This is a genomic window from Microbulbifer variabilis (assembly GCF_020524905.1).
Lineage (GTDB): Bacteria > Pseudomonadota > Gammaproteobacteria > Pseudomonadales > Cellvibrionaceae > Microbulbifer > Microbulbifer variabilis_A.
In genome coordinates this window covers 230,686-288,356 of the sequence record NZ_JAIVKI010000001.1, presented here as the reverse complement: position 1 = coordinate 288,356, position 57,671 = coordinate 230,686, and the positions used below count along the sequence as shown (strand labels likewise).

The 57,671-nt window shown below is 50.0% G+C and carries 48 protein-coding genes and 1 riboswitch; of the genes, 30 read left to right on the top strand and 18 right to left on the bottom strand.

Annotated elements, in window-relative coordinates; translation table 11 throughout:
- Nucleotides 1-189 precede the first annotated feature (189 nt).
- Together LC073_RS01195 and LC073_RS01190 are read left to right on the top strand one after the other, a co-directional pair.
- Nucleotides 190-1,791, top strand: a complete 1,602-nt coding sequence (locus LC073_RS01195) for an AbgT family transporter (RefSeq protein ID WP_226642495.1) — start codon at nt 190-192, stop codon at nt 1,789-1,791.
- A gap of 737 nt (nt 1,792-2,528) precedes the next feature.
- A complete protein-coding gene (locus LC073_RS01190) occupies nt 2,529-3,596 on the top strand; it encodes an AraC family transcriptional regulator (RefSeq protein ID WP_226642493.1) in 1,068 nt (355 codons plus the stop codon).
- Nucleotides 3,597-3,744: 148 nt separating this feature from the next.
- Here LC073_RS01190 and cobO read toward each other — a convergent pair whose 3' ends face one another.
- From cobO to LC073_RS01175, 3 genes are all read right to left on the bottom strand, one after another.
- Nucleotides 3,745-4,359, bottom strand: a complete 615-nt coding sequence (gene cobO, locus LC073_RS01185; RefSeq protein ID WP_226642491.1) for a cob(I)yrinic acid a,c-diamide adenosyltransferase — start codon at nt 4,357-4,359, stop codon at nt 3,745-3,747.
- A 78-nt stretch (nt 4,360-4,437) separates the two neighbouring features.
- The gene (locus LC073_RS01180; RefSeq protein WP_226642489.1) at nt 4,438-5,256 is read right to left on the bottom strand and encodes an alpha/beta fold hydrolase; all 819 of its coding nucleotides are present in this window, start codon (nt 5,254-5,256) and stop codon (nt 4,438-4,440) included.
- A gap of 133 nt (nt 5,257-5,389) precedes the next feature.
- Nucleotides 5,390-7,225 (bottom strand): TonB-dependent receptor plug domain-containing protein, encoded by a 1,836-nt coding sequence (locus LC073_RS01175; protein WP_226642487.1) that lies wholly within the window; start codon nt 7,223-7,225, stop codon nt 5,390-5,392.
- Between the two features lie 125 nt (nt 7,226-7,350).
- Nucleotides 7,351-7,516: riboswitch (cobalamin riboswitch) on the bottom strand.
- Nucleotides 7,517-7,792: 276 nt separating this feature from the next.
- Here LC073_RS01175 and LC073_RS01170 point away from each other — a divergent pair.
- Nucleotides 7,793-8,050, top strand: coding sequence for a hypothetical protein (locus LC073_RS01170; protein ID WP_226642485.1), 258 nt, complete (start codon nt 7,793-7,795; stop codon nt 8,048-8,050).
- 41 nt (nt 8,051-8,091) lie between these two features.
- Entirely contained in the window at nt 8,092-9,189 is a 1,098-nt protein-coding gene (locus LC073_RS01165; protein ID WP_226642482.1) for a YHYH protein, read from the top strand.
- Between the two features lie 9 nt (nt 9,190-9,198).
- On the opposite strand, the gene LC073_RS01160 is transcribed toward LC073_RS01165, so the two are convergent.
- The 4 genes from LC073_RS01160 to radA are packed head-to-tail and all read right to left on the bottom strand — an operon-like array spanning nt 9,199 to nt 13,202.
- The gene (locus tag LC073_RS01160; protein WP_226642480.1) at nt 9,199-9,993 is read right to left on the bottom strand and encodes an ABC transporter ATP-binding protein; all 795 of its coding nucleotides are present in this window, start codon (nt 9,991-9,993) and stop codon (nt 9,199-9,201) included.
- Nucleotides 9,990-10,985: a FecCD family ABC transporter permease gene (locus LC073_RS01155; protein WP_152454942.1), complete on the bottom strand. Its 996-nt coding sequence runs from the start codon at nt 10,983-10,985 to the stop codon at nt 9,990-9,992. The genes LC073_RS01160 and LC073_RS01155 overlap by 4 nt, the downstream gene beginning before the upstream one ends.
- Nucleotides 10,969-11,802 (bottom strand): ABC transporter substrate-binding protein, encoded by an 834-nt coding sequence (locus LC073_RS01150; RefSeq protein WP_226642477.1) that lies wholly within the window; start codon nt 11,800-11,802, stop codon nt 10,969-10,971. Before LC073_RS01150 ends, LC073_RS01155 begins: the two co-directional genes overlap by 17 nt.
- Nucleotides 11,803-11,807: 5 nt before the next feature.
- Nucleotides 11,808-13,202, bottom strand: coding sequence for a DNA repair protein RadA (gene radA, locus LC073_RS01145; RefSeq protein WP_226642475.1), 1,395 nt, complete (start codon nt 13,200-13,202; stop codon nt 11,808-11,810).
- A gap of 265 nt (nt 13,203-13,467) precedes the next feature.
- Here radA and LC073_RS01140 point away from each other — a divergent pair, with 265 nt between their 5' ends.
- The 7 genes from LC073_RS01140 (at nt 13,468) to LC073_RS01110 (ending at nt 19,826) form a co-directional block, all read left to right on the top strand.
- Entirely contained in the window at nt 13,468-13,911 is a 444-nt protein-coding gene (locus tag LC073_RS01140) for a pseudoazurin (protein ID WP_226642473.1), read from the top strand.
- A 15-nt stretch (nt 13,912-13,926) separates the two neighbouring features.
- The gene (locus tag LC073_RS01135) at nt 13,927-14,724 is read left to right on the top strand and encodes an MBL fold metallo-hydrolase (protein ID WP_226642471.1); all 798 of its coding nucleotides are present in this window, start codon (nt 13,927-13,929) and stop codon (nt 14,722-14,724) included.
- Nucleotides 14,725-14,901: 177 nt separating this feature from the next.
- On the top strand, nt 14,902-15,246 hold the full coding sequence (locus LC073_RS01130) for a hypothetical protein (protein WP_226642469.1): 345 nt from the start codon (nt 14,902-14,904) through the stop codon (nt 15,244-15,246).
- A 115-nt stretch (nt 15,247-15,361) separates the two neighbouring features.
- Nucleotides 15,362-15,844 (top strand): DUF411 domain-containing protein, encoded by a 483-nt coding sequence (locus LC073_RS01125; RefSeq protein ID WP_226642467.1) that lies wholly within the window; start codon nt 15,362-15,364, stop codon nt 15,842-15,844.
- 9 nt (nt 15,845-15,853) lie between these two features.
- Nucleotides 15,854-17,581, top strand: a complete 1,728-nt coding sequence (locus tag LC073_RS01120) for a copper resistance system multicopper oxidase (RefSeq protein WP_226642464.1) — start codon at nt 15,854-15,856, stop codon at nt 17,579-17,581.
- On the top strand, nt 17,574-18,311 hold the full coding sequence (locus LC073_RS01115; RefSeq protein WP_226642462.1) for a copper resistance protein B: 738 nt from the start codon (nt 17,574-17,576) through the stop codon (nt 18,309-18,311). Before LC073_RS01120 ends, LC073_RS01115 begins: the two co-directional genes overlap by 8 nt.
- Before the next feature lie 249 nt (nt 18,312-18,560).
- Nucleotides 18,561-19,826 carry an alpha/beta hydrolase gene (locus tag LC073_RS01110; protein WP_226642460.1) on the top strand — a complete coding sequence of 422 codons (1,266 nt, stop codon included), beginning with the start codon at nt 18,561-18,563 and terminating at the stop codon, nt 19,824-19,826.
- Between the two features lie 110 nt (nt 19,827-19,936).
- Here the strand turns inward: LC073_RS01110 and LC073_RS01105 are convergent, their stop codons facing one another.
- On the bottom strand, nt 19,937-21,013 hold the full coding sequence (locus tag LC073_RS01105; protein ID WP_226642459.1) for an MBL fold metallo-hydrolase: 1,077 nt from the start codon (nt 21,011-21,013) through the stop codon (nt 19,937-19,939).
- Nucleotides 21,014-21,151: 138 nt separating this feature from the next.
- Here LC073_RS01105 and LC073_RS01100 point away from each other — a divergent pair, with 138 nt between their 5' ends.
- Nucleotides 21,152-21,763, top strand: a complete 612-nt coding sequence (locus tag LC073_RS01100) for a TetR/AcrR family transcriptional regulator (RefSeq protein ID WP_226642457.1) — start codon at nt 21,152-21,154, stop codon at nt 21,761-21,763.
- Between the two features lie 96 nt (nt 21,764-21,859).
- Here the strand turns inward: LC073_RS01100 and LC073_RS01095 are convergent, their stop codons facing one another.
- Nucleotides 21,860-22,120, bottom strand: a complete 261-nt coding sequence (locus LC073_RS01095; RefSeq protein ID WP_226642455.1) for a hypothetical protein — start codon at nt 22,118-22,120, stop codon at nt 21,860-21,862.
- A gap of 323 nt (nt 22,121-22,443) precedes the next feature.
- Here LC073_RS01095 and LC073_RS01090 point away from each other — a divergent pair, with 323 nt between their 5' ends.
- Nucleotides 22,444-23,226 carry an SDR family NAD(P)-dependent oxidoreductase gene (locus LC073_RS01090; protein WP_226642453.1) on the top strand — a complete coding sequence of 261 codons (783 nt, stop codon included), beginning with the start codon at nt 22,444-22,446 and terminating at the stop codon, nt 23,224-23,226.
- 110 nt (nt 23,227-23,336) lie between these two features.
- Here the strand turns inward: LC073_RS01090 and gbpA are convergent, their stop codons facing one another.
- The 4 genes from gbpA to LC073_RS01070 all read right to left on the bottom strand — a co-directional run bounded on the left by gbpA (nt 23,337) and on the right by LC073_RS01070 (nt 28,942).
- Nucleotides 23,337-24,848: an N-acetylglucosamine-binding protein GbpA gene (gene gbpA, locus LC073_RS01085; protein ID WP_319004696.1), complete on the bottom strand. Its 1,512-nt coding sequence runs from the start codon at nt 24,846-24,848 to the stop codon at nt 23,337-23,339.
- Between the two features lie 398 nt (nt 24,849-25,246).
- Entirely contained in the window at nt 25,247-25,981 is a 735-nt protein-coding gene (locus LC073_RS01080; protein WP_226642451.1) for a DUF417 family protein, read from the bottom strand.
- 349 nt (nt 25,982-26,330) lie between these two features.
- The gene (locus LC073_RS01075) at nt 26,331-26,699 is read right to left on the bottom strand and encodes a cupredoxin domain-containing protein (RefSeq protein WP_226642449.1); all 369 of its coding nucleotides are present in this window, start codon (nt 26,697-26,699) and stop codon (nt 26,331-26,333) included.
- Entirely contained in the window at nt 26,699-28,942 is a 2,244-nt protein-coding gene (locus tag LC073_RS01070) for a heavy metal translocating P-type ATPase (RefSeq protein WP_226642447.1), read from the bottom strand. Before LC073_RS01070 ends, LC073_RS01075 begins: the two co-directional genes overlap by 1 nt.
- Nucleotides 28,943-29,158: 216 nt before the next feature.
- Between LC073_RS01070 and LC073_RS01065 the strand changes: the two genes are divergently transcribed.
- From LC073_RS01065 to LC073_RS01010, 12 genes are all read left to right on the top strand, one after another.
- Nucleotides 29,159-30,490 (top strand): DnaT-like ssDNA-binding domain-containing protein, encoded by a 1,332-nt coding sequence (locus tag LC073_RS01065; protein WP_226642445.1) that lies wholly within the window; start codon nt 29,159-29,161, stop codon nt 30,488-30,490.
- Nucleotides 30,402-31,067 carry a replication protein P gene (locus LC073_RS01060; protein WP_226642443.1) on the top strand — a complete coding sequence of 222 codons (666 nt, stop codon included), beginning with the start codon at nt 30,402-30,404 and terminating at the stop codon, nt 31,065-31,067. Before LC073_RS01065 ends, LC073_RS01060 begins: the two co-directional genes overlap by 89 nt.
- Before the next feature lie 537 nt (nt 31,068-31,604).
- Nucleotides 31,605-32,102, top strand: coding sequence for a DinB family protein (locus LC073_RS01055; RefSeq protein WP_226642441.1), 498 nt, complete (start codon nt 31,605-31,607; stop codon nt 32,100-32,102).
- 177 nt (nt 32,103-32,279) lie between these two features.
- Complete coding sequence (locus LC073_RS01050) at nt 32,280-33,056, top strand: hypothetical protein (RefSeq protein WP_226642439.1); 777 nt, start codon at nt 32,280-32,282, stop codon at nt 33,054-33,056.
- Nucleotides 33,057-33,169: 113 nt separating this feature from the next.
- Entirely contained in the window at nt 33,170-33,574 is a 405-nt protein-coding gene (locus LC073_RS01045; protein ID WP_226642438.1) for a GFA family protein, read from the top strand.
- Between the two features lie 108 nt (nt 33,575-33,682).
- Entirely contained in the window at nt 33,683-34,516 is an 834-nt protein-coding gene (gene lepB, locus LC073_RS01040) for a signal peptidase I (RefSeq protein ID WP_226642436.1), read from the top strand.
- A gap of 790 nt (nt 34,517-35,306) precedes the next feature.
- The gene (locus LC073_RS01035) at nt 35,307-35,510 is read left to right on the top strand and encodes a hypothetical protein (protein ID WP_226642434.1); all 204 of its coding nucleotides are present in this window, start codon (nt 35,307-35,309) and stop codon (nt 35,508-35,510) included.
- A 149-nt stretch (nt 35,511-35,659) separates the two neighbouring features.
- On the top strand, nt 35,660-36,679 hold the full coding sequence (locus LC073_RS01030) for an agmatine/peptidylarginine deiminase (RefSeq protein ID WP_226642432.1): 1,020 nt from the start codon (nt 35,660-35,662) through the stop codon (nt 36,677-36,679).
- Between the two features lie 222 nt (nt 36,680-36,901).
- A complete protein-coding gene (locus tag LC073_RS01025; protein WP_226642430.1) occupies nt 36,902-38,005 on the top strand; it encodes a serine hydrolase domain-containing protein in 1,104 nt (367 codons plus the stop codon).
- Between the two features lie 91 nt (nt 38,006-38,096).
- The gene (locus tag LC073_RS01020; RefSeq protein ID WP_226642428.1) at nt 38,097-38,429 is read left to right on the top strand and encodes a hypothetical protein; all 333 of its coding nucleotides are present in this window, start codon (nt 38,097-38,099) and stop codon (nt 38,427-38,429) included.
- A gap of 230 nt (nt 38,430-38,659) precedes the next feature.
- Nucleotides 38,660-39,133, top strand: coding sequence for a hypothetical protein (locus LC073_RS01015; RefSeq protein ID WP_226642425.1), 474 nt, complete (start codon nt 38,660-38,662; stop codon nt 39,131-39,133).
- A 152-nt stretch (nt 39,134-39,285) separates the two neighbouring features.
- Nucleotides 39,286-39,678, top strand: a complete 393-nt coding sequence (locus LC073_RS01010) for a VanZ family protein (protein WP_226642423.1) — start codon at nt 39,286-39,288, stop codon at nt 39,676-39,678.
- Nucleotides 39,679-39,871: 193 nt separating this feature from the next.
- Here LC073_RS01010 and LC073_RS01005 read toward each other — a convergent pair whose 3' ends face one another.
- Nucleotides 39,872-41,824 carry a phytase gene (locus LC073_RS01005; RefSeq protein WP_226642421.1) on the bottom strand — a complete coding sequence of 651 codons (1,953 nt, stop codon included), beginning with the start codon at nt 41,822-41,824 and terminating at the stop codon, nt 39,872-39,874.
- A gap of 105 nt (nt 41,825-41,929) precedes the next feature.
- Nucleotides 41,930-44,560 (bottom strand): TonB-dependent receptor, encoded by a 2,631-nt coding sequence (locus LC073_RS01000; RefSeq protein WP_226642420.1) that lies wholly within the window; start codon nt 44,558-44,560, stop codon nt 41,930-41,932.
- Between the two features lie 352 nt (nt 44,561-44,912).
- Here LC073_RS01000 and LC073_RS00995 point away from each other — a divergent pair, with 352 nt between their 5' ends.
- Both LC073_RS00995 and pstS read left to right on the top strand, forming a co-directional pair.
- Nucleotides 44,913-46,835, top strand: coding sequence for a PhoX family protein (locus LC073_RS00995; protein WP_226642417.1), 1,923 nt, complete (start codon nt 44,913-44,915; stop codon nt 46,833-46,835).
- 130 nt (nt 46,836-46,965) lie between these two features.
- Nucleotides 46,966-48,051, top strand: coding sequence for a phosphate ABC transporter substrate-binding protein PstS (pstS, locus tag LC073_RS00990; protein WP_226642415.1), 1,086 nt, complete (start codon nt 46,966-46,968; stop codon nt 48,049-48,051).
- Between the two features lies 1 nt (nt 48,052).
- On the opposite strand, the gene LC073_RS00985 is transcribed toward pstS, so the two are convergent.
- Nucleotides 48,053-49,819 carry a diguanylate cyclase gene (locus LC073_RS00985; protein WP_226642413.1) on the bottom strand — a complete coding sequence of 589 codons (1,767 nt, stop codon included), beginning with the start codon at nt 49,817-49,819 and terminating at the stop codon, nt 48,053-48,055.
- 893 nt (nt 49,820-50,712) lie between these two features.
- Nucleotides 50,713-51,321 carry a MarC family protein gene (locus LC073_RS00980; RefSeq protein WP_226642411.1) on the bottom strand — a complete coding sequence of 203 codons (609 nt, stop codon included), beginning with the start codon at nt 51,319-51,321 and terminating at the stop codon, nt 50,713-50,715.
- A 168-nt stretch (nt 51,322-51,489) separates the two neighbouring features.
- Here LC073_RS00980 and aceK point away from each other — a divergent pair, with 168 nt between their 5' ends.
- Both aceK and LC073_RS00970 read left to right on the top strand, forming a co-directional pair.
- A complete protein-coding gene (gene aceK / locus LC073_RS00975) occupies nt 51,490-53,244 on the top strand; it encodes a bifunctional isocitrate dehydrogenase kinase/phosphatase (RefSeq protein WP_226642409.1) in 1,755 nt (584 codons plus the stop codon).
- 56 nt (nt 53,245-53,300) lie between these two features.
- Complete coding sequence (locus LC073_RS00970; RefSeq protein ID WP_226642407.1) at nt 53,301-53,804, top strand: hypothetical protein; 504 nt, start codon at nt 53,301-53,303, stop codon at nt 53,802-53,804.
- A gap of 87 nt (nt 53,805-53,891) precedes the next feature.
- Here LC073_RS00970 and ppk1 read toward each other — a convergent pair whose 3' ends face one another.
- A complete protein-coding gene (gene ppk1 / locus LC073_RS00965; protein ID WP_226642405.1) occupies nt 53,892-55,943 on the bottom strand; it encodes a polyphosphate kinase 1 in 2,052 nt (683 codons plus the stop codon).
- A 236-nt stretch (nt 55,944-56,179) separates the two neighbouring features.
- Between ppk1 and LC073_RS00960 the strand changes: the two genes are divergently transcribed.
- Nucleotides 56,180-57,658, top strand: a complete 1,479-nt coding sequence (locus LC073_RS00960; RefSeq protein WP_226642403.1) for a Ppx/GppA phosphatase family protein — start codon at nt 56,180-56,182, stop codon at nt 57,656-57,658.
- Nucleotides 57,659-57,671 lie beyond the last annotated feature (13 nt).

Sequence of the window (57,671 nt, the reverse complement as noted above, 5' to 3'; positions counted from 1 at the left end):
TCATCTAAGAGGGGCATTCTCCCCCAGCTGTTACCGACCCACTAACCAATATCATTCCGGCGCTGGCATTCTTACCTAAAGGACTTTTGTGTATCATCGCGCCCTTAGCACATTTTTCAGCCAATTATTGGGCTAACGGGTACTCCAGAGGCAATTAGGACTACCCGCCAACGAAATTGAGGACACACAATGACCACAACGACCTCCCCCAGCGACCGGCAGGATAGCCCGCCGGGACGCAAAACGGCCTTTACCCGCTTCCTGGATGTGGTGGAGTGGCTAGGCAACCTGCTCCCCCACCCCATTACACTCTTTGCCCTCTTCGCTGTAGGCGTGGTGGTTCTGAGCGGTGTGGCCTCCTACTTTGGCTTGTCAGTAGCCGATCCACGCCCAGTAGGTGCTGCAGGGCGCGATCCCGATGGGGTAATTGAGGTCTTTAACCTAATGAGTGGCGATGGCCTCAGGATGATCGTTACCAGTCTGGTGAAAAACTTCACTGGATTCGCGCCGCTGGGCACTGTTCTCGTAGCCCTGCTTGGGGTGGGAATTGCCGAGCATTCCGGCCTGCTGAGTGCCGCCGTCCGCGGCCTGGTGCTGCAAGCCTCCAAGCGCACGGTCACCGTAATCGTCGTATTTGCTGGCATTATTTCCAACACCGCCTCTGAACTCGGCTATGTGGTACTTATCCCTCTCGCCGCTATGATCTTCCACTCCTTGGGACGCCACCCTCTCGCCGGTTTGGCAGCGGCCTTTGCCGGTGTCTCCGGTGGCTACAGTGCTAACCTGCTGCTGGGTACGGTGGACCCTCTTCTCTCGGGGATCACTGAATCCGCCGCCCATATGATCGACCCGACTTATAGCGTGGGGCCGGAAGTGAACTGGTACTTTATGTTCACCAGCACCTTCCTGATTACTATCATTGGCAGCTGGGTCACTATGGCCATTGTGGAACCAAAACTGGGCAAGTACGACCGCAACGAGGCCTCAGTCGACCTGAGCCAGGATAAACTCGGTACCCTCAGTGAAGATGAAAAACGTGGACTCAAGTACGCAGGCCTGGCGGTGCTGATAGTTTCCTCAATATTTGCCCTCTCTGTCATTCCCGAGTGGGGCGTGCTGCGCAACCCCGAAACCGGTCTTGTCGCGGGCTCGCCCTTCCTGAAAGGTATTGTGTCCCTCATCCTGGTGTTCTTCGCGATCCCCGGCTTTGTCTACGGCAAAGTAGTGGGCACCATGAAAAATGACCGCGATGTCATTGATGCCATGGCTAAAAGTATGAACAGCATGGGCATGTACATCGTGCTGGTGTTTTTCGCCGCGCAGTTTGTTGCCTTTTTTAAAATCACCAACCTGGGAACTATTTTCGCCGTACTCGGTGCCGACGCCTTGCAGAGCATTGGCCTGACAGGCCCGCTGCTATTCCTGTTCTTTATCATGATGTGCGGATTTGTGAACCTGATGTTGGGCAGTGCCTCGGCACAGTGGGCAGTTACCGCCCCAATCTTTGTGCCCATGCTGATGCTACTGGGTTATGCACCGGAGGTGATCCAGGCCGCTTATCGTATTGGCGACTCAGTGACTAATGTCATTACGCCGATGATGAGCTACTTCGGTCTTATCATTACCTTTGCCGCTCGTTACAAGAAAGACCTGGGTATGGGAACCCTGATCGCCACGATGATCCCCTACTCCATCTTCTTTTTTATTGGCTGGACCGCGCTGTTCTATATTTGGGTATTTGCCCTGGGCCTCCCGGTTGGACCTGGTGCAGCTACCTATTACGGTGGCTAAAACCCTACTTATTAAAAAGGCCCGCTTCTTAGCGGGCCTTTTTAATTGTGAAAGAAATGTGCAAATTAAAGCTCCCTGCTGGGACCGATAGCCCAGTATCCCCCAACAAAATCACTATATCCTTACTCTGATTTGGTACCATTGAGCCAATACTGTATTTTTTTGTCAGTCCTGACTAAAAAACTAATATTCCCAGTGACGCAGTCGTCATAAAACAAAAAGAGCTTAAAAAAGAAATTTAGGGATAAATTACCCCAAAATAACCAATAAAAAGATTTATTTTCCAGTGGACCGCAATCGAGAAGTACTCTGAAGTTATCATTGGCCTTTAAAACATCTAAATAAAACGAGTAACATTACACCGTAATAACATTTTGCGGAGATCGATACGCGGATTATCGCCAGCATTGACCTGCCCTGATCTAACTATCATTAATTTTTCCGCTCAGGACGAGCACCGTGGTTGTGCCCTACCTTACCTTCCTTGTGAGGGTAAAGATCGCTATTGCCCTCCATTACAGACATTACAGGACGTCGACTCAGAGCAGGCCCTGGCCGAAGACTGTCCTCTAATTCAGTCGCTATAAAACCCCACTCGATAAATAGCATGAGCCGTAAGGCGCATTTTTATCTTCGGGTTCCGCCCAGATTCGATCTATTCCGACGGATTAACCCCTTCCCCCTGGGAAATGTATAACAGCAATTTTTTCCCAGGGCATTCACAGGATTTATAAAAATTGACTCAACAAATAAGAACGACCCTGTTAACAGGCTTTTATGAGTTGGTGAGCCAATTAAAAGCTAGCCCTGAAGCCCTGCTAATCAGCTCTCGTATTAACCCCCACCAGGTGGAAAGTTTGGATGGATATCTGGCGCTTGATCAGGTCGCCGAACTGGTGAACAAGGCCGCTAGCCAATTGAATTGTGCAGACTTTGGGTTGCGCCTCGCTCATAGCCAAGGTGCCGCCGCACTGGGTTCCCTTGGGGCCGCAGTACTGCAGTCCCTTACGCTCGGAGAGTTCCTGAACGCAGCGATAAAACAGCTGGGTAACGCACCCTACAATCTTCGGGTTGAACTCACCAAAAAGGGCAAACACACACACCTGGACTTTCTTTGTATCGATGATCTCGAAACCCAGCTCGATAAGGACTCCCTACTCGCCCAGCAACAGTGCCGGGAGTTTCTACTCGGCGTTTCACTCGTGGCCCTCCAGCACCTATGCGGCAGTAACTTTCAACTGGAAAGTGTTCATTTAAAAGCCGATCGACCGATACATAGTCAGTACGAAAACTTCTTTGGGGTTCCCGTACGCTTTGGCAAAGAAACAGATGCATTTATCCTAAATAGCAATTCCCTGCTGCAGCCCACGGAGAAATGCAATCCAAGCCTGCGCCCGCTGCTGAAAACCTATATCGAAGAGCTTCTGCAGCAAGGGGAATCCAGTTTAATAGAGCAGGTGCAGCAGTTAATCTACTGCCTTATGCCTTTGAAACGCTGCAGCCTGCAAGAAGTGGCCAATCAACTGGGTATGCACAAGCGCACTTTACAACGCCGGCTGCGGGACCGTGATCTGGTATTTGAGGATCTGTTGGACCGCATCCGCCGAGAGCGCGCCGAATATTATTTAAGCGGTAAACAACCCCCTATGTCCCAGATTTCCGATATGCTGGGCTATCGTGAACAAAGCTCTTTCAATCGCGCCTGTTATCGCTGGTTTGGCACCACTCCGATGCGTGTCAGGCGCCAGTTAATGGCACAGTTGGCAGCCCGCGAAGCGGCACAAGAGTTGGCGGAAGTGGAATAGTTAAAGAGTAAGGGGCTTTGGCTGTGTAAACTCTGATACAGCCAAAGCCTTTTTCCACCATCTCTACTCACCATCTTCTGTCCACCCCCTCCATCCTACACATCTCTTCATAGTCAATACTTTGATTATGGCGATTGCGAAGACAAGTTCACCATTCTATGCCCCTGCGGGCGGCAACCCCGCTATTAAACGCGTGTTTTTCCGTACACATTTCACTTACGGTATCGGCAATATCTTTAAGGTACTGTTTGGCCCCTCGCCCGGTAATAATCACCGTTTGCCCCCTGGGGCGCTGTTGTATCGCCTGTAACACTGCTTCTTTGTCCAACCAACGGTAATTCAGGGCATAGGTAAGTTCATCCAAAACCACTAGATAAACCTCTGTATCCCGCAACGCCTCCCGCGCCTTTTCCCAAAGTGCCATCGCCGCGGCTTTATCAGCCTCAAAGTCCTGAGTTTCCCAGGTAAAGTCCGTACCCATTTGGTGCCATTGCAACGGGTGGGCAGCCCCCATTAACAGGTTCTTTTCTCCACATTCCCAGGTTCCCTTAATAAACTGAGTCACCACTGTGGAATAGCCAAAGCCCAGGGCTCGAGTGACGGTACCTATAGCCGCAGTAGTTTTGCCCTTGCCATCTCCGGTATAGAGGATCACGATACCGCGTTCATCCAGGGCTTTAGAAACCGCCTCATCCACAATTTTCTTACGATTCTGCATTCTCGCCTTATGGCGAATTTTTTTATCTTGTGATTCAGAACTCATAAAAACCAACAAATATTCAAACTAAAGGAAGCATGCAAATTGCATACTAGTGGAGCGAAATAAGGCTATCTTTTCATTTCAATCAGCCATGGCCAAAAACGCCGAAATAAAATCCCAAATCAAATCATCCTGCCAGAGGACGTGATGACCACCAGAAAAAATTCCCAGGCGCGCATTGGGTATCTGCTGGAATAGTGCCTGCTGATTTTCAAAAGGGGCAACATTATCATAGCGGCCCGCACAGATCAGTGTTTCCACATTCAACGCTGTTAAACGTGCAAATGTATCATGGCCCTTTCGAGCCTGGAGCTGCCGCGAGCGACACATAGCGCCCTCGGGTTTCTTCGCGGCCAGCTCGCAAACTTGGTGATAATAATTACGTAAAGGGGTATAGAGTTCAGAATCGGTAAGTTTACAGTTAGCATTCTGCAGGCGGCTGTCGCTTGCGGTTGCCCATAAAGTCACTTTTTCATCAAAGCTCATTGCCTCAACATCGTATTTATGGAATGGAAATGAGGCCCCGCCGCGCCCTCCAGAACTGGTGACCAATAAAATAAGTTTTTGCACCAACTGTGGATACTGTAAGGCAAACTCTTGGGCAACCATACCGCCAAATGACTCTCCCAATAAAAAAGCCTCTCGCCAGCCGAGATGATCCATCAGGCGTTTAAGGTCCAGGGCATAATCGGCCATATTGGGGGAGTCGAGCGGCGAATTAGACTGGCCGATGCCACGGGGGTCGAAGGTCAGAATCTCAAAATGGTTTACTAACGGGGAATCAAAAATCGTCGGGGCTACTCTGAGGTCACTGAGGGTGCCGGGATGAAATACCAGACGGGGACCATTTCCGCGAATTTCAAAATGTAATTCCACGCCTTTATCGCTAAATACCGCCACAAAATGCCTCCCGAAAAAAACTAGACGCTGCAATAGTAGACGCCGGGGAGAAAGACACTTAATTTAATTCGTTGAAACGTTAAAGGAGAGTGAACAGAGAGATAGCCCCAACAGGCTATCTCTCGAAAGATTTTTACAGGCTAAATTCTACCCCCGCATAAACTGCCGTGCCTGTAGTGTAATAACCCACAACTTCACGATAATTCCGGTCTAACACATTTTCACCGCGTAGATTAACCCGCATATTCGGTGTGAAGCGGTATACCGCATTCAAATCTACTTTGGAGTAATTTTCCAGGGCCACACCGGAGACATCGATGCGATCTTCCACCCGCTGCCAATTACCACTCAGGGTTAACTTATCTCCCAGCCAATGCTGGCTGAGACCGAAATTAAATACCCTCTGTGGAATTCCTACCCTTTCGGTGCCACTGCTATCTTCAGTGTCTAACCAGGTGCCGGTTACATACCAATCAAGGCTGTTTTTGAAACTCCCTCCCAGAGAGAGTTCAACGCCTTCCGATTCGCTCTGGCCGTTATCCTGTACATAAGCACCCATAAAGCCTAAAGAATAATCGTAAAAAATCGCATCAGTAATTTCTTGATCGAAGTACGTCAGCTCCGTCTTTAACCGTTGCGCCCACTGATATTCCACTCCCAGCTCATAGCCACGACTGGTCTCCGGGCCCACCAGTGGCACACCGCTGGAGTTATTTAAACTGATCTCATTGGGACTGGGTGCACGGTAGCCAGTCCCAATACTTGCACGATATTTCAGTGATTGCTCTTCGCCAAGGATAACAGGGATAGCCGCAGATACACGCCAACTGTTGTGATTTTCAGTTTCCAAGCTGTCGCGACGATATCCCAATGTGTAGAAAACTGTTTCAGCAAAGTCGCTGTGCCACTCGGCAAAAACCCCGGTACTTTCTAGTACTTCTTTCGACGGTGTAAAACGGTCAAACTGGGTGAAGAAATCTGTTTGCTCATACTCCCCACCCCAGAGCCACTTGCCAGAAGCTATTGTTTTGCTACCGATATAATTTGCCTCGCGAATCTCACCATGGGTAACAAATAGCATCGCGCCTGGACTGATCCCATCTATCCGATCAATCTCTTGCTGAGATAGGCTCAACTGGTGATTCCAGGAGTCTTGTTGATAATTGCCACTGAGTCTGAATAGTTCCTGATCATAACGGCTTAGGCAGTCATTGGGCATCTCTGAATAGCAGCCATCGAATTCTGTTTCCGCATCGGTTTTGCGGTAATGCCCCTCCAGTGAGAGATTTTCACTGACCCGATAGCCAAGGCGTGCACTCGCAATTAGATTATCGTACCCATCTTCTTCCCCAGTGGTATCCATCTCTCGTGCATTAAACCCGTCGGTGGAAAAGTCGGAGACATTCAGGTTGTAATACCAGGAACCAGAACTACCACCTAAACTGGCACTTGCGGTCTGTGTACCGTAACGCCCCGCTTCCAGGGCTGCCGTAGCATGAAACGCTTCAGTGGATTTTTTAGTGATAATATTAATCACACCGCCGGCGCCCGCACCATAGAGCATCCCCTGGGGGCCGCGCAGTACTTCAATACGCTCAATATCTGCAGCCTGTAGGTATTGCAACTGAGCGCCCACCTGCGGTGTAGTGGGGTCGGCGATATTCACCCCATCCAATAACACCAGGGTGCGGAAATTACTTTCACCGCGGATAAATAAGGAACTGACCTTGCCCGGTCCGCCGCTATTGCTGACAGCCACACCCGGCAATGTGCGCATCACATCCAGCAGGCTGGTGTAACCCAGGCGTTCGATATCGGCAGCATTAAGAATTGAAACAGAGACACCCAGCTGGCTCTTGGGCAGATCCAGACGGCTGGCGGTCACCGTGATTTCTTCAAGGTCCGCAGCCAAAGACAACAGCGGTTGCGCCGCAGTAAAAACGGCGACGGCTAATAAAGTTTTTTTCATTGTGGTTCCCCAATCTCGAACAGAAAAGCGGATTGAGGGAGGGTGAGTACAATCGGTGCATAACCCAAGCGGGCACACTGACCAGACAAAGCCCTCCGCTTTATCCTCGAGGCCGGATTAAAAAATTCCGGCTTAGCGCCGAGGGCCGGTATCGGGCTTGTCATTTTTCAACGAAAAAATGATTTACCGTTGCGGGGGCAGCGCCGGACTCTGTACACACATCACCGGACTTCCCGTTTACCCCAGCCAAGTGATATTGCACTGCTGGGCACCCAAAGCGGCGGCAAGTATAGCAGCGTGGATGGAAGTTCCCCAATGTAATGCGCCGTTAAATTACTTGGGCCATCTTCGATTAAATCTGTTCATCAAATCTGTTCCATAAACCCTACCCATGCCCACACTTCTTTACGGAAAATCCACATTCTTTGCGCATTCCTGAACTATGTTGGCTATCAACGGCTGGTTAAAAAACACTCCTCAGGATGGGGAAAAAACTGGCCGCCGGTTTTTATTCACGCCTGTTTCCCCAGTGCAGGCACAGCCCAGTCACATCCTATGGAGATCACCATGTACAAAGTACTTATTCCCATCGTTTTACTGGCCATGATTTCAACCGCAACGGCACAACCGCGAAAACCACCTCAGGAAGCCTATGATGCTTGCAACGGCATGGCGGAAAACGACGATTGCACGGTGGAAACTAAACAACAAGAAACTCTGGAAGGCACTTGCCTCATGCCACCGAAGGAAGAGCGACTGGTATGTGTTCCAGAAAAAATGAAAGGCCGCGGACCAGGCAGAGATAAGAAAGAAGATACCGAGTAGATAATTCGGCCCAGGTGGGCCACGCAGTTTGAGATTGTAGTATGAAGAAGTGGTTATTACTGAGCCTCACCTGTGTCGCCCCAGCGGCCCTGGGCCATCTACCTGAATCGGCTGTTGAAGCCTGCCAAGGCTTGATTTCCGGCGCCAGCTGCTCCATCGACCATAGCAGTGGCCAGTGCTTTAATTTATCCGAATCCCAGTCTCTGGTTTGTGTGCCAGACAAATTAGATATTGCCAGGGCCCCTATTCAGGAACGTGCTAACGGCCGGCCACCAGCGCGCAAGCACCGGGTGGTACAGTCAGAGGGGCTGCAATATAAAGTTCCCGCTGACCGCGACCCGATCACCTCAAGTCAAATCAAAGTCACTATTGAGGGACCCTGGCGGGTGATTGAGGCCAACGGTATTTCCTTACACAAAACCGGTGCCTTCCCCAACTCTGGTAATCCCAACGAAATCGAGACCCAGCTTTACAAATACCGAGTGCCCGCAGCCCCCAAAGTGGCAAAAAAATCCACACCGGTGACCCTGCAAAATTTTGGCATTGGCATTAACGGCGTACCTTTTGATCCCAGTGCGGCGGAATGGTATCTGGGCAACCGCGGCCTCTGGCGCTACGAAGCGCTCTCCGGTGCCGTGCCTCTAGGTGTGGACGACAATTATGCCCATGTCCAACCAAATGGGGCCTACCATTACCACGGTCTGCCCACCGGACTACTGACAAGACTACATGTAACGCCGCAGCAGCATTCACCACTGATTGGTTGGGCCGCAGATGGTTTTCCCATTTACGCACTGTATGGTTATGGAGATGGCATGAGTGGGGAATCTGGTATCGTAAAAATGCATTCCAGCTATCGGGTAAAATCTGGACCTCGGCCAAAAGGCAGCAAACAACCTGGCGGCTATTACGACGGTACCTTTGTGGCGGACTACGAATATGTTGAAGGGGCGGGCTCCCTCGATGAATGCAACGGTCGCTTTGTGCGCACTCCGGATTTCCCCCAGGGCACTTACGCCTATTTCCTCACGGAAGAGTGGCCGATAATTCCGCGCTGCTACAAAGGAACTCCATCCAAGGATTTCCGCCGTGGACCCGCTATGGGACGATCTCAGCCCCCACGCCGGCGATTTGGTTGAAAAAAAACTCTAGCCGCTGGATTTCCGCAACAAGTCCAGCGGCACAAAGTCGGCGACACCATCGCGCCAACGGAATTCGCAACTCACTCCGTAGGCTTCACCAATCAGCGCCGGGGTCAGCACCTCCTGGGGCGTTCCTTGTGCCAGCATTTCACCATCCAGTATCAATAGAATCCGATCACAGAATCGTGCCGCCAGGCTGAGATCGTGCAGTGCCAACACCACAGTTTTTCCGCTATCCGCCAGGCTGCGGAAATTTTGCATCAGCTGTAGCTGATGGCGGATATCCAACGCCGCAGTGGGCTCATCTGCGATCAACAGTGGCGCCCGCCCCACTAACAGGCGGGCCAATTGCACGCGACGCAGCTCGCCACCGGATAATTGAGTGACCGGGCGCTCGGCAAATTCCTGCGCATCAACCAATAACAACGCCTGTTGAATTCTCTGCTCGCGATCCGGCAGTCGCCCCCAGGGTAGTAATCCCAACGCCACCATATCCGCCGCACTGAGAGACCATGCCGGAGTCTCCGACTGCGGCAGGAAAGCCCCCAGCCGCGCACGCTGGGCAGCCGTCATCTGTCCGGAGGCCACACCATTCAGCTCTACTCGCCCGCTACTGGGGTTTTGAACTCCGGACAGACACTGCAACAGACTGCTCTTACCGGCTCCATTTGGCCCCACCACAGCAGTCAGCTCAAAGGGCTTAAATGCACAATGGATTCCCCGCAGGACGCTCTTGCGCCCACGCTCTAGCCCCAACTCAATGCAGGCGGCCTCGATCGTTTGCTCAGCCGCAATACTCACAACCACTGCCCCCTACGCGCCGTCAAAATTAGCCAGAAGAAAAAAGGCGCACCGATAAAAGCGGTGACCGCGCCGATACGTAGCTCCTGAGCGCCGACAAAATTAATCACCAGGATATCTGCCAGCAGCAACAGCAGCGCACCGGCAAGAGCGCTGATCCACAGTAGCCTGGCAGGGTCCTGGCGCACCAGTGGGCGTACCAGATGCGGTACCACTAGCCCGACAAAACCGATAGTGCCCGCCACTGCTACAGCGCCGCCGACAGCACTGGCGATACCCAGCAGAATAAGAAAGGGATAGGCACGACTCTGGAAACCTAGGGAAGCCGCGCTGTCTTCCCCCAAAGCCAGCGCGCGCAAATAATTGCGCGTGAAAAACAGGCACAACACCCCCACCGCCAAAAAGGGCAAAGCCAAAAACAGCTGGTCCCAACCGCGATTGGCCAGCGAGCCCATCAGCCAGAACACCACCTCCTGCATAGCGAACATACTCGGCGCATAGTTAAGCGCCAGTGCAATCAGTGCCGACAGAAAAGCGTTAATGGCCACCCCCGCCAACACCAGGCGCCCGGCACTGGCACCGCGCCCCGCCAACAGCCACACCGCCGCCGCGGCACTAAAGGCGCCGCCGATAGCCAGAGCCTGCAACAGCCAACCGGATTTCCAGGCGGCGCCATAATAGAGAAACAATACTGCCGCCAAGGCCGCGCCACTGGAGACACCGAGCAGCGCCGGCTCTGCCAGGGGATTGCGCAACATTCCCTGCATGGCCGCGCCACCCATTCCCAGTGCAGCGCCCACCAATATCGCCAACAAGGCGCGGGGCAGGCGCAACTGCCACAGGATCACCGCATCGCTGCTCTGGCCGCTCCAGCCCTCAGCCAGGGCGCTGGAAAGGTCCACCGAAACCGGACCGCTGCCCAGAGCTCCTAGCAGGGCCAATGGCAAGGCTGCCAGCAATAGAAAAACCGCGTTTTTATTGTGCTTTAACAAGAGCTTCCCTCTTATCCATCAACTGTTGCAGCGTATCCACCACCGCCAGTGCCGGACACAGGCTCAGTTGTTTAGGCAATGTGTAGGTGCGACCGCTATCGATATAGCGCTGTAACACCGGGTGGCGAGCGGCCAGGTAAGCCAAGGCAAAATGCTGTTCGCTGCCATAGAACACCAGCAAATCCGGTTGCAGGGCGATAACTTCTTCGAGACTGATACGAGCTAGGCCCTGAGAACTGGCGAGATTGTCAAAACCGGCTCGCTGCAGCAACTGATGCTCCAACATACCGCTGCCATAGGTAATGTTATTGGCAGAGAGAATCACCGCGCTGGCGCGCTGTTTGGCAGTGGGCTGATCGAGCAGCTGAGTCAGCGCACGCTTCTGTTTTTGCAGCGGGGGTAGTGGACCCAGTACGGCTTCAAAAGCATCGAGTTGTTGTTGCAACTGCTCCAGGCTGTAGGCATCGGGAATGGTTACCACATTCACACCCAGTGCCTGCAGCCGCTCGGCTGCACGCTGGGCACCATATTGCCCGGCGAGCACCAAGTCCGGCTTTAATGGCAGCAGCTCCTCGGCGCGGGCGCGGTTGAGTTGTACGTGTTCGGGTATCGGCAGTGAGCGATACTGCTCGGCAGCGGAGAGCCAAGTCAGGGAGGCGATATCCGCAGGTTCCGCCCAGTTCAGCAACACCTGATCCAGGCACAGATTTAGCGAAGCGATGCGCTCATAAGCCTGGGCTTTGGCGGTAAGTATTAACACCGCGCCGAGTAATAGTTGCCGCCAGAAAAAATTGCGCCTGGGCGCATGCGCACTCATCCGACTCAACTCATCTCGATCACGGAGAGAGCCTCCGCCAGAGTTTTCACTGAGTGCATTTCCATACCCTCGATATCATTTTTCAAGCGGTTGGCAGCCGGCACAATCGCCTTGCGAAAACCGTGCTTGGCCGCCTCGCGCAGGCGCTCCTGACCCGAGGGCACCGGGCGGATCTCACCGGACAGCCCCACTTCACCGAACACCACCAGGTCCCGCGGCAACACCCGGTTGCGGTAGCTTGAAACAACCGCCAGTAAAAGGGTCAGGTCAGCACTGGTTTCCATTACCTTGACGCCGCCCACCACATTGATAAACACATCCTGGTCGCCCACCAAGACCCCACCATGACGATGCAACACAGCCAGCAGCATATTCAAGCGGTTGTGATCGAGGCCCACTGCCACACGGCGTGGATTCCCTAGGCTGCTGTCATCTACCAGCGCCTGCAGCTCCACCAGCAGTGGTCGGGTGCCCTCCCACACGGAAGTCACCACCGAACCCGCGGCGATTTCCTCCGCACGCTGCAGGAAAATCGCGGAGGGATTGGAAACCTCTTTAAGGCCCTGCTCGGTCATGGCAAACACCCCCAGTTCATTCACCGCACCAAAGCGGTTTTTATGCGCACGCAGGGTACGGAAACGGGAATCGTGAGTGCCTTCGAGAAGGATGGAACAATCGATAATATGCTCCAACACCTTGGGGCCGGCCAAGCTGCCGTCTTTGGTGACATGGCCAACTAGTATCAGCGCGGTACCGGTCTGCTTGGCGAAGCGGGTCAGGTAGGCGGCACTCTCGCGCACCTGGGCCACGGAACCCGGGGCAGACTGCACATCGCTCATATGCATTACCTGAATGGAGTCCACCACCATTACGCGCGGATTGACTTCTTTTGCCGCCAGGCAGATGCGCTCCACGTCGGTTTCACTGAGTAGCTGCAGGGAATCGGCGGGCAAGCCCAAGCGCTTGGCACGCATGGCCACCTGCTGCAGGGATTCCTCCCCGGTGACATAAAGAGCTGGCATAGAGGTGGCCAGGTGGCACAAGGTCTGCAGCAATACTGTCGATTTACCAGCCCCAGGGTGACCGCCAATCAGCACCACCGAGCCCGGCACCAGGCCGCCCCCCAGCACCCGATCGAGTTCCGAGGCGGAAGTGGGAATACGCGGCAGCTCGCTCAGGTCGATTTCCGAGAGTTTCTGCACCTTACCAGCGCCGGCGGCACCGGCATAGCCGCTCTGGGCATCGGTGAAATTAGCCGCGCGGCTGTCTTTGTGTTCCGGCCCCAGGCGCACTTCAGAGAGACTGTTCCAGGCACCGCAGGCACCACACTGCCCCGCCCACTTCGTATAGTCGGCACCACATTCATTGCACACGTAGGCAGTTTTGCGTTTTGTAGCCAAGGCTATTCCCCCAAAGCATCACCTGGTCAAATTGGCGCACAGTTTACCCCTTATCCTACTTCAACGGGCAGCGCTAAACGGTCAGGTATGACTCTTCTTTATCTGAGGGAAGAGTTGGCATTTTCTTCCACTTTCTCAGGGATCTGCGCGATTGATCTAGATCAATTCGCTGTATTTTCACCGGGCTAATATCCGGCGCGACTCGTCTCTTTCACAGGCGGAGTTACAGCAACAACACCGACTAATCATTAAACAGGAAGTAATTATGTCGTCTATTTCTCTTCGCAGTGCGATTCTCGCACTCGCCATGGCCTCGACCTCCGCCCTGGCTGCAGATCACGAAGTTAAGATGCTGAACCAGGGCACGAATGGCATGATGACTTTCGAACCCGCCTTCCTGACCGTTGCAGCGGGCGATACCGTCACCTTCCTGCCTACCGATATGGCCCACAACAGCCATTCCGTTTTCTCTCCTGACGAAGGTACCAGCTGGAATGGCAGCATGGGCGAAAAAGTAACTGTGACACTGAATAAGGAAGGGGTTTACCTGTACCAGTGCGATCCGCACCTGCCCCTGGGCATGGTGGGTGTGATCCAGGTGGGTCAGGCCGGTAACCTGGAAGATGCCAAGAAACACGCTCAAGGAATGAGTGAACGTATTGCCGTTAACAAGGAGCGTCTTACCCAGTACCTAGACCTAGTTAAATAAGGGGGAAGCCGCGGCGTGGATATCCTATTTGAACAAGGCCCCCACCTGGTTGCGCGATTCTGCGATCTGGTTAAAGAACAGAATGACAGCGATGGCGTGCAAGCCAACCAGTTTGTGATTCGCCGCGGCACCAAAGGTGCGCTGATCGATCCCGGCGGCGATCTCACCTACACGCACCTGACCATCGAACTCAGCCGCCACCTGAACTTGAGCGATCTGGAATATATCCTGGCCTCGCACCAGGACCCGGACATTATCGCCTCACTGCCGCGCTGGATGTTGCACTCCCGCTGCAAGGTGGCGGTATCCAAATTGTGGTCACGCTTTTTGCCGCACCTGGTCTCCGGCTTTGTCGCCTCGCGCGCCGGCAGCGAACGCTGGCAGGATCGTATTATTCCCCTCAGTGACAAGGGTGCAGTACTACCCTTTGCCGGCAGTGAAATCTGGGCTCTGCCCGCGCACTTTATGCACTCCTGCGGTAACTTCAGTTTCTTCGACCCGGTCAGCCGCATCCTGTTTTCCGGTGATGTGGGCGCTTCTCTTGGCGGAGAAGAGGGTGAAGTCAACGACTTCGATACGCACATTCAATCCATGGAAGGTTTTCACCAACGCTATATGGGAGGCAACTGGGCCTGCCGCCTGTGGGTGAAAATGGTACGGGAACTGAATCCAGCCATGATTGTGCCCCAACACGGCGGTTACTTTGCCTCAGACGAAATAAAGGAGCGCTTCCTGAGCTGGCTGGAGCGCTTGGAGTGTGGACCCGATCTGCTGCGACATCAGGACTATCGCTTACCTCTGAGGAAACCCTGAGGCCTGTCTAGAGGACAGTTTTTAGAAGCGATAACCCTGTAGGCTGTAAAACCAACGGAGAGCGGGATGCTCTCCGCCTACTTCCCTCCACACATTTCTCAGTGCTACACACCCCCTTGCTTGCACCCCCTGCTGGCCACACATACACTGACCAGCACACAGCTCCAGGCCTATCTTATGCACAACGGACCCCTTCGCACCTTGCTGCTGATACTGCTGCTGGCCTTTGCCGGCTTCGCATCAGCCGTGCCCTGTGCGGAGCCAGCAGATATGCTGCGCCAAGGCATGGAGAGCACCGAACAAGGCCACTGCGAAGCGGATAAGGCCGACGATTGCCACGGCGAGCACCGCGGCGACTGTGGCATCGAATGCGGTTGCTGCCCTGGATTGAGCAACAGCCTCGCCGCGGTCTCCGACCCTATTCCGAATTTTTCCCGACCAATTTCCCTGGCAACTACCAACTCGGTATTTAAACCCTCCCCCGACCCGGAAAGCGCCCTGCGACCTCCTATCGCCCATTGAGCCTCGGCGCCAACCGAAAATTTCACCCTAAATATTTTTTTATCCGTCACTAAGTGCACCGATACTGCGCTGACGATGTGGTGGACCCGTTGATATGAATGACCGGAGTAATTTCATGTACCGATTTTTTCTAACCGCAGTGGCCGCGCTTATTACCACACTGGCCCTCAGTGCTTGCGCCGAACCTACCGAGCCCCAGGCACAGAACCTAACTACCTATAAATCCGCAACTTGTGGTTGCTGCAAAGTCTGGGTGGACCACGCCCGCAACAGCGGCTTCGAAGTAGTGACAAAGGATGTCGATGACCTCAACGGCGTCAAAAAGCAGCACGGAATCGAACCTCGCTACCAGTCTTGCCACACCAGTGTGTCCAAGGAAGGCTATGTTTTCGAAGGGCATGTACCAGCCAAACTGATTCAGCAATTTTTGCAGAGTCCACCTAAAGGGGCTTTGGGGTTGGCCGTACCCGGTATGCCTCTAGGCAGCCCTGGTATGGAAATGGGCGATCGCTTTACCCCCTACCAGGTGATGCAACTAAACAAGGACGGCAGCAGCGTGGTGTATGCAGAGATCAACGCAGCTGGAGAACAGTTCTGAGGACTGTCGATGACAAAACCTCCCCGGTATGGCGCGATATCGCGCCGTACCTTTGTAACTGGAATCAGCGCCGGAATGGCCCTGCTGGGTTTGCCCGGTTTCCCCCTTCCCGCCAGGGCAAGGGTGCCCCCACCAGCCGTTCTCAGTGGCAACCGCTTCGACCTGACGCTGGGCAATCAGCCGGTTAACTTCACCGGCCAAGCTAACACTGCCCTTTCCATCAATGGCGCCACACCCGGCCCGATTCTGCGCTGGAAAGAGGGCCAAACGGTTACTCTGGATATCCACAATTCGCTGACTACCGGCAGTGCCATCCACTGGCACGGCATCAGACTGCCAAGCACCATGAACGGCTTTCCCGGCATCAATTTCGCCGGCATTCAACCCGGTCAGCACTTTCGCTACCGCTTTAAAGTGCAGCAAAGCGGAACTTACTGGTATCAGGGGACTTGGGGATTTCAACGACAGAAAGGACTCTACGGTGCCATAGTGATCGACCCAGAACAGACAGATCCCATCACGAGCGACCGGGATTACGTGGTGCTGCTGTCCGACTGGAGCGATGAAAACAGCGCGTCTATTTATGCCAACCTGAAAAAAGACGGCCGCTACTACAACCGCCGCCGCCAACGCACCGCCACCGATCTCTGGCGCGAGGTGCGGAACAAAGGTGTCGAGCAGACACTGCGCGAGCGACACCGCTGGAACCTGCTGGGCAAATCGGACCGGGATGTCTCCGATGTCGGCGGCTACACCTTCCTGATTAATGGACAAACCCCCGAGGATAATTGGACTGCCCTCTTCAAACCGGGTGAAACCGTGCGGCTGCGTTTTATTAACGCCTCCGCGATGACCCTTTTCGACCTGCGTATCCCCGACCTGGAAATGACGCTGGTGGCGGCAGACGGCCAGAATATCCAACCGCTGCGTGTGGATGAATTTCGCCTGGGTACCGGCGAGACGTACGATGTGCTGGTACGGCCCAATAGCGACAGGGCCTACAGCTTGTTTGCACAAGCCATCGACCGCAGTGGTTACGCCTGCGGCACCCTAACCCCGCAACTGGGGCTCGCCGCCGAAGTGCCCTCCCTGGACCCAATCCCAATACTGGGCAAACGCGACCTGGGCCTGGGCAGTATCAGCTCCACGCCAGCTTCCGAAGAAAAAACTGCATCGAGGCTCGCTCCCGCTGGCCTGGGCAGTGACAGCCCCATCTCACATCCATCCAGTGAAAAGGGTTTTGCTGTTGCCACACGTACACAAATGCCCGTAAATGGCTTGGGCGACCCCGGCGTGGGCCTGCGAGATCATCAACAGCATTACAGCCGCCGCGTGCTCAGTTACGCCGACCTGCGCAGCCTCATGCCCACCTCAGATCCACGCGACCCCCAGCGGGAATTACAACTTCACCTGACCGGCAACCAGGACCGCTATATGTGGTCCATCGACGGGATTAAATTCAAAGACGCCTACCCTTTGGTTTTTAATCACGGCGAACGCCTGCGAATTACCCTGGTGAACGACACCCTGATGACCCAACCCATGCATTTGCATGGCTTCTGGAGTGAACTCGAGACCGGTGACGGTGAATATATGCCGCGCAAGCACACCCTTATGGTGCAGCCTAGCGCCAAAATCAGTTATTTGATTAACGCCGATACTTACGGACGCTGGGTTCTCCAGTGCCAAATGCTATATCGCGCAGGTGGTATGTGTCGCGAGGTACGCATTGTTTAAATCTCTTTGCCTAATTTTAATCATCACACTCAGTATCCTGGCTGGGAGCGGTTATGCCCAGGAAGAGGGACATCTGCATCACAGTATTCAGTCCCGCACTGGCGGAGAAGAATCGGTAGCCAAACTCAGCCTGGATTACTTTGAGCTGCGTGGAGATCACGGTGCAGCAATCGAGGGGGACTTAAGCTACGGAGGCGATATCAATAAAGTGGCTGTCGAAGTCGTCTTTGAACGCACTGCTGGACAAATTGAAAAGAATGAACTTTGGGGAGTTTTAAGCCGCGCCATCTCGGCAAAGTGGAACTTTATCGCCGGTATACGTCACGATTTCCAGCTGGAGAGTACCAGCCGCAACTGGGCTGCAATTGGTATCGTGGGAGAAACGCCTTACTCACTGGAAATGGATGCCGTATTTTTTATCGGAAAAAGTGGCAGTACCGCTCTTAGAGTCGAGGGCGAATACGATTTAAAAGTCACCAAGAAATTGAGCCTGGCTCCTAGGTTTGAACTGAATTTTTTTGGCCAAAATGACGAAGCTCGGGGCAGTGGTTCAGGATTATCAGAATTAGAGTTAGGTGTACGCCTTATTTATGAAGTCACCCAAAAATTCTCGCCTTACGCTGGCGTACACTACTCGAGGGAAATAGGAAATGCCGCCGACTTTGCCAGGGAAGAAGGTGAAAATGTTGGCCTGACAGTTTGGGTATTAGGGGCTCGCCTCTGGTTTTAACATAAAAGAATGGTGCTAATTTTACCTTGCCATAAAATATTTCAAATTCGGTATAAACCCGAACCCTAATCACTCTCTTTGTATTAAAGAATAAAAAAACGCCATACCAAGCCCACCTATCCGAACGAACTCCCAAGCCTTTACCAACCGCTAAGATTGCAATAGCATTCCAGCAACTCCCTGAAATTATCAAGGATACAAACCCCAATAGGGTTAGAGGTACCATTAATCCATAGATGAGTTAGAAAAATGCCCCTTAGAAAAATAATACTGGCCTGTTTTTTCTGCACCAGCGCTATAGCCGAGCCTCAAAAACCTCAGGAGGTGGATCATATTGTTACCAGTGAACCACTTAATTATGCTGAAAAAATCCACTTCCAATCCAAACTACTGAACCGCTCAGTTGCTATAAATATTTATTTACCGCAAACATTCCACCAAGCATCAGATCAGCAAAGATATCCTCTTATAGTTATTAACGGCATCCATGGTGCTGAATTCTTCCATACACTCACCGGTGTCGTGAAACATCTAAGTAGTGTTGAGCGAATGCCAGAAACCATTGTCATCAGCCTGAATGAGGGAGGCGATGAACCGGAAACCTACTTAAAGGGCATGTGGACACATACTCAAACTGAGAAATTCAACGCCCATGGCAGGCCCGGCACTTATATTAAATTTCTGGAGGAGGAGCTTTTCCCATATCTTAAGAACAACTACCGTGCTCTGGATCACCGCATGATGATTGGTGTCTCTACAAGCAGCATTTTCCCACTGTATACATTGTCAAATGCACCGGATCTGTTTCAATCCTATCTATTTTTATCGGCTGCAGACATATTGGGAATGGGGCCAAGTTCAGAGGCAACTTTCATCGATGAAATAGTTGAAACACTGCAAGCTTCACCAAAACAAAAAATGACTCTTTATTTCGCCATGGCTGATAGTGATATGCTCAAAGACAAGCGCTATCCTATTCTGCTGAAAACCCTAAGTAAGCGGCTCAGTCCGTATGCATCAGAGAACCTAAAACTTAAAATAGAGGTGATTAATTATGAAAATCACTACGGAGCCTTCATTAAGGCCCTGCTCTCAGCTATAGAACTTAACTACCCACAAGCGAGATGGTCTGCCGATTATAAATCGCTAGTTTCCCAACCTGGTGACGCGATGGGAAATATTGACAGCTTCTACCAATCACTCTCAAAAGAGTATGAATTTCCTATATTGCCAAGAGCCACTCGCTGGAGGAATGTAAATAAACTGAGCTACTTGACAAGCTACCTTCGAAAAGAGGGGCGCATTCAAGAAGCGACCACTGTGGCGAAACGATGGATCGAATATCGTCCAAATTCTATTGATGCCTACCAGCAACTGTCTGATCTACTGAAAGATCAAGGTGATATTGCAGGGGCAACTTCCGCCCTGAAAAAAGCAATAGAGATTGCTAGCTCTCAAAACAAGGGTAGAGCTGAAGACTTAAGGAGCCGGCTGGCTTCCCTGAGTACACATTAGTCCTGCCAAGAAAAATAAGCTGTCATTTCCCGGGATTACTGCTAACACTAATTCCACTATATTCTGGCGACTTAAAGAAACACACCAATAAAACATTATTGAAATGGAAGCTATAGCTCGGCCGCCAGCTCACCAGATTTATCCATAAGCATTTCCCGCCACCAAGTTTGGGTTATCTGAGGAGCTAGTACATTTACCGGAGCTCCGATAATGGGAGTCAAAACGGTTGATCCATGGACTTCTGCAGCTGCAAGCGCTCGCTCCAGAGGTTCAAACCAGTCGTGCAGGGCCAGGTCAAAGGTACTGTTATGAATGGGAACCATGACACGGCCACGCAGATCCAAATGAGCCTGCACACTCTCTTCCGGCTTCATGTGGATTTCACTCCACAGATCGTTGTAAGCACCCGTTTCTATCAGGGTCAAGTCAAAGGGGCCTAAGCGCTCACCGATTTCCTGAAAGCCTCCAAAGTAACCACTATCACCGCTAAAGAAAATTCGAGCTTCACGCCCCGCTATCACCCAGCTGGCCCACAAAGTTGTATCCCTATCCGTAAGGCCACGCCCGGAAAAATGTTGGGCCGGAGTGGCCGTAAATTGCAGACTGCCTAATGAAAGAGACTGCCACCAGGCCAACTCGGTAATCTTGTTTGAAGCAACCCCCCACTCCCTTAAGTAAGCACCGACCCCCGTGGGGACAATAAAGCGCTCCACTTTCTTATCCAGGATACGCACGCTGGTTTTATCCAGGTGATCGTAGTGATCATGACTGATTAATACGGCTTTTAATGCCGGCAGGTCTTGCAGGGACAAAGGTAGCGGGTGGAAGCGTTTAGGTCCCATCCACTGTACTGGTGAAGCCCGTTCGCTGAACACTGGGTCAGTAAGCACATACTCCCCGTCAAGGCGAATCAATACTGATGAGTGCCCCAGACGATAGATCGTGGGCTGATTCTCATTTTTTGTGAGCACTTCCTTTGTGATCGATTGTAGTGGGATAGGCGCTTTCGGCACCGGTGCCACCCTCTCAGTGCGGACATAGGCACCGATGATCTCCGCCATCTTACCCAGCCCTGCCTTGTAGTCGATCTCCGTATTTTGAAACTTTTTCGGCTGTGTAGCACAGCTAGTAAACAGACCAACGGACATAGCGATCACTCCTACTAATAACCACCAGCGCTTCTTCATCGACAACACCAAGTAAACTATGCAGTGCAGTTTATTGATGAAAGAGACAAAAGTAAACCAACTAGTGTAAAATTAATCGTGAAGTGTAATTCCCCGCCGGGCAGATCTCCTGGTGTAAACAGAGATATTGAGAGTCACATGAGTGAAAAAAAGCCGACCAGAAGTGAGCTAAAGCGCCAGGCCATTATTGATGCTGCTAAACAGGCTTTTCAGGAACTCGGCGTTCAGGGGACCAGCATGGATGAACTGGCAGCCCGCGCCCAGGTGTCCAAGCGCACGGTATATAACCACTTTGCCAGTAAAGAAGCGCTGGTGATGTTTTTAATTGGCGAGCTCTGGCAGCAGGCAACCCAGTCCTCCGGCTGCGACTACCACCCGGGTAGCGACCTTCATGCGCAGCTTTGCGCGCTACTGGAGCTGGAAATTAAAACCATCTGTAACCCCCAGTATATTGAACTGAACCGTATGGCCTTCGACTACTTCTTCCATCAGCCGGAAGCCCTGCGCCAGGAAATGGAAAAATACAAAGCCCATGAAACTGGCGTACAACGCTGGATAAAAGCCGCCGTAGCCGATGGCCGACTGAAGCCACTAGACCCAGAAATCGCCAGCGGGCAGATACACAATTTAATCAAGGGAAGCTGCTTTTGGCCACAGATGTTACAACTCTCCGGCCCGCCTAGCCCAACCGAACAAGTGGCACTGGCAGAGCGTACTGCTGGGATATTTTTGAGTCATTATCAAGCTTGACCGCTCTAAAATGATGCTTGCGCAGGGCCTGTTTGAATGTCGCCTTTGGGCATTTATAGTTTTTATAATTCAAACAACTAGCCAAGAGAAATTTGATTAATCCCATTCGATTTCATTGTAGCTTTCTTTATCTTCAACAAAATTCATGGATTCTGAGGAAATAAACAAAGCAAATTTTGGCTTTCCCAAATTTTTGGCTGCTTCAGCCGCCTTTTCGATCTGACTAAACTGTATAGTATGTTCCCATAATTTCGGATCATAAATTTCGCACTTTAGTAGCTCACACATTTCCAGCTGCTTATCCCTAAGAAAATGTTCAACCGTATTACTGGCTTCATTAGGCCCCTTTGATGGCAACAAGTATTCCACAAAGAAAACGCAGAGCCATCATCGTCTAACAAACATCCTTCCATACGGCGTGACCTTGCTGAAACGATCCAAATATCTTTTTTATCCACATTTATTCCTTATGGAGAACATGACAACCAAACGAAATTTGCGAAAACCATTGATATTACTTTTGGGCAAATAAATCTAAATAAATTGTCTTATTTACTCTCCAGTCTTAACAGTCAACCCTCGCTACAATATTAAAAACTAACTCCATAAGGTGTCCACGAGAGTGCTAGTAAAGAATCTCCTCCTATCAGGCATTACCATCACAACAATCCGAGGCCAAAATGCCCAACACCTCATCCCCCTTTGATCTCAGTGGACATGTAGCCATCATTACTGGTGGAAATCGTGGAATTGGGCGCTCCATTGCGCTGGGTATGGCTCGTGCCGGCGCGGCGATAGCCGTGCTTGCTCGAAATAAGGAAAAAAACAAGCAGGTTCTCGCTGAGCTGAAGGAAATCGGGGTTCCCTCTATGGCATTACACCTTGATGTAACGGCGCGTGAAACATTGTCCGAGGCCATAGATGCAGTTAAAGCTGACTTGGGCAGGATAGATATCCTTGTTAACAACGCAGGGAGTGTCTCTGTGACCGGCGGTATTCTCAACGAATCGCCCGAGGTCTGGGATATCACAATGGCCACACATCTTGACGCGACATTCCTCCTTTCAAAATATGCTGCGGCCTCCATGGTTAAGCAAAATAGTGGAAAAATTATCAATCTTGCCAGTATGTATTCCTATTTTGGTGCGAAATTAGTTCCCTCTTATGGTGCGGCGAAGGGTGGTATTGTACAACTGACCAAAGCAATGGCCGTTGAACTCGCAACACATAATATTCAAGTCAACGCAATCGCCCCAGGGTGGATTGTTACGGAATTGACTGAGCTAGTACGCGAAAGCCCAGATTATATTGAGTTCAATAAAATGATCCTTGCACGTACACCTGCGGCTCGTTGGGGTGAGGCTGACGACATAGCTGGAGCAGCTGTTTTTCTTGCATCGTCTGCTTCGGATTTTATAACAGGCATCACCCTGCCGGTTGATGGCGGATACTCCGTTTGTTAACCCTGCTTATTTAAACCAACTGAACGATTAAGCCAGTAAAAATTTGACACGACCAGCTGGAAGAAAAATAAAAAAGGCCCCATAGAGGGGCCTTAAATTGCCTAGCCTATTTACAGTTTATCCCAAGCCATATCCCAGTTTCGACCTCTACCCGGCTCATACTGGTTTGCACTTCTGCTCCACTGGACACAGTAGCCAGAGTTAGGGAAGGGCTTACACTGATAAATATTTCCATCACTACCCTTTACTTTAGTCCCTGCGGTATAGGATTTTAGGCCTTCGGGGAAAACAAAGTCGTAGTCACCTGCTGGCGGTGGAGATGTTTCGTCTTCCATCAAATGGAAATCTTGTGTAGTTTGATCAATCAGATTGCCATCAATATCTTTTGTCACGATCACGAGCATATGATGGCCTGGTTCAGACTTTGAAAGTGTCAAAGTCCTATCTAATCTCTGACCATCTCTCATATTGACTTCATAATTAGCCAGTGTTTCACGAGCATGGTTCAAGATTTTCAGCTCAGCCCTGATATTTCCTTTTGCGGTAAGAGCAAGCTGTAGTGAGAGTGGATCGTCAGATATTGTGTACATATCTTCAAGTCCTGACACATTTAAATCATAATCTGGGGTAGGACTATTGATCTCATAATTAATTTCAACACGCTCTAAACCACTTCCATCCTGTAAATAGATTGGGTTTGAACCGAAGACAGGGCTAAATTGGTCTTCGCCATTTAACTGGCCTGCACGAATACTGGTCTGTTCTTGGTTGATTTTGGTTGCAAGATCATAGGCCCAATTATTAGCCATACCCTGCTCATCAGTAGCAATTTCCAGCACGGTTGCATAAGCTGGCTCTTCATTGCTGCTACTGTAAACACGTGTGGAAACTTTATCACCAACTTTTAGGTTTTGTGTGGGATTGATAGTTCCACCTTGACTCCATCCTGTTTCAGGTATGCCATCGCCACCAAATTCCACATCGATAACATTGTAAAAGGCAGCGGCTGTATCAGCGACATCCCACACAGCAAGAATAACTTGATACCCATCTCGCTGAGGCACCACACATTCATGATGCATATCAATGGGTGGCTTCTGATTATTTCCATCAATAGTACAAAATGGATTTAGATCAAATGAAGCGCGGGATAATGGTAGATTGGGATTCCAATCCGGCTTGGTAATATAATATTTCCAGTCACGGGCTACGTGATTTGCAGTAAAGTGCCACTTAAAAGTTTGCTTACCTGCAGTTATAGGATTTTTAAGCCAACGGTCAGCAGTTTGCTCATTTAATGGTGACCACACATTGCTACCGGCACTCGCAATCAGGCCATCAGCCGGACCGCTCTCCGGAAATCCTTCCGGTCCTTCAACACTTTGCGGCTCCCATTGAACGGCTCCACAATTCATATTTTTTTGGCCTGTTGTGGATAGTGGGTATTTACATAAAGTACCTCGTGCAGATGCCACACCTCCACCATATTCTTCTACATAGCCATGACTCATTGTATTAGAGCTGGCACCTACCAAAATCATCGCCAATAGAGTTTTATTTAATGTAGGTTTCTTCAAGGATGAAGCCGTTTTTTTCACTCGTAAAATCATATCTACAACCATTACTTATGCATGTGCGATTTCCTTCCTGGGTTTACTTAATTCCCTATTAAATCTGATAAAGTAAGTATTACTATTTTTAAAAAATTACTCACAAGGCGTTATTGTCAGATTAATGGACTTTGACCTTTAGATACGGTTCCGAATAATTTCGCAATTATGCAAACATAGTGCAAAATTGTCACCAAAGGCCATATCACTCTTTTGAGGAAGAAATAATTTATTAATTTAAGGGAATTTCTTTTTAGGCTTATTGTCTTTTCCAAAGAAAAAAATCCGCACATAAATATTCAAATGGACCTAGAAAAATAGGAAACGGGAAGTAGCCACCTAGGAAGCCAGAATAATTATTCTAAATATATGACTAAAAATTAGAATTTGTCCCTAATACTTAATTAAGGCTAGAAGGCCGATAAACACCTCATCTCCACTGGGCAGTTTTGGCGCTTACGGATATCGATCATTATTAGCAGGTTGGCGATAAACCATAGGTCTTTAATGATAAAAATGCCACTTGAGGCCAAAACTCCCGGGCTCTGCCAACTTCCGGGATAGCTGAATAGAAAGGTCTGAGTTGCCACAAACACTGCGGCACAGAGCAGTACCCCCGGCCAAAACAGAGGCCGCATGACTATGCCCAAAGCCAGAATGATCAAAGCGATTAAGTCATAGATGCCAATCAGATTGGAGGCCTGCTGGATATTGAAAATGCTATAGAGCCATGCCATCAAGGGAGAGCTACTCACCAGACCCTCAATGCCCTGGGCTTCTATTGCGGTGAATTTCATCCCGCCAATCCACAGCAGGACCAACCCCACCGGTAAATAGTTCAGCCAGATATAGCGCTGTGACTGAGAGGCACTGCGGCTCAACAGTGTCAGGCCAATCGCAGTGAGGGCAAAATACTTGATCACGCCTTGCCCGGAGCCAATGGCGGGAAACCCACCGAGGCTATCGATCCAATGTGCACTTCCGAGGAGAGTCAGCAATGGGACCAAGGATATAAATAAAATTAGTAGTGCCAGAGGGCGAATATATTGTAGTTTAAACAGCGATAACAGGGCCAGCACGGCAGCTGCCGCAAAGACTAGTGCTACAACAATTCTTACGGTGTTCAAGCCTGCCTCACTATTCACACCATAAAATCCGAAAATGGAGGCCAAACCCCCACTCTGGCCAAGAAACAAAGCGGCAGCAATCAATGCAAATGAAAGGCCCAGTAGGGCCCTAGAAGTTTTTTGTAAAAAGGTATTCATCATTCAGGGATCAAATCGTAAATAGTACTTGCGGAAAACCTAGTGGCTTCCCCTCTCACTCTTCTTACAGCACTTCCCTATGCCCAAATGACCCATCAAGTATTCTAGGTCGGGTTAGCTGTGAAAGTGCCTGAAGGCCTATTAACGTTGTCGGTCCTGGCTGTGAAAAATTACACCTTAATTGACGTCTTAACTAAAAATAGACTGGCCTCTGCTGGTCGTGTTCACTTTATTCCAGAATAAGCGTCCCTCGATACATTTGCATCTGGCAGCTAAAAGGGTATTTCCCTGGTTTGGCCGCAGGGATTTCTACCGTGGTTTCTTTATTGAGCGCTAGCTCAGCACTGATCTCGAGATCCGGGAAGATCACCCATTCCGAGCAGGGATTGGGATCTTCCCTTAAAAAATGCAGGGTGGCGGTATGACCTGCAGGCAGGCGTATATGATCCGGTTCATAGACACCATTTTTGACCAAAATTTGCAGTTGTTCACTAACCGCTACTGTCTTTGCCACACCGCGCCTTGGGCCCAGCCAGAACCACCAGATGATGGCAATAATCAGCAGCACTCCGATGGTATTTACCAGGATCGCATTCATTAGTGCACCTCCGAAGGCTTAAAAAAGCGCAGGCGGTTGGCATTACTCACCACGGTCAGTGAGGAAAGTGCCATAGCGGCGCCGGCAACAATCGGACTCAGCAACATGCCGGTGAGCGGATATAGCACCCCTGCGGCGATGGGTATACCTAAAGTGTTGTAAATAAAGGCTCCAAAAAGGTTCTGTTTAATATTGCCGAGAGTGGCCCTCGATAATTCCACCGCATTGGCTACCCCATGTAGGGAGGAACGCATCAAGGTGACATCGGCACTTTCGATGGCGACATCGGTACCGGCGCCGATGGCAAAGCCCACATCGGCGCGAGCCAGTGCTGGAGCATCGTTAATACCATCCCCCACCATACCCACGCGCGCACCACCTTTTTGCAACTCCGCCACTATGCGCTCTTTATCCTCTGGCAATAGCTCCGCATGCACTTTATCGATTTTCAGATGGCGGGCAACGGCCTCGGCGCTGGCTTGGTTATCACCAGTCAGCATCTCCAAACGCAGGCCCAATTTACGTAAACGAGCGATGGCCGCTGCGGCATCGTCACGAATGGGATCGGCCACGGCGATAATTCCCTGCAGCACGCCATCCACCGCGCCGTACATCACTGTACGGCCCTGTTCTGCCAGATTGTTGGCGCGGGCCTGCCAGTCACCCAGGGCAATATTTTCCCGCTGCATTAACTTACTGTTGCCCAGCAGTACCTTTTTACCGGAAATAACTCCCATCACCCCATGTGCGGTAATGGCTTCAAAATCACTGGGCTTTTGTAGATCGAGCTTCTTCTCATGGGCTGCAGTCACAACCGCTTCAGCCAACGGATGCTCCGAGCCCTGCTCCAGGCTCGCCAATAAACGCAGTAATTCATCGCTATCGCCTTCGCTTTCGATATCGGTGAGACGCGGTGAGCCCTCGGTGAGCGTGCCGGTCTTATCCACAACCAGCACATCCAGATTGCAGGACTGCTGCAACGCCTTGCCGTTGCGCACCAGTACACCGTATTCCGCACCCTTGCCCACGCCCACCATCACCGACATAGGCGTGGCCAGCCCCAGGGCGCAGGGACAGGCGATAATCAGCACCGAGGTGAGCACCACCAGCATATGGGCGGCGCGAGGGTCCGGGCCCAGGTTGAACCAGACCAGTGCCGCCACCACAGCGATGATCATTACCACTGGCACAAAAATGGCCGAGATTTTGTCCGCCAAGCGTGCAATGGGCACACGCGAGCCCTGGGCGTTTTTGACCATCTCGATAATTTGAGCCAGGCGGGTATCCGCCCCCACTTTTTCCGCACGGAATAACAGGCTGCCGTTCTTATTCAGGGTGCCGGCAGCCAGATTATCTCCCTCGCCCTTCTTCACCGGCACCGGTTCGCCGGTGAGCATGGATTCATCCACCAGGCTGCCGCCCTCCAGCACTACCCCATCCACCGGGATCTTTTCACCGGGGCGCACGCGCAACTGGTCGCCGGCCTGAACCTGCTCGATCGGTAGGTCCACTTCTTTGCCATCGCGCAAAACCCGCGCCGAGGTATCCTGCAGCTCCAGCAGTTTCTCTACCGCCGCACTGGTGCGCCCGCGGGCACGCACTTCCAGCGCCTGACCTAGGCTGATCAGGCCGATAATCATGGCGCTGGCCTCGAAGTACACATGGCGCGCGGATTCCGGCAGCAAATGGGGCACCAGCACTACCAACATGGAGAAAAGCCAAGCCGTGCCGGTACCCAGGGCCACCAGCGTATCCATAGTGGCGCTGTGATGGCGCAGCGCCTTCCAGGCCCCGCTGAAAAATTGGCCACCACAGAACACCAGAATCGCCAGGGTAATAAGCCCCATGGCGCCCCATGCCAGCTGGTCTGCAAAGCTGTTGACGGACATCTTGTCAGTGATCAGGCCCCAGGCCATCAGCGGCAGGCCCACACCCAGGGCAATAGCCGAGCGCAGCAGCAGCTGGTGATAATGGCGCTCTTCCTGGGCGCGCTGCTCTTCACGCCGCTGGCGCTCGCTACTCTTGGCCACCTCGGCATCATAACCTGCCTGACGCACCGCCTCGATACAGGCCTGCGGCGCCGCCGCGCCCTGTACCTTAAGGGTTTTATCGGCCAGGTTTACGCGGGCATCTTCCACCCCCGCAACCCCCTGCACGGCGCTCTCAATCTTATTCACACAGCCGGCACAGCTCACGCCACTGAGGCGGAATAGTGTCTGCGCTGATTGCTGCTCTTTCGCCATAATGCTCTCCCGCAATACCGTTTCTGGCGACAAAGTTACAACCTTACCCCTGGGGTAAGGCAACGGATTACAGCCACAATTTTCCCTGCCTTATTTCCGGGCCGCCAATATTCAGCTTAGCGGCTGGACTGGCGCGCCCTACTCTGGCAAAAGCACGTAACAAAGAGCCACAGTAAAGGCCGCGCAAGCCCCACGCCGGAATGTTATTATCGCGCCATGAAACACCCCCTGCTCCCCGAAAGACCCCTGAGTATCTCCCCGACTCTGGCCGCGACTGTTGGCCTGGAGGAAGCGGTATTGCTCACCGCCCTGGGCGACCTGACACCTTTCCTACCCGCAGAACCCTACGCCGGGCGGGACTGGTTTACCGCCACCGGCGAGCAGCTCTATCTACTGCTGCCCTTCTGGCAGGCGGCAGATATCCAGCGGGTGGCCACCAGCCTGCGCAATCAGGGTGCCCTGATGCTCGGCGCAGCTCCTTTCGGTAGCAGTGAGGTCCTCAAGTTCACCCTGCCCAGTGAACATCGCCGCCCAACGGCCCAGGCTCACCCCCCGGAATCGAGCCGCTCTCCGGCGCCAGCCAGCCGCAGCGCTAACACCATTGCCCCCAGCTGGCAGCCGGATGCCGAAACCATGGCGCGCATCAGCCAGCTGGGTATCCCGGAACACTTTGTGCGGGAGCAGCTACCGGAGTTTGTCACCTACTGGCGCGAACGGGCCGAGCCACGTCACTCCTTCGGCTCCCTGCTCCTGCGCCAGGTAAAGAGTAAGTGGGAGGCCTATCGCGCTACCGCCCAGCGCAAGCAGGCCCTGCCGGATAACTGGCAGCCGAACAATGACACTCTGCGCAAACTGGCCGACGAGGGGGTACCCAGTACCTTTGTCAGCCGCGGCCTGCAGCGTTTCCTCGACTACCACCGCTCCAGCGGCAAGCAATCCATTTCCTGGGACCTGGAATTCAATGACTGGATCTTGGAAGACTGGGAGAAGCAAGAAACCCCATTTATTGAAAAACGCAAACCCACTGCCATGACCCGTGACTGGCAACCCAGCGAACACACCTGGGAGCAGCTGCAGCGCCTGGCGATCAACCCGCGCTTTGCCGCTGAATTACTGCCGGAATTTATTTACAAATGGACAGAGCGCGGTGGCCACAGCGCGCGTTGGGGCGAGCTGTTTATTGAATACGCCCGCGAGGAATGGGCCTACTACTGCCAGGGTATTGAGAAAAACCCGGTAGCCAAACCCATAGCCCGCAACTGGCAGCCCGGCGGCGACTGCCTGAGCCACCTGGTGAACCAGTGCGAGATAGACCGCGACTTCGCCCTGTCACTGGTACCGGAATTTATTATTTACTGGCGCGGCCAAAACGCCGCGCGCAAAAGCTGGGACGCCGTATTTGTGCGTCACGCTCGCCACCAATGGGCAGAGCGCAACAAGTTGGCAATAGGAAACTCTTATGGCAATCCACAAGACGCCCACAACAACGCAAACCAACGCACCCGCGACCGCTCAATCGGCGACATACTCACAGACACAAACTGGTAATGCGCAAAATCAGGAGCTGCTGAACGAAAAAAAACGCGCGATTAACGAAGTATTCGCGTTGTTTAAACTGAACTATCACAACCAGTTCAGTGCCGCATTTCCGGATACCGAAACCCTACACCACGCAAAACGCCTGTGGCTCGAAGCGATGGGCGCTTTTGAAGCCCAGGATATTATGCAGGGCGCAAAGCGCGCGATACTGCAGAGCGAATACCTGCCCACAGTGCACAAAATGTTGCAGCTCTGCGCCGCCGGCGAAAACGGCCTACCAGAGGCACGCGCCGCCTACCGCGAAGCCTGCAATGCCCCCAGTCCCAAAACCAACCACAAATGGAGCCACCCAGCGGTTTACCACGCCGGGCGCGAATCCAACTGGTATTTTCTCGCCAACAACCCAGAATCCATCGCCTACCCGGTATTTGTAGAGCACTACCGCAAACTTTGTGCGCGCGTACTGGAAGGAGAAAAACTCAGTGCCCCGGAACAATTAAAGCTGGAAGAAAACCCCGGCACCCCGCTTTCCAAAGAAGAGAATGCGCAAAAAATGGCAGCCCTGAGGGCTGAGTTAGGTATTTAAATCTTCTTCGTCCGGCGCTAAGGAATACCCTTAGCGTCCTCCCCCCCCAATACTCATATTTCCCCACATACTCCCAAAAAATATGACCGGATCTACTGAAAGATTTAGGTCACCTTCATCAATTTTTTTATCGAGCCATCGCAAAAAGATAGAACGCCTCTTAAACTCAAAGAATTGTAGATTTATTGCTCTATCAGGTAGTAGTCGCAATTCTGACATCCTCAGATGTGCACTATCGAACCACTTAGATGTAAAGATTGATTTAATGTTTTTTTAGAGGAATTAGTGCAAAATTCTTCCCGCAATGAGGATCGGAAGGCTATCAGCCTGGTTGATCACTGTAAAAAGATAATCTGAATGGATGCCCTATAATCTGCCCGGATTGTATAAAATAGTTAGTTACATCGTACAAGCTATTTTAAGAATCCGATTAGTAGATTCAATCGCGAAAGAAGTCTTCACTAGATGTATATTTTCTGAGCGATATTAGTCCATTCATTTTTAGCTCCAAAACAAATACTAATAAAGAGGGGAAAAATGCAGTATTTCAATGCATTTCAATATAAAAAATGGGCAAACGAAGAATTACTTCAATTTGGAGAGCAGCAGCTTTCAAAGCTTCCCGAAAGTGATGCCATATTTTTTGTCAGGATTTTAAACCATACAACAGTCGTTGACAGTCTCTTTATCAGTCGAATCTTGGGAGAACCAGAAAAGTATAGTGCAGATAACACCCTAGAAACGCCAACCATATCAGAATTGCGCGATACAATGAGCAAAAATGACTCTTGGTTAGTTCATTATGCAGAATCAACATCAAAGAAAGAACTAAAAAGGATTATTTCATTTAGATTTGTTGATGGCAATACAGGGCAGCTTTCCGTAGAAGAGACTCTGATCCATTTATTAACTCATGGTAGCAATCACAGAGGCATGGCATCTAGAGTGCTGGCAGAAAACAAACTTGAGCGCCCAAGAGATACTTTTACTCGATATCTACATCAAATTGAGCCTTCGAGAAGAGTTTTTGACTAGCACTTAACAAACTATTTAAGAGCGATTCGAAAACTATAGAATTTTTCATATACGCTTTACTTCGTATTTAATATTAGATACAGAGGACTAGGTATTGAACCGTTCGCAATAACCAGAAATATTTTACCCTAAAGGATTTAGATGAGATTAACTCTAGCTGTTATTTGGATTTTTATTATGTCGTACCCGTTAGACGTTAAAGCTAACACCTGGGGGCGTGATTATTACACCAAACCCTTTCAACCTGCGTTCATATTTATTGCCATCTTTGGTGCCGAGAACTCAGAATTAAAACTGTCGGAAGTTGATCATAATATCGACCAAATACCAGAAGGGGTCGATATCGTATTCTACAACAAGTCTACCCCAAAACAAAAAGAATATATCGAAGGCTTTCTGACAGGAACAATGGGGCAATTACTAAAAACGCAATCACCGGAGTTATATCGAAAAACAACACAAACTAACAGCATGGCCATAGTGTCAGGTGAATTTAAGGACGTACAATCACTTAAGTACCTAAAAAATACCATTGGTATTATTAAAGCCATTACAGAAAAGGGGGTTGTTTCTGTAATAGACTTTCAAACCACTAGGCTCTACACACCTGATCAGTGGTCAGATACTTTTTTTGAACCACGGAGACCTTCTCCACAAAAACATGTTTTTCTAATGTACTCTCCAGAGAAAGATGGAATTTGGTTACATTCAAGGGGAATGCGAACATTTGGAATGCCCGACATTAGCCTAGTGGGTTGGCCGGAAAAGCATCTCCATGATGGGCATAAGCTGGCAAGAAGATTTATAGAAATCTATGCAAAGGGTAAATTCCCGGAGTCTGGTATTGAGATCAAGGTTGAGGGATTGCCAAGAGGTATGTATACACAGCTCAAAGGTGGGTACAACAATCTTGACTTTAATAACTATTACATTGAAATCCAATGGCCTAAATAATTCAGAGAAAAAAGTAATCTAGTTTGTTCCACCCTAGCGGAGCTGATCTAGATTTGCGGAGCCTAGAACTTTAGCCGAAAAGCTCAGGATTATATGATCTAAGGAAAGAAATAATGAATGTGAATCGAAAGGAAATTGATGGGGTAAGAATCCAGGCTAAACATAGGGCTTCATGCCACTGTGGCTCCGTAGAAATAGAGCTGCATTTACCAGAAGGGCTTGTCGATCTTCGGCGCTGTGATTGCTCCATGTGCCGCAGGAGGGGAGCAATCGTCGCGTCAGTACCCCTAGAGAATATTAATATCCTAAAAGGGAAAGAGTATTTAAAACTCTATCAGTTTAACACCAAAACGGCGAAACACTATTTTTGTGGAATCTGCGGTATTTATACGCATCACCAAAGGCGATCTAATCCCAGTCAATTTGGTTTCAATGTGGCATTCTTGGAAGGTATAAATCCTCTAAAATTAGAGAATATACCAACCTATGATGGCGTAAATCATCCGGCTGACCTGTAGCAATTCCTATAACAGAACCATACATCATGTGATAAAAACCCACCGACTGGTTTGCTTCCAGGGTGCACTTAGCCTTATATAAAATGACTATTAAATGGAGAGATAAAATTGAACATCAATTGGAAGCCGAAGGCATGGATAGCAATACTCTTAGGAGTATTTCTACAAGCATTCACATTTCTCTACTTAAATAGACCAAAATTATTTTGGCTCTACTTCCTACTTTCAGTCACTGCTTCAATAGTTGACTGGAAGTATCAAACTCTATTCTCAACCACCTTTTCAATAGTATGTCCTGTTCATGCGATTTTTATAGTAAAGAATTATGAGCATTCTATTGAACGGGCTTGGTACTCCAAGTGGTGGGGTATTCCAGCTATTGGTATCTCTTTTTTTACAACGGTATTTCTGATTCGATCTTTTTTATACGAACCATTCTTATTTCCTTCAGTATCAATGCAACCAACAATAAACCCAGGAAATCATATCATTATTCAGAAACTTGGTTACGGAACCTATGGAACACTCGGATACCCTTTAGACAGCAAGGAGATTACCTCGCCTGAACTCATGCAGAGAGGGAAATTGTATGCATTTTACCCGCCCCATAAGGATATTACTTTTGTTAAGAGATTAATTGCGCTCCCAGGAGATACTATAGCTATTAGAGGCAACAACATCACCATTAATGGTTCTCTGCTTACTACTGATAAGTTGTATGAAACAGATCAACTAACAGTCTACGAGCAGCAGCTAAGCGGCATTACTTATCGAATTCAACGAATGAACCTTCTACCGTCTAAGGATATGAACGAGATAGTTGTACCTGAAAAAAGCTATTTCTTTATGGGTGACAATAGAGATAATTCATTAGATAGTAGATATTGGGGCTATGTTTCCAGTGATCGTATTATTGGTGAGGTCATCTATGTCTTCGAATAAAGGTCTAGTAAAACACTCCAGTGGGACAAAATACTGTGGATTTTGCTCACTGGTTAAGTGTTGAGTATCACCCTATGATTCGAGCTATTTTCTCATTGACTCTTGTTCTACTAATGCTCTTTGCAATGAAGCAATGGATGGATACCTCAAAGAAAGCGGCTGTTACCAATAAGCTCTCAGAGATTAAAACCGCAGAATCATGTGATTCTGCCGGGGGTGAGCTTCGCCAGGTTTGTATGAACGGCACCCAAATGTGTATTGTGCAATACAATGATGCTGAAAAACCGTGTATTAGTGGGGTGCAATGCGAGGGGAAATGCCGAGCACCATACAATCATCAGGGTAGTATGTTTACAGTTGGTAGTTGCTCCACTTCGAATAATCCCTGTGGATGCTGGGCTAATGTAGAATTTGGTTTGGTTCAGAAGAGAATTTGTAGGGATTAGCCCCTTCAAAAAACCTTGATAATACCTACTCCATAGCCTGCACAATCCACCGGCTATAGTTTTGCCTCAAGTCTCAAGGCAAACTGTTGTTGAGCATATTTAAGTAATTTAGGCAAACCACAAAATGTTTGGCTTCTGGGTAGGAACTCCAACAACGACTTACAATAATAGTTTTGGCATCTGCTGAAAAAAAAGCATTAGAGTAGAAATTAAATCTATCATTTAACGTTACTCAGCAAGAGCCTTACTGCTCATATGATTGCTCATGGAACAGCTTAGGGAAACCATATAAACTATTAAACCCGATATTGGATGAAAGAAGAACCAAGGTAGCTAAGCATTTCGTGAACTTTATTCCACTTGAAATTGATTTTCTTGGTAAAAAACGTCACTGGCCAACACTTTCAAATACAGATGATTCTGAATTGTGTATTTTAAGAAGTATCGAGTTACTTTTTTATGATGATTGCGAACTTTATACTTATTTTGAATTATTGGCAGCTACAAAAGTGGCAAGCATGCATGAATTACCACTGTGGGTTAGTTAAGCGGATATCATTTTAATCATCTCAGAAAGCACCGTTTTTGTATTTAGAAGGGATATCACACAATGACTAACCGTCGTAATTTTGTTAAGGCACTAGGTGCCTTAACTGCAGCCTCTCTACTGAGTGGCACAAAGGAGTCATTTCCAGTAATGAATAGTAAAAGTACCTGGTACATGCCCGATGAGGGCGAGCCTCACCTGCGTACTTGGATGGCCTTTGGTGCAAGCCATAAAATTTGGGGGCGAAAACTCTTACCGGAAGTCCAGCGCAACTTGGCGACAATTGCCCTGACGATTGCGGAGTACGAACCCGTCTCAATGTTGGTCCGCAAAGCCGAACTGCCGATAGCCCGCCGGTTAATGGGGGATAAAGTTGAGCTAATTGCCTGTTCACTGGATGATTTGTGGATGCGTGATATAGGCCTTGTTTTTATTGTTAATGAAAACGGTGATAAAGCGGCAATTGACTTCAACTTCAATGGTTGGGGTGAAAAGCAGGTGTCTGACAATGACGCAAAAGTCGCTGCTTTCACGGCTCGATACGCTGGAGTACCTTGTATCCAGACTAACCTGATTCTCGAAGGTGGTGGAATTGAGGTGGACGGGCATGACACCGCCATCATAACCGAGAGTTGTGTACTCAACGATAACCGCAATCCTGGTGTTAATAAGCAACAATGCGAGCATGAGCTAAAACGGCTTCTTGGCCTAGAGAAAATTATCTGGTTACCCGGCATTAAAGGCATGGATATCACCGATGGACATACAGATTTTTATGCCCGTTTCGTGCGCCCAGGTGTGGTTGTTGCGGGCTATGATCCCGATCCAAACTCTTTCGATCATGCCGCAACAAAACAGCATCTGAGGATGCTGCGCTCAGCGACGGATGCCAGTGGCCGGGAACTAGAGATTGTCGTACTTGAGGCACCATCAATTGTTCGAGAGCAGTTTGACAATGCCGATTTCGCCGCTGGCTACATTAACTTTTATGTCTGCAATGGGGCAGTTATTGTTCCTGAGTTCGGAGATCCTAATGCAGATACAGCAGCCCAGCGAAAATTGCAAAAGATTTTTCCGGATCGCGATATTGTACAGGTCAATATTGACGGTATTGCAGCTGGCGGCGGAGGTATCCATTGTACAACTCAGCAGGAACCAAGATTATTGTAGACATAATAACTGGCCATCACCTACCCTCCCTTATTTTCAATTTAGTTGAAACTAATTGCCATGTGGAATTTCCATGTGAGTATCTAGATTTCAAGTAATTACAATCGCTCAATAAAGCGTCAAGGTTTTGATAAATTATGGCAAGATAACAACCTTACCGAACAATTGAACATCTAAACCCCATAAATAATGGAATATAAGAACACAAAGGGACGCTGCATCATGACTCATAACCTTTGGTTAAAAACCAGAAAACACTCCATCATTTTATCAACCTTACTATTTATCTATAGCCTCCCAGCAACTGCGGACTCTGTAGACAGCCTTATTGTGGACATCATGGATAAGCGACATATCCCTGGCCTACAACTGGCCATTGTCAAGAATGGTGAAATCATCAAGCAGGGTAATTATGGATTATCTAACTTTCAGGATAATGTTCCTGTAAAGGTAAATACCCTATTTCCCATCAACTCAATGACCAAGGCTTTTACGGGAGTTGCCCTTATACAGCTAGTGGAGCAAGGACATCTTTCACTAGATGATCAGATTGGAAAACATCTCACAGATATACCTGCATCATGGAAGTCGATGAAAATAAAACATCTGATGGCGCACACATCTGGCTTACCCGAGATTTTGAGTGGATATCAGGCCGATCTATTAGTACGCGGCAACCCTGATGCCTCATGGGAGAAAGTCAAAGAGCTACCTGTCCGATTCGAAGAAAATACGCAATTCGATTATAACCAAACGGGTTATGTCATTATAGGAAAGATAATTGACAAATATGTAAAGGGTGGTTTCCAAAAATTTATTACTGATAATCAACTTAAAATAGTCGACATGCAATTGACAGCCACTGCTGGTTTTGAACATATGGCACGACCCATTGCTAATCAAGCAAGGCAATATCTTTATGATTGCAGTAAGGGTGAACATAGGAATTTTTATGGTGAGTTTCCCTACATCATGCAAACAGCAGCTGGGATGAGCTCAACAGCGACAGAGATCGCACATTATCTTGTTGCCTTGCAGGAAGGAAAGTTAATCAAAAATCTCAATTCACTTTGGACACCAGTGACCTTAAAGAATAACCAAACCGCTGGATTTAATGATTTTGAGAATGGTTATGCCATGGGCTGGCAAGTTATCAATAGAGAAAATCATAGCGCTATTAGTGCTAGTGGCGGCAATGCAGTCACTATGATTTACTATCCGGAAGATAAACTATCTATAGTTGTACTTACAAATTTGCTTGGCGGATTACCTATCCAGTTTGTCGATCAAATTGCTGCAGAGTATATCCCTGGATTTCAGTTTTGAAGCTGACTAGCGCTTGGATCTAAGAGTTTTAGCTCTATCCAGAAACCAACTAGCATTCCATTTAGAATACTCAAAGAAGAGAGGCGACAATATGGCTATCGTGATTTTAGGCTGCGTTATTTTAGCTATTTGCATTTTTAATTTGAGATTCCCACAGTTGGCCGAGCTTCTAAAAAGCTCTGCCCCAGAAACCTGGAGAAAACTTGGCAGCCCCTCAGGGTATTCTTTTGCTGACTTGGGAAACACTATCTCTCTATACAACTGGGTACTATCCAGAAAATTTGAGGATTCTGAAAATACAGCCATTCTTATAACTGGAGAAAGGGCATTCTCTAAAGCACGTCGAGTCAAGTGTGGAATTTTGACAGGTATTGTTCTTATAATTACAGGATTCCTATTTGTGCTGGGACAGACCGTCTTTTAGAAACTGTGGAGTACCTAATCCACTATTCATGGCTTTCCCATTGATCTGAAGATAGTATAATCATTGTCTATTTCACTGGTGTTCAGGGTAGTTAATTCGCAAATTAGTACTATAAGAAAATAAATAGGAACTCCCAATACTGAAACAACTATCAAAAAAGTACCACATAACTTGCTTTTATCGCTTCTGGTACTAAACACTTACTTTCTATTATTTAAGGAATGGATAAGATGGAAATTACCTTTACCAAAGGCTCAGGGAAGTACGGGACTCTCAAATGCACCAGGAATGATCACTCCTCAACCGAGACAAAAATGCCCGAACAAGGTATTGCGCCACACGATATGATCCACTTTGTAGTCGAAAAAACACTGAACATCAATGGCGCCTTTTATGGACAACTCAAAGCTGGTGCCAACATTAGCTTTAAACTCGAACACAATGAGTCCTCCAAAGAGGTTGCTGATAAGATTGAGGTCTGGCAGACGGAATCCATGGTCGAATCCCTACAGTCTTTACTATGGTCTCATTCATTGGATCACGAGAACTTTGTATATCTTGTAGGTGAAGCCTGTACTTCCCGGAAAATCACACAGCCTGCAGTGTCAGAAAGAGAGTTTTTAGAAATCAAAGCTCTCCTTTTGGATCTAAATACTCAATGGTCGGACTTACAATGCGGCCAGTCAATCAAAGTTACTTTTTGAGCATTTTCTGCCGAAAAGTACTAAACAATCCAGCTCTTCAAACAGTCTTTAAATGTATACTTATATGATCGCAAGTAGAATCCGTACCTCCCTAGAGATCGAACCATAGTATTTTTCTTCTAACTTGATTATACATACTTAAAATTTTCCCAATGCACAAATTCCTGGCTTTAGTGGCCCTTACTTTTTTCACGTTTATCCTTTGGATAATATACCTAGCTGATACTGGCAGTAATAGTATTTTCTTTACGATCGTTGCAGCAATCCCTTATGGGGACAAGCTAGGTCATATTTTTCTGTTTGGCTTTCTCTCTCTTTTAGCTACAGCTGCCACTAGGTTTAATGGTGTAGATTTCTTTAAACTTAAAGTTTACTACGTTGTTCTGGCTGTACTGTTGTTCGCATTAGCGGAAGAAATAAGCCAAGCCTTTCTACCTTCAAGAACCTTTGATTATTTCGACCTAGGCGGGGATTTAATTGGAATATTAATAGCCAGCTTAATTGGCAATATTTTGGAGCGAGAGAGAAACGAAAAACTTCAATAAGCATCCCTTCTTAATAATTTCAGCGGGCTACTTGTAGAACGTTTTCGGCCTTGGGCCATAACAATAATTCACCCTATATGCTGCTATCGATTCTGAGACTTATCACAGACTTAGGGATAGTACTCTCAGAAAAAATCTCATCTGAAACGAGATCACTCCATTAAGAACAGCACTGCCTTTCAATGAAATGCCGCTACTTTTTCGCAAGGGTTTTTAAACTCAGTGCTTCATTCACAGAATCCCAACCAACTAATTTAAAATTCTGTGGGGCATTGGGTAAGCGGTTTCTGCCATCTTGAATAACAAGTAACCCCATTGGGTATTCCGGTCCCAGGTTCGCGCTGGTAACGTCCAGGCCATCGGTCTCTGAACTACCATCAATGGCGGTATACATATTCACATCTACACGAAAATGACCAACAAAGGTGCCACCATCACGGCTGAATAGCGCATAGCTGTCATTGCCTTGGCTGGAGGCGATCAGATATCCACTATCTTCCATCAGGTACAGGGCCAGACCTTCCACATCATCTGCAAGGATTTTCCCATCCACTTCGGCAAGCAACCTTGGCTGGGATTCACCACTCCGCTGCTTTACAAGATCCAATGACCAGATTCCCCGATCTTCTTCGGCGAAGAAGAGAGTTTGGCGCTCATCATCCACTACACAGCCTTCAACTTGACTATTCACAGCCATCTCTGCCTCTTCTTTTAAGCTAAATTCGCTGGGAATTAGATCAAGTTCAATAGCAAACTGGTGCAAGGCAGCGTCTTTATCCGAGATCCAGGCGAAAAGCCGGTTATCGGTTTTTTGCAGGCACAAGCCATAGGGATCTTGTAAATCTATTGTACGCAGGCCCAGGTGCTCAATTCGCCCCTCAAATGTGATGGCAAATAAATTCACACCTGGGATAGAACGGTTGGAGGCTGCCGCCACTGCACTATAAAGGGGGTGATCAATACTGCGAATATCTACATTGTTCACACGTCCCACAGGGAAGTGCTCAAGCAACTTTCCTGATAAATCGTAGACATTCAGACCACTTTTTTTATCAGTTGCCAAAATTAAACTATTTTGCGGCCGGGATTTGTTCACCCAAATTGCTGGATCATCGGCGGCATCCCCCAATAATTGCACAGGCTCTGTCTGATTGCGGGCGAAGACACTAACGATTGAGTTATCACTCTCTGTCGCAGTTACCGAAAGATCTGAGGACAAGGAATCGGAATCTACCTGATCAAAGATCAGCAGCTGGTCTCTGCCATCATCCAGGGCGAAGAGTTGGCCGTTTAATAACAATGGGGAGATTACCGTGTGGCTTTCATCAATATGGAGGTGCCAATCCGGCTCCTCTTTCAGGGAGTTCAAGCTGTAGCGACGTACCTGATCATCGGCGGTCAACCACAAACTTTCATTTTGGGTATCGAGCCACAGATTGCCAAAGTCTTCACCGAGCCATTGGCCACTTAGGACCAATTCACGTTGCTCATCTTTTTCCGCATTGGCATTTAAACTCAGGATGCCGATAGGCGGTTGGGAGACTAACAGATGTTGTGTCTTAGAATTCACTGCACAAGCATTGATCTGTTCACCAAAATAGAGCGGGCGCATTTCTTGCAACTGCCACTGCTGCTGGGCCGGTAAAAGTAAATATTCGTAGCCTATGCCATCCTCGCCGATAGTAAATAAGTGCGTTCGCTCCTCTTGATGAGAAAAGCACAGGGCACTTTGCGAAGCATGCATTTTTTGGCTACTCAGTAGCCTAAAATCCAGTTTTCGTTCACCTTCGGTGGGTCTAATTTCATGTAAATTTAATTGCGCTTGGCCCTCGTCATATGAGGCTACCATTAAATTTTTATTAGGCAGAGCCTGTACTGCCAAGCGCTCTACCCGCCCCTCTTGAGCGGCGATTATTTCTCCAAAGGGGTTAATTAAAATCAAACCGCGGCGCTCACTGGCAAGTAGTAAATAATCCTCACCATCCACTTGTACCGGCAGCATCTGCTCGGCTTCTATTGCCCCAAGTGAGATGACCTGTTGGGGTAGTGCTTTTTTAATGCGTAAAACAGAATCCACTTCATGACCACAGCCATAAAACAGAGAGATGCAGAGAGTGATTGCAAAAATAAAACGCAGCTTGTTCATGGGTAGCAGTTACATTTCAGAGAATAGACCCCGCCTGTGCGGGGTTCGGTAAATTGCGCATGCAACTGCGCTATTATTTTCAAAGAGACTTTAGAAACGGCCTCATTAGAAAGTGCTGTAACTCAGCCCTAAGGCGTAGGTCGGGCCATATTCTTCATATTGGCCGTTAAAGCCGGAGTGATGTACATAGTAGGGTTCATCGGTGAGGTTCACCCCGGTGAATGTCAGCTGCAGGCCGTTGCTGAAACGGTAACGAGCGGAGAGGTCCAATTGTAGGTGATCCTCTTCGTAACGATCACGAGAGGCATCCTCCATGTTCACCTCCAATAGTTGCTCACTGCGGAAAGCGGCGGACAAGCGCAAGCTGAAGTCATCGCGCTCATAGCCGACAATAAAGTTACCCACCAGGTCGGCCTGGGAAGGCAGGGAGATTTTGTCACTACGCTGACGATCCGGTCCCAGGCCAAGACGGGCCTCGGAATCGGTAAATGTCGCATTGGCGCGCAAGAGAAAGCCGTTATCAAAACCCCGTGTCCAGGCCAACTCAGCACCGTTAATTCGTGCCCGATCACCATTGATGGGTTGCATTACCTCAGCTTCTTCCACTGCCAGGTTGCCGATGTACTGAGTCAAGTCCGCGCTAAGGGAAACATCGGATATCACAATAAAGTTGTCGATGTCTTTATGGAACAGCCCAAGGGAGAACATACCCAGGTGGTCCGCGTAATATTCCGCGGAGATATCCAGGTTGCGGGATTCGTAGGGTTGTAAATTCGGGTTGCCAGCTTCCACTTCCAGCTCACCATCGTCGTACTCAATTTTAGCCGGTGATGGATTCAGGTGACCAAACGAGGGACGTGAAAGGGACTCGGTGTAAGCTGCGCGCAGAACAATATTATCGTTGTAGTCAAACTTGAAATTGACACTGGGAAAGAAATGATCGTAGTCGCGCTGGAAGTTGACCGCACTTGCATAGACCTCATCAGCGATAGGATCGGCATCGGGTACCGGCTCCTCGGATTCAATGACACGCATCCCTTCGGCACTGAAATCGGTGCGCTCATAACGCACACCAAAAACCCATTGGGCGCGATCAAGTTCGATGGTATTCATCACATAGAGTGCGCTGATATCTTCCTGCATCTTATAATCCCGCGCAGAGGAGAGCGCGGTTTCAGTTTCATCCAATTCAAAACTGGCGATACTGCGATTGATAAAGCTGTTGAGACTGCCAGGATTAACTCCCGGCCCAAAAGTATCGAGGCCGTAGTCGATATCGTTGCGGACAAAATCTGCCAACGTAAAGTCACCACCAAAGCCATCATAAACACTGGCATTCAGGTCACCGCTTTTTTCTCGCTGGCGTTCGTGCAAGCCAAACTGCACGGTTGAGGCATAATCTCCCCTCTCTATTTCCCTGGAAAAATCCAAGCGTACACTCAGCTCCTCATCCTCGGTGAAGTTATCCTCAATCACCAGCTCGTCCAGCTGGTAATTAGCGGGGTCTAATATTTTTTCAGCATCGGAACGGCCCACCGCCATACGCGGGGTCTTATCGGCTTCCACATAACCCAGGCGTAGTGGCTCGAGAACAAAGTCGGTATCGCGACGGTGAGGCTCGGATTCCTCCGCATGGGAATAGCCCAGCGCATAGGACAGACCCCATTGTTCGAAATTGTGCTCACCACCCAGTACCGTCGAAATAATTTCCTGTTCTTCCAAACGATCCTTCAGAGATTTTTCCAGAGCCGCTTCGTCCCAAATTGCGGAATTTCTGGAAATCGTTTCCGGCTCATCGCGTTCCGCATCCAATTTCCAGGAATTGCGCTGGCGAATCTCCTGATCGGAGAAGTCGGAATAAAGACTGTGCAGATATATCCGTGCATCACTGCTCAGTTCCAGATCAAAATTGGCGGCCACGCCAGTGCGCTCGCGGGTTATGGTGTAGTCCCGCTGCTCTATTTCGGTTGCGCCGATTCCCTCACTGCCATCTTCGGCCACAAGCGGTGCCCAGCTGCCATCGGTCTCGATATTTTCAGAACCAAAATCCCGTTCCTGATGGCTAACCGCCAGGGCAACACCGAAACGCCTATCACCCTCGAGATCGAAAACATTGGTCATGGTGGCTGCGTATTTTGGGCTGTGCTTTTCCTGCAGGTCGCTGTAACTGTTTTCAACGCTGAATTTATAGCGGCTGCCATCGTAATCCAGTGCGTTGATACTCTTGATCTCTATCGCCCCGCCGATGGAGTCTGCACTCATATCTGGAGTTAGGGTCTTAAATACTTCCAAACTGGCGAGCAGGTCTGAGGGAATCACATCCAGTGCCACAGCGCGGCTATCTGTTTCCGGGGCGGGCAGACTCACGCCATTGATGGTGGCGGCATTCAGGTTGGGGTCTATACCGCGCACCCCCACAAAACGTCCCTCCCCCTGGTCGCGGGCGATAAAGACCCCTGGCATCCGCTGCAGGGCCTCGGTCACATTGGCATCCGGCAACTCACCGATGGCATCAGAGGTTTGTACCGCCACCAGCTTGTTGGAGTCCCGCTGGCGATCCAGGTCACTGCGCGCGTTGCTGGCTTGGGCGGTAACAGTCACCGTTTCCATAGAGCGGGTCTGGTTTTCCTGTGCATAGGTATTGGCGCACAGAGTGGCATTGACGCAAAAAATTGCAACGGCAAGTGTGGTAATGGGTGAATTGGGCAATCGAAAACTGATGGTTGTATTTTTCATGGCGTCCCACTCCGATTGATGCCGGTGGCGTATTTAGTGGCTTATGGGTTGGAGCGCAGACTAGTGGGCGACTATGAACTTTACATGACGGTTTTTTTAAGCTGTCATCAAGCTTTCAGAAATGCCTGGGAATATTCCTGAAAAAATGAAATATCATTCATTATTTATTTGGTGTTAAGCAAAAAATTTATTACTTATAACTTTTTTGGCTGCAGACTGAACTAAGCAGACTGAACTAAATAGATGAGTCACCAGTTGAGGTAGCCAGAAAATACAATAATTTCCACCTTATGATTTTTTAGTAGTCCAATAAAAGCCTTTTTCTCAGGTTTCCTGCAATGGAGCAGCTGTAATGAAAGATTTTCCGAAAAATCCCGGCCGCCGAATGCTACTCAAAGCCATAGGCGGTGCCACTGCTGCGGGCGCCGCCACCAGTTTTATTCCCGGTTGTGGCTCGGAGCATAAACAGAAGAATCTTTCTTTCCAGGAAATTCCCCATAGCCTGGATTTCAACCATCACCTGCCGCAGGGTTATAGCGCTGATATTCTGCTGAGCTGGGGCGACCCCATTGTCGATAACATTGCGCCGTTTGATCCGAAACAACTAACCGCACAGAGCCAATTGCAACGCTTTGGCTACAACAATGACTTTATCGCCTTTATGCCACTGGCAGAGGGTACCCCTGCGGAGCGCGGTGATATTCACTATCAGAGCGGCAATAGCGATCGCGGCCTGCTGTGTGTAAACCACGAATATACCCTGCCGCACCTGATGTTTTCCGGCTATAACGATGAATATAGTGCCACCCGTGGTGTCAGCGCAGAGCACGTCGCAATAGAAATGGCCGCCTGCGGGCACTCGGTTGTGGAAATCAAGCGCGCAGGCAAAGGCTGGCAGCCGGTCTTGGACAGCCCCTATAACCGCCGCATCACCTCAACCACGCCGATGCAAATTAGCGGCCCCGCCGCCGGGGACAAGCGCCTGCAAACCACTGCAGATCCCTCTGGCACCCAGGTGCTCGGCACCATTGGCAACTGCGCCGGTGGCAAGACCCCCTGGGGCACGGTGTTGGTGGCCGAAGAGGGATTTGGCGGCGCTTTCCAGGGTGACCCCGACAAGATCGAGGACCTCCGCGAGGCACGCAATCATCGCGATTTCGGTATAACACCCCACAACCGCAACCTGGGGGATTACGACCGACGCTTCGATATCCAGCATGAACCCAACGAACCCAACCGCTTTGGCTGGATGGTGGAGTACGATCCCTACGATCCCCAGTCCACTCCGCGTAAACTGACTAGCCTGGGCCGATTTCAACACGAGGGTTTTACCCTGGCATGCAAGCCAGGCCAAGCGGTGGTGGCCTATGGCGGAGATGACGACGAGGTCCAGTTTATTTACCGCTATGTCTCGAAAGAGGCTTACCTCCCACAAGATCCGGCCCACAATCGCAAGCTGCTCATCGAGGGCACACTCTATACGGCGCGTTTTGATCAGGACGGCAGCGGACAGTGGCTGCCGCTGGTATTCGGGCAGGGACCATTAAGCCGTAAAAATGGTTTTCACAACCAGGCAGATGTCTTGATTGATGTGCGCCGAGCCGCCGCATTGCTGGGCGCTACTCCCATGGATCGCCCGGAGGATGTGGAGACCAATCCCCATAACGACTGCACCTATGTAATGCTGACCAAGAATAAAAGCCGCGCTGAGGATGGAGTGGATGCGGCCAATCCCCGCGCCCGCAACGCCGCCGGGCATATTTTGGAAATTGCTCCGCCTGGTAAAAATGGCGTAAGGGATCACACTAGTGACCAGTTTCGCTGGCAGCAGTTTCTTCTGGGTGGCAACCCCAATGCCGAAAACCCTTTAGAGCGCGGTGCCTATGGCCAGCAATCCAGCTACAACATTTCCAGTCACGGCTGGTTTGCCAACCCGGATAATGTTGCTTTTGACCCCCTCGGCAATATGTGGGTGGCCACAGACGGCTGTGAGAGCTTTGGCTTTCACAATGGGCTCTGGGCCATGGCCACAGAGGGCCCCTTACGCGCCGCTCCAAAACACTTCTTTGGTTGCCCCCAGGGCGCCGAGGCATGCGGCCCAGAGTTTACTCCCGATGGCAAAACTCTGTTTGTCTCTGTGCAACACCCCGCCGATGCACTCAATTCTACCTATGACCATCCCCTGCACCGCTGGCCGGATAACAAACCCAAGCTGCCGCCGCGTCCCTCGGTATTGGCCATCTACCGGGACGATGGCGGCGAAGTGGGTAGCTAGTTTCATCAGGACGGCGCACTTTCACACGGAGCCGCCAGCCCTGCTAGAATTTTTTTATCGAAGCCCTTTTTTTTGCGGCTCGCCGCCGGCTTCTATTAAGAGACTGGCGGCCCTTTAGTTGAGGTACCCCATGTTATCGAGGTACGCCGCTGTGCTACGCCGCCTTGCAGCCATCCTGGTGGTGACCACTGGCATCCCACTATTTAGCTTGCAGCTTCAAGCCCAGGTACCAGAAAACCCCGTTAACCTACGGGGCAGTGGCGCCAGTTTCCCCTATCCAATTTATGTGGAGTGGTTTCGTCAGTTCACCCACCGTGAAAACAATATTTTTATTTTTTATGAGATGAGTAGCAGCGGCGATGGCATCAGAGATTTTCTCGGCCATACCGTAAATTTTGCCGCCTCCGACGCCGCTATAGAGATTGATGAGCTAAAAAATGTCAAAGAAGGTGGTGTTGTATTACCCGTCACCGCTGGGCAGGTGGTATTGGTGTTTAACTTGCCAGGCATCGACAAATTGAAGCTGTCGCGGAAAGCCTATGTGGGCATTTTTATGGGCAAGATTCGCCACTGGGACGACCCTCTTATTGCCGCCAGCAATCCCGATATTAAATTGCCGCGCACGGAAATCTCCGTGGTCACCCGCTCAGAGAGCTCTGGTACATCCTATATTTTTTCCGGCCACCTCAGCGCTGTCAGTGAGGAATTTCGTCAAAATATTGGGCTCGACCGTACTCCCGACTGGCCCAGGCTATCAACCTTCAAACGGGCACCCGGCAACCAGGGCGTTGCGGCCAAGGTGCGGGAAATTCCAGGGGCCATTGGCTATGTGGAGCACGGCTTCGCCAAAATCGTAAACTTACCCCTAGCGATTTTAGAAAACCGTTCAGGCAGGTTTATCGAGGCCAATGCTGAAAGTGGTGCGGCAGCTTTAGAGGAAGTGGAATTTCCCGACAGCAAGTTACCAATAAGCGGCGCACCCAACCTGATCGCCTGGGTTTGGGATCCCAAGGGCAAGAATGCTTACCCGATTACCAGTTTTTCCTGGCTGCTGCTCTACGCCAATCAGGATGACAACATCGCTCAGGCTTTGCGACAAATGTTGGTATTTATGTTGAATCAAAACTCCCAGAAGGAAGCCGGTAATATTGGCTTAGTGCCCTTGCCGGATAACGTTCGCCTCAGAGTACTGAACGCCGTGACCTACGTGCAGTAGCTCAGGACTCTACACAGGCATACTCCAACACGCGATTGCGCCCGCTTCTTTTGGCTCGATAAAGGGCATTGTCGGCATGCTGTAACAACTCCAATACATCGCCTTCTCCTCGCAATTGGGCCACTCCGATACTAGCGGTAAATTGCACCGGTCCCTGCGCGGACGTAATAATAATTTTGGCGATATCTCTGTGGATTCGTTCGGCGATAACCAATGTACCCGGACCATCAGCACTGACCAGTAGCGCGAATTCTTCACCACCTATGCGACCAAATACATCTACCTCGCGCACATGCTGAGAAATCACCCTTGCGGTAGCACAGAGGGCCTGATCGCCAATTAGATGGCCGTGGCGATCATTAATAGATTTAAAACGATCGATATCCAGCATCAAAATGCCCAGGGGAATCCCTTTGCGCCGAGCCAGCTTGAGCAGCAGATTAGACTCTTCAAAAAAACTGCGCCGATTGTGAATCCCGGTAAGGGGATCTGTGCGCGCTTCCAGTTCGGCCCTGATCTTGGCAGCTTCCAACTCTCTGGTGCGCGACTGCACCAGTTCCTCCAGATCGGACTTGGAAATTTCCAGCTGCTGCAGGTATTTTTTTTCCGCTCTATCTTTCTGCAGACGCAAGCGCTGCACCATCAAACCAATCGCACCCATAATCGCCAACATCTCCACAAAGGAGGCCACTGGCGGCCAGTAATAGTTGACCGGGTTGTGCACCACAAAGCCAAGATCGCGCATTGCCTGTACCAGTAATCCCAGTACCAGAGTGGTCCAACCCAGGGCAAATACCCCAGCGGCATTTTCCCCCTGCCGCCAGCGAATCATAGCGATGGGTACCACTATTGGGTAACACAGCAGTGCGATAATCATGGAGATCTGCGAGAGAGCCTTTAGTTCCAGTAACACGCAACCGATCAGGAAAGCGGCATTGAGCATCATCAGCTGCAAAAGAAAATCCAATTTTGGAGTGAACTGACGGGTTTCGAGAAATGTCCGCGCAAAAACAAGCCCAGCCATAATCGCCACAGCCCCACTCAGCGAGGCGTAACCCCAGTGGGAGCTGGCTGTCATCAGGTATTGATGGGTATATCCCAACACCGTACCCCACACCAGAATTTTGCTGGCACAGTAAAACGAATAGATATAGAGAATCTTTTCCTTAATCGCGATGGCACCCACCAGGGCAAAGACTGCCATGAGGAAGTAACCCCCAAATAGGAAAGCGATCAGGCTGGTTTCCCCCTTACTATTCTGCTGCAATGCCTGGGGGCTCCAGATACGCAGACTTGGGAATGCCACCCCCAAATCACCAACATCGAACCTCACCATCAACTCCTGGGTGGCCCCTGGTGCGATAGTAATTGGAAAAACAAAGCGGTTATGGGCCACCTGCCTGCTAGCAAAGGGCTCATATATAGAGAGGTGACTGATCTCGCGGTAGAGATCACCGCTAGCGGCCTCCCTACTAAAAGCCTTTAGACCGACCAACTGGTGATCAACGTACTCGATATGTAGGGTTGTCGGCTGGCTGTCACGATTGCGAAGAGCAAAATGAGACCAGAAGGCCCCGGCACTGAGGCCGGTTGAGCCAGCCGTCTCCAGAGTGCGAAACTCTCCCAATTCATAGGCTTGTCGCGCACTATCAATATCGCTCTCGCCACTCTCGTCATGCCATATGGCATGGAGACCGGTGGATTTTTCGCCATTCTCGCTAACAGCTACATCCAGGGGCGTATGTGCCCATACCGGAGTATTGGACAAAAAAGCCACATAGAGAAAGAGAAGAAAGAAAGCACAGAAAACGGGACGAAAGTACCAAGATTTGAAAGCAGCATGCCACAGATTCAGTAACCGCTGTCTTATTATTCTTTCTTTCATAATCCTGGCGCGCGGGAATAAACCTAACCGTTATAAATGCTTCCCCTAAAGCAGTAAATGACACCCTCTCACTTAACATGGGACATTCTGGGTAAGAAGTGCTTTTAAATTGGCAGCCTGCCGGATTTACCTAACCAAGTAGCCATTTCGTAACGACTTAAAAGTACTTTAAGGGTATCTATTATGCAAAATCATTATTTTTAGGATAGTCAGAAAAATAGCAATCAAGCCTGTATGAGTGAGAAAACAGAAGTTCCTTCACCAACCCGCCTAGACCAGCGGAAGCATAAAAATGGTTAAATAGCCAACAATGGCTTGATCGTTGCCACAGAAACTAGGATAGCCACACCCCTTTTAACAAATTGATCGACTGCTAAAAACCGTCGACTCAAACTTCTCCAACTGAGTACATTACTTTTTTTGCAATGAGAAATTTCACGAAAGTTCCATCTCCCAATTCACCCAATTCAAATAAGTACCCCTTAGAAACTTCATATTTTCCCTTAAGAGTTTCTCATCTTTAGGTTAATCCGATAAACCCGAGAGCACTCCAGATAGTAAGTCAGAAACTTTGCTCGGTCGGCTGATCTCCTGATTTACAAAATAATAAGTAAGCATAGGGAGGCTCTTTTTTGCTGCAATGCAATTATTCAGCAGCGTCTTGGCTCTGAGCAAAGAGTAATCCCCTGGATGGTGTTCAAATAGGCTTGATAAGTGGATTCCTGTAAATACCCCGACTGACTTTCGGGGTATTTATTCTTCCAGGCTTGGACGGCTTAGATGGAAAAGAACTGCTGTATACCCAGCAATACATTGGTGGTGGCTACCGAGGCGAGGATTAGTCCCATCACCCGGCTGACAATACTGGCACCAGCATCTCCAATAAAGCGATAGATCCAATTTGCGGTAAGCAATAGGACAATCACAATGCCCAATACCGCAAGCATGGCCGTGGCAGTATTAAATTGGTGCATCATATCGAAGCGGTGGTTATCGGTAAGTACCACAGCCGCCAGCATGGCACCCGGCGAGGCTATTGAGGGCACCGCCAGTGGGAATATGGCGGTCTCATGGCCCTCGCGGACAATTTCCATCTCCTGCTCAGGCTTACTATCACCAAAGATCATCGTGAGAGCGAATAAGAATAGCACCACGCCACCAGCTACCTGGAAAGCGGAGAGCGGTACACCGATAGCCTCCAGCAGGAACTGGCCGGCCAACAAAAAGAACAGCAAGATACAGGTGGCTACCAATACCGCCAACCAGGCAATTTTACGTTTTTGCCATTCGGCGTGGCGGGAAGTGACCGCAATAAATACCGGCAGGGTGCCTACCGGGTCGATCACCGCAAAGAAAAAGACAAAACTACTGATCCAATCGTTCAATTGGTACTCCGGCGTGCCGTGCTACTATCCGCTTATTCCCTGCCGCGGGGAGATCGGCAAGCGCCGTGGCGGTAGAATCAGGAAAGGCACGGGATACTCCCGTCAGCCGCCCTAAACAACTCCCCCAGGCAAATGCTTAACCTGTAACCCAAAAACCAAGTCTAGTGCATGACCAATCACTCACCGACCGCCCGCCGCATCGCTAAGACCATCCTGAATGGTTTTGATGCGTATTTCGCAGACTACCAGAACATCACTCTAGGCGCCAAGGCGCGCTTTGAGACCGCCTCCTGGCAGGCCGTCCATGAGGCCAACAAAGAGCGGATTGACCTGTACAAAACCAAGGTCAACCAGGTGCTCAAACTAGTACATTCGGTGACCAGTAAAGACACCAGCCAGCTGGAACTGTGGAGAGATGCTCGCGCCACCTACGCCCAGCTAATCGCCAGTCACAGTAATTACGAAATCGCAGAAACCTTCTTCAATTCCGTGTTTTGCAGCCAGTTCCAGCACGCGGATATTCACGACAGAAATATTTTCGTCAAACCCTCACGCGCACCGGACGACAAACCGCTACGGGATTACAGTATTTATATCAGCTACAGCGGGCACGATGGACTCGAGTGTATGATCGAGGACATCCTCAAAGACTTCAGTTTTTCCGCCCCCTGGGAAAATATGCAGCGAGATATAGAAAATATCTGTGCGGTTCTGCGCGAAGCACCGTTGGCCAACCTGGAGAATGAGAAACAGCTGCGTGTGGATATGCTGGAGTCAGTCTTCTACCGCAACAAGGCCGCCTATCTGGTAGGGCGCATGATTTTCAATGGCGAAGTGGTACCTATTATTCTGCCCTGCCTGAATAATGGTCGCGGCGGTATTTTTGTGGATACCCTGCTACACAGCAACGACTCCGCCAGTATTATCTTCAGTTTCACCCGCTCCTATTTTATGGTGGATGCGCCCATCCCCTCGCGTTTTGTACGCTTTCTCTCCACCATTATGCCGCTCAAGGAAAAGTCGGAACTTTACAATTCCATCGGTTTCCACAAGCACGGCAAGACGGAGTTCTACCGTCATATCCTGGCGCATATGAAGGTAAGCAGCGACCAGTTTGTGATAGCCCCCGGTATCAAGGGCATGGTGATGAGCGTATTTACCCTGCCCTCTTATCCTGTGGTGTTCAAAGTCATCAAGGACCGCTTCGATCGACCCAAAACCGTTACGGAAGAAATTGTGCGGGAGCAGTACAAATTTGTATCCCGCTCAGACCGGGTTGGACGTATGGCCGATACCCAGGAGTACACCAACTTCATCTTCTACCGCAATCGCTTTAGCGAAGAATTACTGCGCGAACTACAGGAGGTAGCGCCTTCCAAACTGGTCATTAATGAAAAATGGGTGATCATCAAGCATCTCTATGTCGAGCGGCGTATGGAACCCCTCAACCTCTACCTACAGAATGCTAGTGAAGAGGAAACCCGCGAGGCCATGGAGGAGTATGGCAATGCCATCAAACAGCTGGCGGCAGCCAATATCTTCCCCGGCGATATGCTCCTCAAAAACTTCGGTGTGACCCGTCACGGCCGTGTGGTTTTTTACGATTATGACGAACTGTGCCCGCTGACCGAGTGCAACTTCCGCAAGATTCCCGAGGCGCAAACTCCCGAGCAGGAGCTGGCGGATAAACCCTGGTACACCGTGAATGAGGCGGATGTCTTCCCGGAGGAATTTCGTCTGTTCTTCTCTGGTAATCCCACCGCACGTGCCGCTTTTGAAAGACTACACAGCGATCTCTACGACTATCGTTATTGGAGACGTCTGCAGGACCGAATCCGCGCCGGACACGTGGAAAGTGCCTTCCCCTACCGGCGCAAATGGCGCTTTCATCGCCGCGCTCCGGCCATCGCACGTAACAAATAAGCGCGCAATCTATGGCTATATTGGTAGGAGGCCCCCACAATTCGAACAGGTGAACAGTGCGCATATTTGCATGGGCCGCAACCCTCGCGGCCCTGGCTCTATTGTCGGCCAGCGGCTGCGGTTATCTGCCCAGCGAAATGACTATCCCCGGTAAGGAAAAGGCGCCGCCCCCTCACGCCCGCATCACCGGAAAGCCTCAAGTAGTCAGTTGTGCAACCCCTGCGCAAGGGTTTCGCCAGATCCCTTTCGACAGCCTCTACACCTTTACCGGCAGTGAATCTCAGCCATTCCAAGAGAAAACCAGTATACCCATGCAATACGATGTACTGGCCTATGTGTGGGGCAGCGAGCGCTGTGCGCCGAGTGCCTTTTGCAGAAGAGGGGATTATTATTATCTAATCGGACGCGGCCCCGGTAATGACTTCCAAACTTGGGTCGTTACCCCACAGTATCCGCGCATGATTATTCAATCTCCCTGTGACGAGCAGCTTCGCATAGGACATCGCTACCGTTTCTCATTCAGCCGCGGCAAACTGGTGGGCTTCAGCCCAGTGCGATAGCAACTTGGCCAGGCATTCATTAGTTACCACCAGATAGAAATAAAGGCTACTTTGCCCTGGTATCCTTTCCGCAGTCCCCATGCCGAATTAATCTTCCTGGCCGAGGTGCTTCAGATAACTGTATATAGCATCCTGGGCCCGACAATTTTTCCCCTCTCTATTGGCTAGGCGGGTATTACTCTGCGTGGCATCCAAAATTCTCGCTTTCTGATTATCGCTCCACTGTAAATCCATAATCTGCCTGATAATTTTGCGATGCTCCAGATTGGTTACCGGAAAAGTCACCTCCACCCGCTGGTCTAAATTGCGCTTCATCAGATCGGCGGAGGACATCCACATAATCTCTTCACCACCATTGTGGAAAATGTACACTCGAGCATGTTCCAGGTATTTATCTACCAGGCTAATAGCCTGGATGTTGTCAGACAATCCGGGAGTTTCACAAATCAGCGAACACATACCGCGAATCAGCAATTTAATTTTCACACCCGCCGCACTGGCCCTATAAAGCTGCTCAATCACCTGGCTATCCACCAGGCTATTGCACTTAAAAAACAGCCCCGCCTCACGCCCTTCCTTGGCAGCTTCTATCTCCCGCTCGATGGCCTCTTCCAGGGATGTGCGCAGATTAAATGGCGAAACGATTATATTTCTATAAACAGGCTGTTTATCCGGGGAACGCATAAACTCAAAAACATTGTAAATCTCGCGGCCAACCGACTGATTGTTGGTCAGCAGGCTAAAGTCACAGTAAACCCGTGCGGTATTTTCATTGAAATTACCTGTGCCCAAATGGGTATAAAAGCGATTCTTGCCCTCCTCCCGCCGCACCACAGAAATCAGCTTGGCATGTACTTTCAGCCCCGGTATTCCGTAGACCACCTGTACTCCGGCTTCCCTCAACTCGTGAGACCAGTGGATATTGGCCATCTCATCAAAGCTCGCCCTCAGCTCAACTACGGCAATCACTTTTTTATTGTTTCTCACCGCATTGATCAATGCAGCCACCACCCGTGAGTTTTTTGCAACCCGGTACAGACTGATACGAATTTCCCTGACCTTGGGGTCTATAGCAGCCGAGGCGAGGAAATTCGTAATCGCACGAAAATCGTGGTAGGGATAATAGAAAAGCTGATCGCTGAGCCTTAACTGTGCAAAGATACTCTCATTGACCGGCAGGGTAGGCAGTGGTGCCATGCGCTTGTATAGGTGACTGCGCGAATCACTGGCAAAGCCCATCAGGTCTTTGGAGTTGTGGTAACGCCCACCTGGGGTGTAGCTATCATAGCGGCCCATTTTTAACTTTTTCTTCACTAACCCCAACAGTGCTTTGGGCATTTCCGCATCATAGGCCAGGCGCACCGGGTCCGCATATTTTCTCTGTTTAAGTGAGCGCTCAACGCGATCCACAATATTTTGGGTAACTTCCTCACTGACTTCCAATTCTGCATCCCGACTTATCTTAAACATATAAGCTTGGGCGGAGAGAATCGGCAACACATGACGAAAAACGTCCATCAAACATGCGCGGATTATATTATCTAAAACAATATAAACTTTTTCCCGCTTACCCTTGCGCGCCGGGATTTCCACAAAACGTGATAGGGTATCTGTTGGAATTTCCATTGCAGCATAGCGCCGCAGGTTACCTTTTAAGGCTAGGGTAATTGCAAAATAAATATTCTTTTCGTTGAGCAGCGGCATGGTATTGCGCTCATCGATAAAAAAAGGCTCCAGCTCTGGCAGTACCTCACGGTGGAAGTACTCTTCGACAAAAGCCCGCTGCTGCTCATTCAGGTGGGTTTCCCGGACAATGTGGATATTGTGCTTGCCGAGGACCGAGAGCACTTCGGCATAAGCTTTGGAGTAGCGCCTTTGCAGCTGCAGTACCCGGCTATTAATTTGTCCCAGCAGGTCAGAAAAGTGCTGTTTCTGTTCCTCACCGATAGTAAATGCAGTGAGTCTACGTACATCGGCCACTCGCACCCGAAAAAATTCATCCAGGTTATTGGAGAAAACACCCAGAAAGTGTACCCGCTCGATAATTGGTACACTCTCATCTTCCACCTCCTGCAACACCCGTTCGTTAAAGGACAACCAACTCAATTCTTTGGGGAAGAGGGGGATATCACTCGGCATCGGAAAACCATTTCACATATTTACCAGTTCAAACATCATAACAAGATCGACCGGGATAAAATCTCACAAAAAGACGAAATCTCTATGACAGGGGTATACTTAGCGCAAGCCGAGCTCTCTCAAAACAAACTCGCGCAGCTTTCCCTACCCGCAGGGTACTTCGCACTAACCAAAACTATTTGGTGATATTGCGAGTGCAGGAGCGGTTTGCTCTCTAAATTTAAGCAGGTGCCAGGATGCCAACACAAACACCGATTGAACGCTATGTCGCGCTCGACCTCGGCTCTAACAGCTTCCACCTGTTACTGGCAGAATTCCGTGGGCAACGTATGGTACGCCTACATACCGACCGCGCGATGGTGCGCCTGGCGGAGGGACTGGACGCCCATCACCACCTGGACCCGGCTGTGTCCGAGCGCGCCCTGGCCGCCCTCAACCGCTTTCAGCCAGTACTACAAAAACTACCGGCCGATCATATTCGTGTCGTCGGCACCAATACCCTGCGCGCGGCCGCTGCCAATGCCGATGGCTTTCTCGAAGAGGCAGAGTCTATTCTCGGCGTACCCGTGGAAATTATTAGCGGCATTGAGGAGGCGCGACTAATTTACAGTGGGGTAATGGCCGCCGCCGACGGACCGCCGCGGCTTCGCTGTATTATTGACATCGGCGGAGGCTCCACCGAACTGGTGCGCGGCAGTGAAGCCCCTCAGCAATTGCAAAGCCTGGAAATGGGCTGTGTTTCCTACAGCAGACGCTTTTTTGCCGATGGCCTGATCAGCGAAAATACCGTCAACCATTTTAAGCGCGCACAGCGCGCCGCCCGCGCCGAGCTACAGGAGCTGCAGCACATCGCAGCCGAGGCGGAAGTGATCGGTTGCTCCGGCAGTGTGAAAGCGGTTTCCCGGGTACTCAATGGCGGAGAAGTAGCGGATATCCTGCGGCAGGATATCAACCGGCTCGCCGAAGAAGTTTCCCAGGTGGAGCATATCGCCGAACTGGACCTGCCCTACCTCGATGAGGAGCGGCGCCCTGTGTTTGCCGCCGGCCTGGCAATCCTGCATGCCATCTTCTGTGAGCTGGATATCCAACGTATGGAAGTTTCTCCTTATGCCATTCGCGAAGGCATAGTGCACGACCTGGCGGGTCGACTCCACGGTGGCGATCGTCGCGCCAGCACAGTAGACGCTGTGGTACAGCGCTGGCAGATAGACCAAAACCAGGTGCGCCGCGTCAACGACACTGCACTTAAACTGCTGCAACAACTCCGTCCCGATTACCCACTCGAGGGCAGGCAGCGTCTGCGCTGGGCCATCCAGTTACACGAAGTGGGACTGGCACTTACCCACAGCAGCTTCCGCAAACTCGGTGCCTATATGATCAAGCACGCGGATATGGCCGGATTTTCTAATGGTGAACAGGAACATCTGGCCCACTTGGTGCGCAACCAGCGCGGCACCATCAAACCTCCTAAAGAACATTATGGCTTCCATCCAAGCCCGGATTTACTGCTGTGTCTGCGCCTTGCCTGCATTATTCACCGCGACCGCACGGAACGCACTCTGCAGGGGGTTAACCTGGCAGACCAGGGTGACGCTTACCGCCTGCAGATAACTCGGGACTGGCTCGACAACAGCCCCGCCGTTGAAGAGCTGCTTTACCAGGAGGAGCAACACTGGCAATCGCAGAATCGCCCGCTGCGCTTGTTGGCGGTTTAGTGCCCTCAACCCA

What these genes read in the sequence shown, in the direction of transcription:
- LC073_RS01195 (WP_226642495.1), top strand. Translation starts at nt 190, where the DNA reads ATGACCACAACGACCTCCCCCAGCGACCGGCAGGATAGCCCGCCGGGA.
- cobO (WP_226642491.1), bottom strand. Translation starts at nt 4,359, where the DNA reads ATGAGTTCTGAATCACAAGATAAAAAAATTCGCCATAAGGCGAGAATG.
- LC073_RS01175 (WP_226642487.1), bottom strand. Translation starts at nt 7,225, where the DNA reads ATGAAAAAAACTTTATTAGCCGTCGCCGTTTTTACTGCGGCGCAACCG.
- LC073_RS01170 (WP_226642485.1), top strand. Translation starts at nt 7,793, where the DNA reads ATGTACAAAGTACTTATTCCCATCGTTTTACTGGCCATGATTTCAACC.
- LC073_RS01165 (WP_226642482.1), top strand. Translation starts at nt 8,092, where the DNA reads ATGAAGAAGTGGTTATTACTGAGCCTCACCTGTGTCGCCCCAGCGGCC.
- LC073_RS01150 (WP_226642477.1), bottom strand. Translation starts at nt 11,802, where the DNA reads ATGAGTGCGCATGCGCCCAGGCGCAATTTTTTCTGGCGGCAACTATTA.
- LC073_RS01140 (WP_226642473.1), top strand. Translation starts at nt 13,468, where the DNA reads ATGTCGTCTATTTCTCTTCGCAGTGCGATTCTCGCACTCGCCATGGCC.
- LC073_RS01130 (WP_226642469.1), top strand. Translation starts at nt 14,902, where the DNA reads ATGCACAACGGACCCCTTCGCACCTTGCTGCTGATACTGCTGCTGGCC.
- LC073_RS01125 (WP_226642467.1), top strand. Translation starts at nt 15,362, where the DNA reads ATGTACCGATTTTTTCTAACCGCAGTGGCCGCGCTTATTACCACACTG.
- LC073_RS01120 (WP_226642464.1), top strand. Translation starts at nt 15,854, where the DNA reads ATGACAAAACCTCCCCGGTATGGCGCGATATCGCGCCGTACCTTTGTA.
- LC073_RS01110 (WP_226642460.1), top strand. Translation starts at nt 18,561, where the DNA reads ATGCCCCTTAGAAAAATAATACTGGCCTGTTTTTTCTGCACCAGCGCT.
- LC073_RS01105 (WP_226642459.1), bottom strand. Translation starts at nt 21,013, where the DNA reads ATGAAGAAGCGCTGGTGGTTATTAGTAGGAGTGATCGCTATGTCCGTT.
- LC073_RS01100 (WP_226642457.1), top strand. Translation starts at nt 21,152, where the DNA reads ATGAGTGAAAAAAAGCCGACCAGAAGTGAGCTAAAGCGCCAGGCCATT.
- LC073_RS01090 (WP_226642453.1), top strand. Translation starts at nt 22,444, where the DNA reads ATGCCCAACACCTCATCCCCCTTTGATCTCAGTGGACATGTAGCCATC.
- gbpA (WP_319004696.1), bottom strand. Translation starts at nt 24,848, where the DNA reads ATGGTTGTAGATATGATTTTACGAGTGAAAAAAACGGCTTCATCCTTG.
- LC073_RS01075 (WP_226642449.1), bottom strand. Translation starts at nt 26,699, where the DNA reads ATGAATGCGATCCTGGTAAATACCATCGGAGTGCTGCTGATTATTGCC.
- LC073_RS01070 (WP_226642447.1), bottom strand. Translation starts at nt 28,942, where the DNA reads ATGGCGAAAGAGCAGCAATCAGCGCAGACACTATTCCGCCTCAGTGGC.
- LC073_RS01065 (WP_226642445.1), top strand. Translation starts at nt 29,159, where the DNA reads ATGAAACACCCCCTGCTCCCCGAAAGACCCCTGAGTATCTCCCCGACT.
- LC073_RS01060 (WP_226642443.1), top strand. Translation starts at nt 30,402, where the DNA reads ATGGCAATCCACAAGACGCCCACAACAACGCAAACCAACGCACCCGCG.
- LC073_RS01055 (WP_226642441.1), top strand. Translation starts at nt 31,605, where the DNA reads ATGCAGTATTTCAATGCATTTCAATATAAAAAATGGGCAAACGAAGAA.
- LC073_RS01050 (WP_226642439.1), top strand. Translation starts at nt 32,280, where the DNA reads ATGTCGTACCCGTTAGACGTTAAAGCTAACACCTGGGGGCGTGATTAT.
- LC073_RS01045 (WP_226642438.1), top strand. Translation starts at nt 33,170, where the DNA reads ATGAATGTGAATCGAAAGGAAATTGATGGGGTAAGAATCCAGGCTAAA.
- LC073_RS01030 (WP_226642432.1), top strand. Translation starts at nt 35,660, where the DNA reads ATGAATAGTAAAAGTACCTGGTACATGCCCGATGAGGGCGAGCCTCAC.
- LC073_RS01025 (WP_226642430.1), top strand. Translation starts at nt 36,902, where the DNA reads ATGACTCATAACCTTTGGTTAAAAACCAGAAAACACTCCATCATTTTA.
- LC073_RS01020 (WP_226642428.1), top strand. Translation starts at nt 38,097, where the DNA reads ATGGCTATCGTGATTTTAGGCTGCGTTATTTTAGCTATTTGCATTTTT.
- LC073_RS01015 (WP_226642425.1), top strand. Translation starts at nt 38,660, where the DNA reads ATGGAAATTACCTTTACCAAAGGCTCAGGGAAGTACGGGACTCTCAAA.
- LC073_RS01010 (WP_226642423.1), top strand. Translation starts at nt 39,286, where the DNA reads ATGCACAAATTCCTGGCTTTAGTGGCCCTTACTTTTTTCACGTTTATC.
- LC073_RS01005 (WP_226642421.1), bottom strand. Translation starts at nt 41,824, where the DNA reads ATGAACAAGCTGCGTTTTATTTTTGCAATCACTCTCTGCATCTCTCTG.
- LC073_RS01000 (WP_226642420.1), bottom strand. Translation starts at nt 44,560, where the DNA reads ATGAAAAATACAACCATCAGTTTTCGATTGCCCAATTCACCCATTACC.
- LC073_RS00995 (WP_226642417.1), top strand. Translation starts at nt 44,913, where the DNA reads ATGAAAGATTTTCCGAAAAATCCCGGCCGCCGAATGCTACTCAAAGCC.
- pstS (WP_226642415.1), top strand. Translation starts at nt 46,966, where the DNA reads ATGTTATCGAGGTACGCCGCTGTGCTACGCCGCCTTGCAGCCATCCTG.
- aceK (WP_226642409.1), top strand. Translation starts at nt 51,490, where the DNA reads ATGACCAATCACTCACCGACCGCCCGCCGCATCGCTAAGACCATCCTG.
- ppk1 (WP_226642405.1), bottom strand. Translation starts at nt 55,943, where the DNA reads ATGCCGAGTGATATCCCCCTCTTCCCCAAAGAATTGAGTTGGTTGTCC.
- LC073_RS00960 (WP_226642403.1), top strand. Translation starts at nt 56,180, where the DNA reads ATGCCAACACAAACACCGATTGAACGCTATGTCGCGCTCGACCTCGGC.